Genomic DNA, 57671 nt, shown 5'->3' with positions numbered 1-57671 from the left:
CTATTAATAATCCTTCCACCCCAGCACGTTTTAAGCGTAGTCCACTATCAATGAGTGTATCGGATAGTGCTTCCCAGTCGCCTTTAGCTTGCAGGGCAGCAATAGGGGCAAAGTCCAAACTGTGTATGATTATATCAGCGGAATGCAGACCCCCAAGCTCATCTTTAACACCTTTATTAATCAGTTGATAATACGTTTGCATACTCTCCCAACTCATTCCACCAATGATGCCCAACGTTTTTTGAGTTCTCATATTTTCATCCTGTTTTAATTATTTTGTTTAAGAGATGTTATGATGTATTAAAAAGCTTAATGCTATCTTGTAATAAGACCATAGTAGCTCTCAGGTTTATGTCAAGTCAGGTCGCAATAAATGTCCTATATTCTAGCTATCATAAAAAAATCTCTAATTACAACATGGTTTCTATTAAAGATTACTGTCCCGATGATGTTTATATCTCGGGTTTTGAATTTGGTTGGAGTTGCAGATTGGCTAAGCAAGATACTTGCCGTACCTTTGTCAGTTATGGGGTTACCTGGAGAGGCAGGGCTCATCTGGGCCGTGACCATATTAACTAATATTTATGGCGGAATCGGTGTTTTAGCAACATTACTACCTGCTGATGGGTTAACCATTGGACAACTGAGTATTCTTAGCTCAGCTATGCTATTTGTACATGCTTTGCCAGTAGAGCAGGCAGTCGTTCGAGTGGCTGGTGCAAGTGCCATCTTTACAGGGCTGTTAAGGCTGTTTGCTGCGATTACTTATGGTATCGTTGCTCATTATTTATTCGAGTTCTTTGGTATTATGCAAGAACCGGTAAATATCGCATGGCTACCTGAAGTGTCAAGCGATGAAAGTTGGCTGTACTGGATTCAAAGTACCGTCAAAATTATGGTTACGATGTTTATTATTATTACCGCCATTAACTTCGTAATGGATTTTCTAGAGCGCATAGGCTTTATTATATGGCTGTCAAGACGCTTGGAACCTTTTCTAAGGTTAACAGGTCAGAATCCTGAGCTAGCCCCGATGACAACAATAGGCTTGCTTCTTGGCCTTTCATACGGAGGTGGCTTAATTATTCAAAAAGTGAATGAAGTTAATTTTAGGCGAAGAGACTTATTCATGTCTTTAAGTTGTTTGTCACTTATACATGCATTGATTGAAGATACCTTGCTCATGCTTTTACTTGGTGCTGACATTTGGGTCATTCTTTTTGGTAGAGTCTTGTTTTCAATAATGCTTTTAATCATGGTTGCTAGACTAGCAGATCGTTTTTTCTTTAAAGAAGCCCCCAGAATGCCAGAATAAAAGCTCAAAGTTATTGATTAACCTAACACGACATCTACTTCCCTAAATCCACAAAGCCACCGCACAATATAAAGTCATTACCACTATGACGATATGAATCAGTTTCATTAACTTAGGATTGTGAACTAAACGCCGCAACCATTGCCCGCCAGCCGCCCATACCGCAATAGAAAGTAGACTTACGATCATACACAATATTATTAAGGTCCAATTTGTTAACCATGCGTAATTGGGGCCAGTATCCGCAGTATGTATTAGTGCAATACTGGGTAGCATGACCGTCATTGTCCAAGTCTTTGGATTTAACCATTGAAAGAATGCTGCTTGCCAAAAGGTAAGAGGCAGTTCTCCAAATTTCTTTTTAATCTTTGCATCCGCATTCTCAGAAGACTCAAGTTTCAAAGCCTCAGTGACCATCGCACTAAAGTCACTCATCGCCATTTGATAAGTTAGCCATAATAGATATACCGTACCCAATATTTTTATACCCAACATAAGGGTAGGGTGGTCAACGACGATAGCGGCCATACCCCAATAGCTTAACCACGTCATCACGCCAGCACCAAACGTTATGCCTAATAAATGACCCTGACAGCCCCATAGCCCTTTTTTGATACCGCCATGCAATAGCATCAAATTATTAGGCCCAGGCGTTATGGAGTTGATAAGTATAAATACGGCTAAAGCAAAAACACTGCCTTCTAATCCTGTCATCATATTGGTTAACCTATATTCAAAGTCTATATCTATAATTCAGGTACTTATGATAAAAATTAAACCTCAATAACCCCAGATAAATAACGTACTGCATTCCCTGATATTAGCACTCTATCACCACGCACTTCACAAGTTAGTTCACCGCCACGACTTGATGCTTGATAAGCGAGTAGGGTGTCTCTACCCAAACGCTCAGCCCATAATGGCGCTAGCCCTGTATGAGCTGAACCTGTCACAGGGTCTTCATCGCCACCGCTTGCAGGCCAAAAATAACGGGATATGAAGTCATACTGTTTGTATTCTTTAGAGTTTGGTAGACTCGTTACCACCACATCAAATGGGGCAAGGGTTGCTAAGATTTCATTATTCCGCTCTACAGTAAGCACCTCTTCCTCAGCTTGGTACACCACAAAATACGCTTGCTGGTTTTGATAAACCTCATCAGGTTTAATAGACAGCCCATCGACTAGGGCTTGAGGCAGGCTAGTTAACCGTTGAGGTTTTTGATTGGGAAAGTCCATTTCTATCTTACCGTCTGTTCGTTTGGTAACGGTTAATAAGCCAACTGCTTCGGCATAGAACTTTACCGAAGACAATTCTGGTCGTTCACTAAATAGCAAAAAAGCAGAGGCTAAGGTCGCATGTCCGCAAAAATCTATTTCTTTAATGGGAGAAAACCAACGAATATGGTAAGTAGGCGATTCTTCTATATTTAAATTTAAATCCGCCTCACACTTCACTAAAAAGGCCGTTTCTGATAAATTATTTTGGATAGCAATGTTTAGCATAACTGTAGCGTCTAACCATTTATCAAGGACAACGACCGCCGCTGAATTGCCTTTAAAAACGGTATCCGTAAAGGCATCAATAATATGGATTTCTAGCTTCATAGGGTTCTCAATTAATATATTTTAAAACTCATGTTACCCGTTAAATCTTTATGAATATTCTCATTCCGCCATCACTCTATTAGACCTCCTCGACTTCCTTGAAAACTTAACCGTCAGCATCGTCAATCCAACCATAATAAATACCGATCCAATAATCTCAATTTGAGATAACGTCTCGTCATAAACTAGCCAGCCAAAAAACAAACCAAATATGGGTATGAGTAAGGTATAGGGCGTGACAATGGCAAGTCCATGTTTGGTAATTAATCTAGCCATAATAGAGTACCCTATAATCGTGATAATAAAAGCTTCAAAAAATACAACCATCCAACTTTTAAAGCTTGGAAATTGTATAAATAATGAAAACTCAACATCGGTTAAGTTTGCAGTCATGACGGCTAATACCAAAACGGGTAGGGGAATAAATAAACTTGACCACACCGTAAAGCTTACCACATCTTGCGGTTTCGCAATTTTAATAATCACGTTGCTTAAGGTCATAAATACTGAGGCTAACAGCACTAATAACAAACTTACTAAACTAAAGTTGTCCGACTTAAACAGACATATCATTACCAAACCAATAAACGCAATAAAGATACCTACTGCTTGTTGCTTGGTTAGTGACTCTTTAAACACCATAATAGCGATTAAAATCGTTAAAAATGGACTGGTTTGTAATATCAATGATGACATACCAGATGGCATACCATTGAACACAGCCAAAAATACCAGACCCCAAACACCAATACCCAACGCCAATCCATAAAGAGCAACAAAACCTAGAGAAACATCCGGTTTTTTTTAAGAAAAATACTAATGGTATACCTGTAAATAGGAATCTTAAGAAGATGAAAGTAAAAGGGTGCATATCCTCAAGTCCCCAACGGATTACCATAAAGTTAGCACCCCAAACGAGGACGACCATTAATAGTAATAGCTTATCTTTAAGAGTCATATCGGTTCCAAACACAAGACCATCTATTATTTCAAATATAGTTATCTACTATAGAACCTATCGCTAATACAGTACCTATACAAAATTAATAACAGCCAACAAAGTGTACTGATTAATAAATCATGACAATTTTTTAAAGAAAAATAATTTAAGAAATCTTTATGAATTAATAATCTATACAGTATCAATACAGTTATTAAAAGTGCTTATAAAGTGTTAAGATTAACGTTCAACACAGTTCAATTTAACTATCTATTTAGCTATGTATAAAACCAGTTAAAGAGCGTTAAAAATGAGGTTGAATTTAACCTATTCTTAAAACCACAATCATGAAACCTTAGTTTATAAACCGTAGCCATAAATATGGACAAAGTCATGTCAGAAACTTATAGCCTTAATCCACGCTTGACCAAAACAGAAGCCATCATCGAATGGATTAATAAACGCATTGAATGGCAAGTTTACAAGCCAAATCAGCGTGTGCCTTCGGTCAGAAAATTAGCAAAGTTACTAGAGGTTTCAAGCTTTACAGTGTCACAAGCTTATGAGCAATTGGTGGCTACTAATGTATTGACCGCCAAGCAAGGCTCTGGCTATTATGTTAATGACTTGATTTTTGAGGAAGCGGTCACAGAATTTACGTTCAAAGAAGTGGATAAGAATCCTGAAATTGATACCAAGTGGTTAGTACGACAAATGTTCAGCAAAACGCCACTAGATAGAGCCCCTGGTTCAGGCGTTTTGCCATTGGAGTGGGTACGAAATGATAAAATGGAATGGGCAATACGGCAGATAGCCAAGCAAGCGGATGAATTCATATATGACTACGGAGATATACAAGGTTTCCTGCCCTTAAGACAGCAACTGGTTCAATACTTGGGTCAATTAGGCATGCAAACGACATCAGACAATATCATTACCACCGCAGGTATTTCTCAAGCCGTGTTGATAGTTTCTCAAGTGTTGTTAAGCGAAGGGGATACCGTACTTGTTGATGAACCGGGTTGGTTTTGGCTATCGAGTAGCTTACAGCGACAAGGTTTAAAGGTAGTGAGCGTAAGGCGTGATCATCAAGGGCCTGATATTGAACAAATGTCGCAAATATTTGAACGTCATCGTCCGAAGATGTATTTAACCAACAGCGTGCTTCACAATCCAACGTCCTATAATCTGCATCCTGCACGATTGCATCAAGTGCTCAACCTTATTCACAAATACGATGCTTATATCTTTGAAGATGATTTGTACGCCGCCTTATTACCAGAGGACAATGCGCTGAGGTATTCTAGTCTAGATCAGTTTGAACGGGTGTTTTATGCCACGGGTTTTTCTAAATACATGGCATCAGGTTGGCGGGTGGGTATGCTAGTTTGCCCCGATAAATTCATAGATGATGTCATCGGCGTAAAAACGTTAAGTAATATGACCACGCCTGAATTTGGCGAGAGAGTGATACATAAGCTCTGGACGCATGGCGAGAGCCGTCGCCAACTCAAAAAACTGCAACAGCATCTATATACGGCCCATCAACAGTTACGTCAAAAACTGACCGCTATGGGACTGGAATATCCTGAACACACGCAGGCGGGGATGTTTGTTTGGATTAATGTCGGGTGTGATACTGCCAAGCTTGCCCTTAAAGCGCATAATGACTGCTGGCTCATAGCCCCAGGGCTGTTGTTTAACCCAAATGGTAAATATTCGACACACTTACGCTTAAACGTTGCGACAACCAGTGATGAGTTTTTGCAGTGGTTAGAGGAGTATATCTCTGATACACAAAAATAGAAAACACTTAATTTGAAGCTAATCCTGCCATCCGCTTCTATCTTACTTGCCCGCTGGAGCGGTGTCTAATAGCTAGAAATGTTCCTGTTATCTCGATACCACTTCTAGCTAAGTCACCGCAACCAGCGGTCAAGCAAGTATATCCACTACTGTCAGGGCTAAGACGCTCCTTCGAGATAACGTTTAACGTTCGTTTCAATCTATGAATAATTTAATCTGAAAAAAGAGATACAAACTTAAACCCAATTCTCTAGCTTCAAATCAGGCACTCGCTTAAACTCTTGCGTGTTATTGGGTGTGAAATGTTTAAAGGGTCGATATCGAGATGAATGGCTCATAAATAATAAACCAATTGTAATTTATCGCTTATCGATATACAATAACACCCATTAAGTTGATTCATATTGGTTAGCACTACAAACAGAATATAGGTTGTCAAGATTTTATGATTGTTGATTTTAAATGTAGTGCAACACAAGCTCTTTTCGAAACAGGTAAGACTAAACATTGGTCAAGTATTATTAAGGTAGCCGAGCGTAAACTATTACAGTTAGATAATGCTGTAATCTTAGATGACTTAAAAGCTCCTCCAGGTAATCGATTAGAGCCACTAAAGGGTAGTAGAGAAGGTCAACATAGCATTCGCATAAACAACCAATGGCGACTATGCTTCGTATGGACAGAACAAGGCGCAACACAAGTAGAAATCGTTGACTACCACTGATTTCTATATTCCCTTAGCCATTAAAAAATAGCAATAAGAAATTAGAGAGACAATATTATGATTAAAAATGGAATGCGACCTATTCACCCTGGCGAAGTTTTGAGAGAAGACTTTCTTGAGCCTCTTGATATGAGCGCCAATGCTTTGGCTAATCATCTCGGTGTCACGCCAGCTCGTATCAATGAAATTGTTCGTGAAAAGCGAGGTATAACAGCGGATACAGCATTGCGATTGGCTAAATATTTGGGGGGTAGTGCCCAGTTTTGGTTAAACCTACAATCCACCTATGAACTAAGACTGATTGAAAGCCAAAACCCCTCCTTTTTAGATAGTATTGAGCCTATTGAATATGCTTAATGCTTTTTATCTATCGGTAAACTGTATTTATTTACTTCTTAATTCCTAAATCAAACGCTCGGCGTAATTATTGAGAGATGAATTGCAATCTGAATGAGTTATATGATCTGTATCAATTGCTAATTCATAAGACAAATCAACCCAATAAGTATCGGGGTAATTTTTAGCTAAGTAAGACTGTAAGTAGTCATTAGTGCTATCCACAATCTCAACATCAGGTTCATAATTTGACGCTAAACGTTTGTCAGGTTGCCAATGATTGTAAATGACAGCATGTAAGGGTAGTGAACGAGACTTGATAGCCTCAATGCTCAGTAGCGTATGATTAATACTGCCTAATCTGCCAGATGTGACTAAAATAACAGGATAGTGTTGTGACGCAATATAATCCAAAGTTAATGACGAGTCAGTAAGTGGCACCATAAGTCCACCAGCGCCTTCTAAAAGCACAACATCATAATCTTGTTTCAGTGTATTGGTTGCATCGGAAATACGGCTTGGCTCAATAATAGTGTTTTCAAGTTTTGATGCTAAATGGGGCGAGGCCGGCTTTTGGAATACATAGGGACAAGTCGTCATGTCTTTATCACGCGAGTGTAAGTCTATGCCCATCATGTTTCTATGAGTCATAATATCTTCAGCGATGCCGTCACACCCTGTTTGCACCAACTTTTGAGTGATAACTTGACAGCCTTTTTGATGCAAAACTCTGGCTAAGCTTCCCGTGGCAATAGTTTTGCCAATATCTGTATCAATCCCTGTTATAAAATACACGCTCATAATTTTATTAACTCAATAGTATAATGAATAGCATAACCTAAATTCGTGATAATCAACTCATCAAATTTAAGGTTATAGGCATCCCTCTATTGCAAAGCAATGCATCTTATCTTTAAAAAAAACGCTCATTTATCTCATTTTAAATCTGTAAAGGTTAGCTCCCTTCCTTTTCCAAAGGAAGGGTTGGGGATGGATTTTTTAAACCCAATAAAAACAATGGCTTAAAAAATTCTTATCCATAATTCAGTTTAGTTATTAAATTAACCATTATTAAAACTATGACTGGAAATAACTCGTTAATACCTGCTTTAACCTATCACATAACAATAAAACTTCATCATCCGTCATAATAATTGGCGGCATAATATAGACCAATTTTCCAAAGGGCCTAATCCAAACCTTATTTTCAATTAACAAACGCTGAAACCTTGGCATATCAACGGCATCATATAACTCAATAACGCCAATAGCACCAAGGACGCGCACATCCGCTACCTGATCAAAAGAAATTAATGGCTGCAAATATTGATTAAGTTGCTGTTCAATATGTAACGCCCGTTTAGGATAATCATGCTTAATAATGAGCTCGATTGACGCTAAGGCCACAGAGCAGGCGAGGGGATTGCCCATAAACGTAGGGCCGTGCATTAAAGCAGAATATTCGCTATTGGCAATGCGTTCAGCTACATGACGCTGACATAATGTCGCGGCAAATGTCATATAGCCTCCGGTTAACGCTTTACCCACTGTCATAATATCAGGCGATAGGTCTGCATATTCGCAAGCAAACATCTTACCAGTACGACCAAAACCCGTCGCAATCTCATCGGCAATTAATAATACGTCGTAGTCATCGCATAATTTACGTAGCAACTTTAGATATTCAGGACTATAAAACCGCATACCACCGGCACCTTGAACCACAGGTTCTATAATAAAAGCTGCCATATGATGCTGATTTTGCTCAAAAAATTGGGTTAATTGCTGTTTTTCATTGTCAGGTACCACAGTTTCGAACCCTGACATCGGTTTTTCAGTAAACAACTGTATCGGCAACTGTTTGCCATAAATACTGTGCATACCATTAACAGGATCGCATATACTCATGGCATGCCAAGTATCTCCATAATAGCCAGATCGGGTCGTCGCTATTTTATTGCGCTCAGGCTTATTTTGTGCCAATTGATACTGTAGAGCCATTTTAAGAGCTACTTCCACCGCAATACTACCGCTATCTGCATAGAAGATGGCATCTAAACCTTTAGGCACGATAGAGAGTAGTTTTTGACCCAGATCAATGGCAGGCTGATGTGTAAGACCACCAAACATCACATGAGCCATCTTATTTAATTGGTTGCGAATAGCGTCATTCAATATGGGATGATTATAGCCATGAGTGGCTGCCCACCAAGATGACATGCCATCAATGAGCTGTTCACCGGACTTTGTATAAAGATAAACACCATCAGCGTGATCAATGACTATGTTCGGATATTGCGGTGGCAATGTTGTATATGGATGCCAGAGATGATTTTGATCAAAAGTGTCGATATTAAGAAGTTTATCGAAGTTAGATTTCGTCATTATTGTAGTCAGATTAATTTATAGCAGATTATTATATAGATAGATATTAAACGGATTTGATTTATTTAAATGCTGGTAGCTTATACTAACTTGTTCGAGCCAAAACTACTACAACGAGTTTCGAGTTATAACGCATAAAGTAACTATAATTAGTTGCAGTATTTAATTGCATTATTTAATTGCATTAAAGAGTTCAAATTCAATTGGTTTGTTTTCGCATAATGTATATTATGTTAAATAATATATCTAATTGCATTTAATTTATCGTGTAATTAAATATAGCGAACTCAGCTAAGTGACCTTTACTAATTTATATTTTAAATATACTTTTTATATTATATGTAAGAAAACTATAAAACCACTCCTATGCTATCTGAGCTATCTGAGCTATCTGGGTGGATCGAATTGTTCCTCCTCATTTAAAAAATTTCTTTGATAAAACAACACCCTATAAAATTTATAAGGTTATAAGTTGTCTAGTTGCATATCTTTGATTATATTAAGGGTAATTTATCACATAGGATTATATGAATTTGTTTACTACTGTTGCCGTAGTTTGCAGACTTCTATTTATAAAACTATTTAAAAGGTAAATACCTCATGAGTAAAACCGCTATTGATAAGAGTAATAATTTTAACTGGCGAATTTTTGGGCCTGGTATTTTGATGGCAACTGCGGCTATTGGTGGATCACACTTAATATCGTCAACCCAAGCAGGTGCATTGTATGGTTGGCAGCTTGCCATCATGATTATTCTAGCAAACTTTTTTAAGTATCCATTTTTTAGGTTTGCTACCGATTATGTTTATGATACTGGAGAATCATTAATTGCAGGTTATACCAAAAAATCCCGTGTTTATTTATGGGTTTATTTCATTCTCTCAATCCTTTCAGCAGTTATAAGCACAGGAGCAGTAGCCTTGCTAGCTGCAGTGATACTTGGTTTTATGTTGCCTGAAACCTTAGGACTGTCCACCACTACCCTATCCATTTTGGTTATGGGCATTTCTTGGCTATTGTTGATACTGGGTCACTATAAATTTTTAGACCAAATAACTAAGTGGATTATGGTTTTATTAACCTTTTCTACTATAGTAGCAGTGGTAATTGCTGCAGGAAAACCATCAGTAATGACCGCTGACTTTATTGCAACATCACCATGGAACTTAGCAACACTGGGTTTTATAGTAGCATTAATGGGATGGATGCCAGCCCCGCTTGAGTTCGCGGCAATTACTTCCATGTGGACGTCTGCTAAAGTAAAAAATGACCATACGACACATAGCCAAGGCCTAATAGATTTTAACGTAGGTTATATATCCACTGCTATTTTAGCGTTATTCTTTTTAGCTCTTGGTGTATTTGTTCAATATGGCTCTGGTGTCGAGATACAAACAGCAGGTGGTGCTTATGTTGCTCAACTTATAAGCATGTACACACAAACTATTGGCTCTTGGTCAAAGTTATTGGTTTCATTTGTAGCCTTTATGGTTATGTTTGGTACTACCATCACTTGTGCAGATGGTTATGGAAGAGCTAACGCAGAAAGTTGGAGACTTATTAAAGGTGATAGCGCAATAAATGGACGTCAAGTTTTATTCTGGACGACCTATGCTATTGTGGGAGGGTTTATTATTATCTCTTTATTTACTGGTCAGCTTGGTGCAATGCTTAAATTTGCGATGATATCAGCATTTGTTTCAGCGCCAATTTTCGGTTGGTTAAATTATTCATTAGTGAAACATGCCGAAAAATTATCGCCTGCCATGAATGTATATAGCATAACGGGCCTTATATTTTTAAGTAGTATCGCGCTATTATTCTTAGTACAACTATTAGGGTTTATTTAGTCATATTGAACTGCAGGGAGTTAATAAAAAAAGGGTGGCATACTTTTTTGTATGCCACCCTTTTTAAAACATATCATCTAGACTGGCTAGAATCTATGCTTGCTAAGAGAGGTTTATTTAGAAGCGTATTCTAATTTCAAACCGACTACATAAGCATCATTATCTTCAAACTTACCCATAGGTGCTTTAGTTGAAGATAATTGAGTATCCGCATCCCCTAACATTAGATACTTACCACCTAAAGCAACAGACCATTCTGGAGTAACATTGTATTTGGCACCTAAACCAATACTATAGTAACCTTCAGCTGGACCTAATACAGTTACAGGATTACCCGCTCCTTTATCCCAACCAATAGTCCCAGAAACAGCAAGGGCTGACGATAGGCGTTTTCCTAACCCCAACTCTACCATGTATGAGTCATCTGAGTAAGCTACTAGAGGGGCTTTAGCAGTTTGAGCAAGTGTCTTAACATTTTTTTCTAATAAAGGCGGGGTGATTTCAAAACTTCCCCAAGGTACCCAGCGCGCCTTTGCCGTCAATAACGTTGTTGGGTTAAGACCAGTTTGAAAATCAATATTTATTGACTCTGGTAATTCCAGCGTCGCCTGTTCATTGGTACGTGATACTAACCCAAGTTGCTGAAGTTGAGGGTTTAAGTTCACATAATCAATAGCTGGCATATGTTCACCAAACTTGACATCATGCTCAATTTTGGAACGATAAGTTATTGCCGCTTTTAAGCCTATTTCAGGCTTAACGAAAGCTGCGCCAACCATATACCCATAAGCTTGATCTTTTGGAAGATATAAATTATAACCATTAACAAGAGATAAGTTTTTCAAATCGCCAGATGTTTCACCACTCGCTAAATTTAACCTACCCTCAAGTTTACTTAGGACAGGACCGCCATAAACTCTAAAGTTTTCAGCCTCACCAAGCTTAAAGTTAACTAAACCAGTAAAAGTATCTGAATTTACACTTGCTTTAGTATGGACATCGCCATTAACCAGTGGGTTATTATCGCCTTCAACCTCAATTTCGGCACCAAAGGGTTGATCGTAAAACACCCCGACACTAACTTTATCGTTTAGATCGGTTTTAACACCAAAACCATAGCCATTATAATCTTGAGCAACACCGTCATATTTTCTAGTAACGCCATTATTTGTATATTCTCCACTGGTTTCTGGGCTAATACGATAAGCACTGGCGTATGCGTAAGTACCCTCCTTAGTAAAATCTGCACTTGGTTGACCAGATCGATCAAGGCCAGCAGCTCCAGCCATTGAAGCGAAAGAAACCAATGCTAAAGCACCAGCTAATTGATTTAGATAGAAAGTTTTTGACATTGTGCATTCTCCATTGCTGTATTATTAGTCACATCCATTGCGACTAAAAGAAGGTTATAAATGAAGGTAAATAACGACGTTATTGACCTAACATGAATCATTGTTTAATTAATCTATTCTTTATTGCTTAAGGAACGTAATTTATGTCTTAAAATTTTACCAACTGTTGATTTTGGTAATTCATCAATAAATTCTATATGACGAGGACGTTTATAGCCAGCCAAGTTTTTCTTACAAAACTCAATAATCTCCTTCTTAGTTAAACTTGAATCATCTTTTACGATGAATACTTTAACAGATTGCCCTTGAAGCTCATCATCAACACCAACCACTGAACATTCTCTAACTTTGGGGTGCATTTCGATAACCCCTTCAATTTCATTAGGATAAACATTGAAGCCGCTGACAATCAGCATGTCTTTCTTTCTATCAAGCAATTTGACATAGCCATTTTTGTCCATTGTACCAATGTCACCTGTTTTAAGATAACCATCCTTTGAAAAAAATTGGCTATTGTCAAGATTGTGATAACCAGAAATAACACTCCCACCTTTAATTCCAATTTCGCCAACCTCTCCTACCTCTAATGCATTTTCTTCCTCATCTAAAATCTGTATATCAACCCCTGGTAATGGCATGCCAATAGTACCGGTAAATTCAGTACTGGTAAGCGGATTAGCTGTGCCGACACCAAGTGTTTCTGACATCCCCCATCCTTCAATGATAGGTACACCCGTCACTTCAAACCACTTTCGAGCCATCTCAGGTGTGGCAGCCATGCCCCCTGCTAAAGACAGTCTTAAAGATGAAAAATCGATACTTTTAAACTCTGGATGCTGCAATAAGGCATGGAACAAGGTGTTTACTGCGGGTAGCATATGGAAAGGTTGCTTCTGTAGTAGCTTAATAAATGCATCAATATCTCGAGGGTTAGTCACGACCAATAAATGCTGACCCATTCGCATACCTAATAAAGATATAATAAAGGCAAATATATGATAAAAAGGTAGCGCAACAACACAGGTCAGTTGATCATTTGGGTTTTGGCTACTATAGATGGGTTTAAACCATTCTTCATATTGCATTGTGCCATAAACGACATTTTGATGGCTAATCAATATCCCTTTAGCCACACCAGTAGTACCACCCGTATATTGAATCATCGCTAAATCATCTGCTTTAACATCAGGACGAGAATAGCTTAGGGTTTTAGCATCATTCAATATGGATCTAAATTGATACACTTCATAATTTGAATTTGAGCTTAAACGGTACGCTGGAACTGCTTTTTTAATATGCTTAGCCGCTAGGTTAACAAGGGCGCCTTTTACCGATCCCAACATATCTCCAATAGGACTGATAATAACCTTTTCAATGGCGGTATGCGCGACAATAGTTTCTAAAGTATGGCAAAAAGGTTCTAAAATAAATATTATTTTAGCATCTGAATCAACAAGCTGGTGTTTGAGCTCACGTGACGTATAGAGTGGATTAATAAGAGTAAGCACCATCCCAGCTCGTAGGGCACCTATTATAATAGGCAGATACTGATTCACATTAGGCATCATCAAAGCAATTGATGAGCCCTTTGTTAAACCTAAGCTTTGAATCCAAGATGCAATTTTAAGAGATATGTCATCAACCTGGGCATAGGTGTATGAGACTCCCATATTTGTCATGAGATCTTTAGTTGCAAACTTTTTTAAAGTAGCATCGAAAAAATCAATTAATGTTTCATCGACTTGAGGAATATCTGAGGCAATGCCCTCTGGATAATTTTTAGTCCAAAACTTTGTCATATTTTACCTTCCTTGGTAATAGGATCAACTTAATAAAAGAGGCTAAGAAATAATTAACAGTGAAATGAAGTCATATCTTTGCAAAAAAGCTCTTATATACTTTACTGTAAAAACAAATGATTTTTATAAACTAATCAATAACTTGCCAACCAGCGGTAGCCCCGTACTTATCTTGATGCGCAAACAATGGATGCTTTTGAGCCTCCTCAAGCGTTAGTACAGGGGTAACACAAACATCAGCAGTTTCAAAAACACTTGACCAATGCGACAAAGGTTGACTTGAAAAAGTTTCAGCAATACTTTCCATCGCTGAACGACTTTCAGGCATATTTGGTAACACGCCGCGTTGCCAATGTACGTTTTTGAGATCAGGAAGATTTAGCACGTCGCATAACCCCTGCCAAAACTTCAGCTCTAATGAACCTACTGCCATAAACCGATCATCAGATGTTTTATATAACCGATAACAAGGTAATAATCCGCCTAAAAAATCGTATTGGGGGGCAGGTTTACTTCCCGTCATTTGCTCAATCAATTTACCTGTTGCTTTAGGCATTACGAGATGATGGTATAAGCTGTGTGTCATACTAACTGTAATATGACGACCTTTACCTGTTGTTTTAGCAGCTAGCAAAGCGGCTAATAAGGCGATAACCGCTGTGTCGCTTCCACCTGCTAAATCTGCAAATTGCACATTGGGCATAGCTTGAGCACCTTCAGCAGACTTAAGCTGGTCGAGTACACCACTCATGGACATAAAGTTGATATCATGTCCCGCTTTATTACTCCAGTCATGGCTGATACTTTTATCATCTGCGCTACCATATCCAGTAATAGAAACCACTACTAATTTTGGGTTGATTTCTAGCAGGGTTTTACTATCAAGCCCCATTCCCTCTAAAGTGCCAGGACGAAAACTATCAAGCATAACATCAGCCTCATTAAGATGCTGTTTAATAACGCCAATGCCATCAGGATCACGAAAATCGATTTTATGTGTGCTCTTTCCGTGATTTAAAGCAGTAAACAACTCTCCAAAAGCTCTCGCAGGATCGCCATTTTTAGGTTCAATCTTAATAATATCTGCACCTAGATCTGCAAGTAATCTAGTAGCAAAAGGTCCCGGTAAATTACGAGTTAAATCGACTACCTTGATGCCCTGTAAGCAGTCCGTCATTTGATGCAATAGTTTATCAGTCATCAGTAAACTCCTGACCAGATTTAGCCATTTCAACGAGAATAGAAGCTGGCTCAAAACGCTCACCATATAAGGCTGCTAATTCACGGCTACGTTCAACAAATTTGTTAACGCCTACTGAGTTGATAAACTGAAGTGTCCCACCTTGATTTGGCGCAAAGCCCCAGCCAAATATTGAACCAATATTAGCGTCTGCTACTGAGCGAACAACATTTTCTTCATAGCATTTTGCTGTTTCATTAGCTTGGACATAAAGCAGGCGATCAATCAAATCTTGTTGCGAAGGTTGCACAGATTTAGTAGGATATAATTCAGTTAATTCTGACCATAAATGTTTCTCGCCGTTCTCTGGATACTCATAAAAACCTTTACTGGCTTTTTTGCCTTCACGACCAAGCTCATTTACCATTTTTTCAATAATTGGCTGTGCTGGATGAGGCACAAATTCTTTGCCTTCTTTTTCTAAAGCAAGTTTGGTTTGCTGCATAACATGTAATGATAAACCCAACGAGACTTCATCTTGCAGAGCAAGCGGAGGCATAGGCATGCCTGACTTCATACCTGCAACTTCGATGCTGCGCGGATGAATACCTTCACCTAGCATAGCAATCCCTTCTGATACATAAGTACCAAATACACGTGAGGTATAGAAACCGCGGCTGTCATTAACAACAATAGGTGTTTTGCTTATTTGTTGCACAAAATCAAATGATCTGGCTAAAGTTTCATCATCGGTTTTCTCGCCCATGATAATTTCAACCAATGGCATTTTATCTACAGGTGAGAAGAAATGCAGACCGATAAACTGATTTGGTCGTTTGCTAGCTTCAGCCAAACCAGTAATAGGTAGTGTAGAAGTGTTAGAAGCATACACTGCCGTTTCCGGTATTACTGATTCCGATTTACGCGTACATTCCGCTTTAATCTCTTGATCTTCAAACACAGCTTCAATAACTAAATCACACCCTTCTAAATCATCATAAGAAACGGTAGGTTTAATAAAATTTAATAAAGCTTGCTTCTTCTCTTCAGTTGAGCGACCACGGCTAATGGCTTTATCTAATATCTTAGTAGAGTAACTCTTACCTTTTTCCGCACCTTCGATTGAAGTATCAATTAAAACGACTTCCATACCTGCTTTAGCAGTCACATAGGCTATGCCCGCACCCATCATACCTGCACCAATAATACCTACTTTATTTATTTTAGAGGTAGGAATGCCTTCTGGACGTGATTGACCTTTTTTAAGGCTATTCAACTGAGTCCACAAGGTATTAATCATATTTTTAGATTCAGCAGAAAGCGCACAAGCGACAAAATAGCGGGATTCAATTTTGAGGCCAGTATCGATATCAACTAAGCAACCCTCAAACACACTCGACATAATATGAGTGATAGCAGGATAATTGCCATGTGATTTTTGGTTCGCCATAGCTGGGGCTATAGAAAATACTTGCGCCACTTTAGGGTGTTTACTGTCTCCACCTAGGATTCTAAATCCTTTAGTATCCCATGGTTGTGTAGCTTTTGGATTATTTTTAATCCATTGTTGAGCTTGTTCAAACATCTCTTCTTTATTGCTAACAATCGCATCGATAAGACCGATATCTAATGCTTGTTTCGGTCGCAATTCCTTGCCTTGAGTCATTAATTCAAGAGCTTTTTGGATACCAACTAAACGTGGTAGCCTCTGTGTACCACCCCCACCAGGTAATACACCTAGTTTGACCTCTGGTAAACCGAGCTTAGTTTTTGGAGAGTCAATAGCAATACGGTAATGGCAAGCTAAAGCAAGCTCTAGACCACCTCCTAGTGCTGTACCAGGTATTGCAGCAACAACCGGTTTACCAGAAGTTTCAAGCTTACGAAGGCTGGTTTTGAAATCTTCAACCAATTCAAAAGCTTGCTCAGCTGTTTCTATTCCAGCTAATTGATCGATGTCAGCGCCTACCACAAAGGTAGATTTTCCAGACGTAAGAATTAAGCCCTTTGCTTCTTCATCGGTAATAAATGCATCGGCTAAGGCAGCAAAAGCTTCATTGAAACCATCGCCAATGACATTCATTTTACGATCAGATTGGTCAATAGTAACGATGACAATACCGTTATCAGACTCTGCAGAAAAGTTTTCTAGTTCATTAATGGCATTAACGCTATCTGTGCTCATTTTATATCCTTATTCTCTATGCGTAGGTTATATCCGTATCTTGGATTAAAAATTAGTTGTCGGAGTTAAACACGCTCAATAATAGTAGCAATACCCATGCCACCGCCTACACATAGGGTAATCATAGCGGAGTTTAGGTCTCTGCGTTCTAGTTCATCAAGTACCGTTGTGACAAGCATTGCACCTGTTGCCCCGAGTGGATGACCCATGGCAATAGCGCCCCCATTGACATTAACTTTATCTAAAGATATACCTAAATCTAATGCTGTATTCATCGGCACAGCTGCAAAGGCTTCATTAATCTCCCAAAGATCGATATCTGCAGCTGTCATACCTGCTTTATCTAACGCTTTTCTGCAAGCTGGCGTCGGTCCAGTTAACATAATAGTTGGCTCTGAGCCAATCACTGAAGCCATGGTTATTTTTGCACGAGGCTTGAGATTAGCCTTTTCTCCAGCAGCTTTACTACCTACGAGGCATAATGCTGAACCATCTACAATACCAGATGAGTTGCCGGCATGATGTACATGGTTAATCTCTTCAATAGTGGTATATTTATCAAGAATGACACTATCAAAACCCATTTTCCCAGGCATTGTAAAAGAGGGATTAAGCCCTGCTAAAGTCTCAATACTCGTGTTTGGACGAATAGTTTCGTCTTTATCTAGCAGCAGCATGCCATTTATATCAGTCACAGGAACTACAGAGTTATCATAATAGCCATTAGCCCATGCAGCGGCGGCTTTCTTATGCGACTCAGCGGCAAATTCATCAACATCCTGACGACTAAAGCCACGTAAAGTTGCCAGAGTATCTGCACTGACGCCTTGTGGGACAAACTGAGTTGCATCATTGACACGAGGATCCATATACCAAGCACCGCCATCTGAACCCATCGGCACACGGCTCATAGATTCAACACCGCCCGCAACGACTAAATCTTCCATCCCAGACATAACTTTTGTTGCGGCTAGATTCACAGATTCTAATCCTGAGGCACAAAAGCGAGATAACGTTAAACCAGCGACACTTTCATGCCAATTGGCATCTATGACTGCAATACGAGCAATATCAGAACCTTGCTCGCCTACGGGTGTTACACAGCCAAGTACCACATCGTCAACCAAACTTGTATCAAGGTTATGGCGCTGCTGCAATTCTTGTAATAAAGTACGTACTAACCAGATAGGAGATGCTTGATACAGCGATCCGCCTTTTTTACCCTTCCCACGCGGTGTACGAATAGCATCATATATATAGGCAACTTCAGTCATAAATATCCCTTTTTATTTTATACCTTGCAAAATAACAAACCTAACCTTGTTAAACTCTTGATACCGACGACGACTTGTCGCATTTGCTTTCTATGCTTAATAAGCTAGCGAGCTACTCTCTGCTACATAAAGCGAGACGCAAGCTCCTTCATAATTTCATTGGTGCCACCATAAATTTTTTGTACACGAGCATCAGCATACATACGCGCTATTGGATATTCGGTCATATAACCATAGCCACCAAACAGTTGTAAACACTCATCTACCACTTTGCACTGCTTCTCTGTTACCCAATATTTAATTAATGAGGCTTGAGGTGCCGTTAACGTATTATTCATCATAGCTTCTATAGCTGAGTCACACAAAGCTCGTACTGCTAAATAATCGGCCTGGCATTCAGCTAGTTTAAATCGAGTATTTTGGAACTTCCAAATTGGTCTACCAAAAGCTTCACGTTGTTTCACATAATCTAAGGTAAGTTCAAGTGCAAGTTTAATAGCACCACAGCCGCTTAATGCGATAATTAAACGCTCTTGTGGTAATTCTTGCATCATCTGGATAAATCCAAGACCTTCAACACTACCTAATAGGTTTTTTTGAGGTACTCGCACATTACTAAAGAATAACTCTGAAGTATCTTGAGCTGACATACCGGTTTTTTTAAGGTTACGTCCACGAGAAAACCCTTCTAATCCATCAGTTTCAACCACTATCAGAGAAACACCCTGTGCCCCTTGCTCCCGATCGGTTTTACAAGCTAAAACAATTAGGTTCGCGTGTTGACCATTCGTTATGAAAGTTTTTGAACCGTTGATGATGTAGTCATCACCATCTTTTACAGCATATGTTTTTATATTTTGAAGATCGGAACCCGTTGTTGGTTCTGTCATGGCAATAGCACCAACATACTCACCTGTGGCCATCTTTGGTAACCATTGCTTCTTTTGCTCTTCAGTACCATGTTTTAGAATATAAGGTGCAACAATGCCTGAGTGAACCATACCGCCAAACCCAGACTGGTTTGCTTGTGCTTGGGCTAGAAGAATAACCGCTTCATGGCCAAAGTCACCACCGCCACCACCAAACTCTTCTGGCATCGAAGCACATAAAAAACCCATTTCGCCAGCTTCATTCCATGCTTCACGATCTATCTTGCCATTTTCACGCCATTGTTCATCTTTTGTTTCCCAGCTTTTAAACATTTTAAGCGCGCTGTCATACACCATTTCATGTTCTTCGGTCATCCAGTTGCTTTTAAAAGTGTCAATGCTCATAGCGTCAATCCTTAACGAGGATAAAATTAAGTTTTATGTTATGGTAATAATTATTACCATAAATGTTATAATAAATAAAAATAAAACCTTTATTTATCTTAAGTGAGCTTTGATATTACATAACTAGAAATCGCTTCGCAACATATCACTAAAAAATAGTAATTTAAATTACCGATTGGGAGAACTTAAACTTGCACCATTTAATTGCTAGTAATTCGAATGAGACCGTTTTACTTAATGATAGAGCACTCGCTCCTTTGTCCAAAATACGACCTGCTACATTAGACAAGATTGAAAAAGCGGTACATCAATTATTTTCTGGAGATGATGCTCAGGAAGTAACGATGGTTCAAATTGCCAAAGCCGCAAATGTTTCTTTACAAACGTTGTATAAGTACTTCGGCGACAAACAAACTGTATTCCATACCATTATGGATAGGGTGCTTGGCAGACTAGCTGAAAGAATGATCGATCATTTACAAGGGATTGATAGCGTTCAAGATCGTCTGCGTAAGACGCTATGGGTGTGTTTTGATTTTGTTGATTCGCATCCTGATGCGGTTATGGTGTTATCTTCTGTGTCCACAGCCGGTATACGTAAGATTGCTATTTATGAGAATAAAGATCTGATAAATGCTTTTGCAAGTGTGTTAGCTGATGGGCAAAATCGTGGCGTGCTTAATGATAGCGTGCCATTGTATGTTTTATTTGATGTGTTTATGGGATTTGTGATGCGCATTGGCACTATGCAGGTTATTCGGAAGTCAAAATGCCCACTTAACGATAATTTTGATGAACTTTTTCTGATTTTATGGCGTGCGATATCAAAGCCAGAAGCTGATTTGTATAGTAAGGCCTAAATTATTTATACTTCGAATGGTAAAACTAAGCGGTTATAAAAATTTAATACTAGGCGTTTATAATGATCAAAACTTGAAAGATTGAGACGTAAGTTGGAAGATATGGCTGTCAACTTACCTACTTAATAGCATTGTACTAACTGTTTGCTACTTTCAAATAGGCAATAAAATACATTTAATGGAGAGACGTTAAGGATCTCTACTACTTAAGGCTTCATTTGAGGACTCATCAACATGAACGTCTTCAATATCTTCAAGCGTATCTTTCAAAGTCTTTAATGGTTCTTTTTCAATCAATAAAGGGGTTTCAGACGCTCTTAAAAACTCATAATAGTCATGTGTCGACTTATCTTCATTTGATTGAGTAATAAAATCACTTGCTATAGCATCGTTAATGGCCTCCTGAACCTCAGGGTCTGCTTCAGGATCTGTATTCAACACAGGACCATCAGTCATAGCAGGTTGGCCAGATCTTAAATCATTTTTACTATTCTTATCACCAGCCTCTGAAGTACCCTCAGATATAGTAGTGCTGTCAATTATAGCAGTATCTTGAACTCTATGACTACTAATAATATCCCCTTGTTGATTATGATTATCCAAGCTCTGCCCACTAATAGAAAGTTTTTTTATTGGTACACCTACCCAGTTCGTGAGCATCTGTTTAATATCGTTAGACAACATTAATCCACTTATGAGGCTAATAATAAGGAAGAGTGGCAATGACCACGCTAAAGCTTTTTGCCAACCTGTATTTGGCTTTGGTAATAGCCCAAAATTATTAACACTCTTGTTCCCTTTTTTAATAATTAACCAGTATAAAAGCATAAAAGAGATTGGTGGTAAAAAAAAAGTAACTAACCACCAGCCACTTTTATTAATATCATGTAAACGTCTACGCGGATAAATTATAAAGGCAAATATTGTTATTATGAAAATTGGGAGTGTAATAAGTGCAAGAATTAGGTTTTGATTGGATAGATCAGCCGAATTGATAAATGTTGATTCTAATAAGGTAAAAGTTGTGGAGATTATTAGCACTAATCCAATACTCAGAATCATAGTATAAGCAAGAAGCTGTACTCGACTAATTCGTCCATTTAAAGAATACCATTTATTATCATTATAGTTTGACTTGATAACTGATAAATCAGAATCAATAGCATTGTGACTATCTACTTTATCAAAGTCATTATCCACAAATTCAAAACCATGACTCGAGAAGGTGGTGGAAGATATTCCTGATTTCTGATCGTTTTTAGAATCAATTTTGTATTTACTGGCAGAATTAAATCTTTTTAAAGATTGAGGATTACTTTTCCCCATTCTTACAGAACCATTAAGGCTTTTAACGTTTAATGTTGTTTTTGATGGCTTTTTCATATTTAAACTTGCTTATATATTGCTATTACAGCTCTATTATAACCAACACGACGCAGAATGTAACCCACCACTCATATACTAATTACCTTATTAAAATTAAGGATTTAGGTAGATATTCTCATATCCTCCATACTCTATTAATGATATAAAAAGCCAATAATCAACGCCATTATATCTTTAAACATACCACAGACTAAACTAATCTGACCCATAATCCATTACTACATTCTCGGCAAAATTTTCAAAAAAGTCTTATAAATTATGTATTTCCGAAGACCCCATTAACACTAGCTCATTACTACTAAAAATCCTATAGCCTCTAAAAGAGTATTAATTCTTATTTGCGACACTAGACTATAAAAGTAATTAAGCCTATTTATAGACACAAGTTTCATAGAGCCAAAATCTATTCAAATAAAAAAGTACTTGTAACAATAGCTAAACAGTTGCGTTTGCCGAAACGAAGCCATAAACTTGTTTCTAAACTCACTTTTAACGATAAGTAATGACGGTATAAATAAATGCAACTTAAACAGTTGAAAGCCTTTAATGCAGTAGCACGTCTGCAAAGTTTTAGCGAAGCCGTATCAGTTACTGGCTTATCTCAGCCAACGCTAAGTAGATTGATTAAACAATTGGAAGTTGATTTGGAAGTAGAACTCATTGATCGTTATAATCGACCTTTGCAATTAACGCCTGCGGGGGATTTTTTTTATAAAAAAACAAATACTTTGTTAAAAGACCTTGACAGCACCGTTGCTATGACGCAAAAAATTGCTAACCCCCCTGATACACTAAATATTGGTTTTGTGCCCTCAGTGTTATATGGTTTGCTACCAGTCATTCTATCTACTTTAAAACAGCGCCTTCCCACTCTTGAAGTTAATTTAAAAGATATCAACTCATTTAAACAGCTTGAAGCATTAAAATCTGGCGTAATCGATGTCGGTTTTGGAAGATTTGAACATGATGACGCTAACATTAAACAGCTATTACTGCGTCACGAGCGTTATGTAGCTGCTATACCCAAGTCACATATATTGGCGAACTCAAGTGAAATGAAATTAAGTGAGCTCGTTAACGATAGAATCATTCTTTATCATCAAACCCATTTACCAGTACCGCGCAATGATGCCGGTAACATGATTAGTGAGCCTATCCTGCATTTATTTAACAAACAGTCTACTCTGCCGCATATGACGACCGCAGTTAGTGACATACAAGTAGCATTAGGTCTTGTTGCCGCAGGTGAGGGAATTACACTTGTCCCTGAATGCTTAAAAACCGTTCGTCCTGAACAAATTAGTTATTGCTCTATTCTGCATGAAGATACCACCTCACCAATTTTTTTGAGTAGCTTACAGCAGCACACTCATCCTGCATTTGAAACTTTGCTTGAAGCCATTTATTCTGTTTATGAAAAGCGGGGTATTACCTACCGTCGTCATATATAAGTTTTTTGATATGCCACTTAATTTTATTAACCATTTAAAATTCTAAATTCTATTGCGATATCAAATTTATTTAGCTTATATATTTTAATCCATTTTTTCCTTTAAGATTAATTGTAACAAAATATTACTATCAGCCTACCCTAACATTGCATATTTTACATATATCGAATATTACCTTGCTCAAAAAACCCAATAAATGAATATAAATATTTATAATTAAAATATATAAAGTTCATCTAATTATTGATATTAATTAAACTTAAATATTGCGTTTTTAAAATGACTTTAATTTTATCGTTTTAGAGAGTATGCTCATTTTAATAAGATTTATAGCGAGCTAATTTATAGCTGCTTGGCAAGTTAGCATGTGCTTAACACTATTAATAATGGTAAAAATAAAACATCAAAACAATACTAAGAAGTAAAAGTTCTTACTGTTAAGCGCTTATCCATAATCTTTTATTTTTCTTACCTCATATCTAGATATCAAGGATTGAAATATGACCATAAACTCTGCTGGTAAACGTTTTCGTGACGCTCTAACTGAACAAAAGTCAAGTAATAAACCTCTGCAAATTGCTGGTACTATCAATGCTTATACAGCAATGATGGCAACTCAAGTAGGTCATAAAGCCATTTATCTTTCTGGTGCTGGTGTTGCTAACGCCTCATACGGTCTACCTGATCTCGGTATGACCAGTTTGGATAACGTTCTAGAAGATGCAAGTCGTATAACGAATGCAGTCGACACCCCACTACTTGTCGATATCGATACAGGTTGGGGTGGCGCATTCAATATTTCACAAACTATTAAGAAAATGGAAAAAGCAGGCGTCGCTGCGGTTCATATTGAAGACCAAGTAGCTCAAAAGCGTTGTGGCCATCGTCCAAACAAAGAAATCGTTTCAACGAGTGAGATGGTCGATCGTTTAAAAGCAGCTCTTGATGCGAAAATAGATCCTGACTTCGTGATTATGGCACGCACTGATGCTTTATCTGTTGAAGGACTCGAGGCTGCAGTGGAACGTGCTGTTGCTTTCCAAGAAGCTGGGGCGGATATGATTTTTGCAGAAGCATTAACTGACATCGAGATGTATCGCAAGTTTACTGACGTTTTAGACATTCCAGTATTAGCAAATATGACTGAGTTCGGTCAAACAGACCTTTACACTACTGAGCAGTTATATAAAGTAGGCGTTGATATGGTTTTATATCCGTTATCAGCATTCCGCGCGATGAACAAAGCGGCATTAAATGTTTATCAGCACTTACTTAACGACGGCACTCAAGAACAGGTTGTTGATACTATGCAAACGCGCATGGAATTGTATGACTTCTTAAACTACCATGAATTCGAGCAAACGTTAGACAAATTATTTGCTGATAAAAAGTAGTTTAGCAACTTAAGAAGATTTTCAATCGTTTAATTTTTATGCCCTCCAACCCACTAAAAGGATTTTATTATGGCAGCAGGTAAACAATTAACAGGCGCAGGACTTCGTGGTCAAGTCGCTGGCAAAACATCATTATCAACTGTTGGTAAATCAGGATCTGGTCTGACTTATCGTGGTTATGATGTCAAAGATCTTGCTGAAAAATGTATATTTGAAGAAGTCGCCTACTTATTGTTGTACGGTGAGCTTCCTACTCAAGCACAGTTAGATGAGTATCAAGCAGAGCTTAAAAAGTTACGTGACCTTCCGCAAGCCCTGAAAGATGTGCTTGAACGCATACCGCAAAGTGCGCATCCTATGGATGTTCTGCGTACGGGATGTTCTATGCTTGGTAATTTAGAACCAGAAGATAGCTTTGATCAGCAATTAGATAAAACAAATCGTATGCTTTCAGCGTTCCCAGCCATTATCAACTATTGGTATCGCTTCAGCCATGAAGGTGTCAAAATTGATTGTGTCACTGATGAGGAGACGATCGGTGGTCACTTCTTACACTTGCTTTCAGGCAAGAAACCCAGTGACCTACATACACGTGTTATGAACGTTTCTTTGATTTTATATGCCGAGCATGAATTCAATGCCTCAACCTTTACCGCACGTGTCTGTGCCTCGACCCTATCTGATATCTTCTCTTGTGTCACTGGTGCAATTGGTTCACTACGTGGCCCATTACATGGCGGGGCTAATGAAGCGGCTATGGATCTTATTGAAAGCTTCGACTCTCCAGATGCGGCTGAAAAAGGCCTTATGGGTATGCTTGAGCGTAAAGATAAAATTATGGGATTCGGCCATGCTATTTATAGTGAGTCTGACCCTCGTAACGTCATCATTAAAGAGTGGGCCGAAAAACTGTCTAAAGATGTAGGGGATACGGTTTTATATCCTGTCTCTGTACGTTGTGAAGAAGTTATGTGGCGTGAGAAAAAACTGTTCTGTAATGCGGATTTTTTCCATGCCTCAACCTATAACTTTATGGGCATTCCAACTAAACTATTTACGCCAATATTTGTGTGTTCACGCCTAACGGGTTGGGCAGCGCATGTATTTGAGCAGCGTGCTAACAACCGTATTATTAGACCAAGTGCAGAATATATTGGTGAGGAACCAAGAGATGTACCCGCTATTAGTGAGCGTGGCTAATTTTTTGATTACACTAAAAACTCAAGATATGTAGATAAAGGTAATGATAGACGACAATCTTGAGTAAAACGTAAACAATATAAACGATAAGATAGAAAAGGTTTTTTCATCTTCTTTAGAACGCGTGCTAGATTTTATAGGTAAACTTGTCGTTTATATTGTATTTAGTGAGATTATGCTGCTTATTCCATTGGGGATAGCAGCATGGCTGATTATTAGCTATGGTGTTTTTTGGTTAATACTACCCCTAGCAATTATTGCCCTCCTCTTGTTTGGACGGGTGTTTGGACGGGTGCTTGCGTGGTTGCCTAATAAACGCTTGCTTGATAAATAGCTATTGACTGCGAATGAACACTTTATCTTTAAATGCACAACACCTTCTTAAACTAAACAGACTACCCCCCCTATAACCCCTATGTTTTGATGAACTATTCTAATGAATCAACTATCAAGGACAGCTTCTCATGCCAAATCCTAATCCTCTCAAAAAGCCCCTAACTCAGACCAACCCCCAGAAGATGAATCAGAGCTATAAAAAGCCACTCCCTGCGCTTGATGGAGGCGAGACTGACTTATACTACTTTGACGTTGAACAAGCGGTTAACGACATTGAACCAGGTGCTTATGCCAAACTGCCTTTTAGTTCAAAAGTTTTGTGCGAAAACTTAGTACGTCGATGCCCACCCCAAGACTTGACAGAAGCGTTATCTCAGCATATCTATCATAAGCAGGATATAGACTTTCCTTGGTATCCTGCCCGTGTGGTGTGTCACGATATCTTAGGGCAAACTGCTTTTGTCGATTTAGCAGGTCTTCGCGACGCAATCGCTGCCGAAGGTGGTGACCCATCAAAAGTTAACCCCATTGTACCGACACAGCTTATTGTTGACCATTCATTGGCTGTTGAACATGCAGGCTATGAAGAAAATGCGTTTGAGAAAAACCGTGCCATTGAAGAGCGCCGTAATGAAGACCGCTTTCACTTTATCAACTGGTGTGAATATGCCTTTGATAATGTGAATGTCGTACCTCCTGGCAACGGTATTATGCATCAAATCAACTTAGAGAAAATGTCGCCTGTGGTGCAGGTCGTGGCAGATCAAAACGGTGATGCCATTACTTTCCCAGATACGTTGGTTGGCACAGATAGCCATACCCCAATGGTCGATGCCTTAGGGGTTATTTCTATAGGTGTTGGCGGGCTGGAAGCTGAAAGTGTGATGCTGGGCAATCCTTCCTACATGCGCCTACCTAATATTGTTGGCGTAGAGTTAACGGGTAAGTTACAAGAAGGCATTACGGGTACAGATTTAGTACTCGCTATGACTGAATTTTTGCGCGAGGAAGGCGTTGTTTCAGCCTATCTTGAATTCTTTGGTGAGGGCGCACGTCAGTTAACGGTCGGTGATAGAGCCTCAATATCAAATATGACCCCAGAATATGGTGCAACGGCTGCCATGTTCTCTATTGATGAGCAAACCATTGATTACCTGCGCCTAACGGGGCGAACCGAACAGCAGATTAAAATTGTTGAAACGTATGCCAAACAAACCGGTCTATGGGCAGATGGTATGAAAGATGCCGAATATGACCGTGTATTACGTTTTGACTTATCAAAAGTAGTGCGCAATATTGCAGGCCCTTCTCGTCCTCACGCTCGTGTTTCAACTAGTGATTTGGCACAAGTCGGCATCGCTCATGCTGCCGACCAGCCTTTGGTTGAGCCAGAAGCTGGTTTAATGCCTGATGGTGCAGTTATTATTGCGGCAATTACCAGTTGTACCAACACCTCAAACCCCCGCAATATGGTAGCGGCAGGTATCGTTGCCCGTAATGCAGTAGAAAAAGGCTTGGTACGTAAACCTTGGGTTAAATCCTCTTTAGCACCTGGTTCAAAAGCGGTTAAGTTGTATTTGGAAGAAGCTGATTTATTACCAGAGTTGCAAAAATTAGGGTTCGATGTGGTTGCTTTCGCATGTACGACTTGTAACGGTATGAGTGGTGCGCTTGACCCAGATATTCAGCAAGAAATTATCGATCGTGATTTGTTCTCTACCGCAGTACTATCAGGTAACCGTAACTTCGATGGTCGTATTCACCCCTATGCCAAACAAGCATTTTTAGCCTCTCCTCCTTTGGTTGTGGCTTATGCTATTGCTGGTACGATACGCTTCGATATTGAGAAAGACTCTTTAGGTAAAGACCAAGATGGCAATGATGTCTATCTAAAAGACATCTGGTTTGATGATGCTGAGGTAGACGCTATTGTTAAAACTGCGGTTAAACCTGAGCAATACAATCAAGTATACATTCCAATGTTTGATGAGGCTAAAGCCGATGCCGGACGACATGATGCCGTTGTGATAGACCCTCAATACGATTGGCGTGAATTAAGCACCTACATTCGCCGTCCTCCTTATTGGGAAGGTTCAATGGCTGAAGCTAATAAGCTTAAAGGTATGCGTCCCCTTGCTGTACTGGGTGATAACATAACAACTGACCATATGTCACCTTCTAATGCTATTATGCCAGACAGTGCAGCTGGAGAATATTTAGATAAAATGGGACTGCCTCAAGAGGATTATAATTCTTATGCAACTCATCGAGGCGACCACCTAACTGCGCAACGTGCTACCTTTGCCAATCCAAAACTGTTGAATGAAATGGTACGTGATGAAAACGGTAACGTCATTCAAGGTTCTTTAGCGCGTGTTGAGCCTGAAGGTCAAACCATGCGTATGTGGGAAGCTATCGAGACTTATATGACTCGTCATCAACCCTTAATTATCATCGCAGGCGATGGTTATGGACAAGGTTCAAGCCGTGACTGGGCCGCTAAAGGCGTTCGCTTAGCGGGTGTTGAATGTGTGGTTGCGGAAGATTTTGAACGTATCCACCGTCAAAACTTGGTGGGTATGGGTGCCCTACCCGTTCAATTTAAAGAAGGTACCACCCGTAAGACTCTAAATATCGATGGAACGGAGGTATTTGATATTGAAGGCGATGTGTCTGCTGGTGGTGAGATGACATTGGTTATTCATCGTACAAATGGCGACGTAGATAAAGAACCTGTTATTTGCCGATTAGATACCGCAGATGAAGTCAAAATGTACAAGTCTGGTGGTATGCTTCAGCGCTTTGCTAAAGAGTTTTTAGCAGGTGAAGTCGGTTAACTACTTAAATAAGTTGATTTTTGATGAGTAATTACTGATTGCTATATATGACGCACGAATACCTTAATTAAGTGTGTTTGTGCGTTTTTTATAACCAATGCTATATATCCTGTATTTACTATGACATAATATGTACTATATATTGTACAAGTTACTTATTAGACAAATTATTTATCAGGAAAATTAATATGAGAGTAGTTACTTTTTCAGAAGCTAGGCAACACCTAAAAGATGTCTTAGATGCCGTAGTAGAAGACGCTGATGCAACCATTGTTACTCGCCGCGATGCTGAAGATGCGGTTGTTATTTCCTTAGATTACTATAATAGTTTGATAGAAACCGTGCATTTATTAAAATCTCCAGCTAACGCTGCACATCTTGCCGAATCTATTGCACAATATAAATCTCAAAATATAAAAGAGCTAGACTTAATTGATGATGGGTTGAATAATGAAAACCTAGTTGGTGGGACGTTTAGTGAGGGATAGAAAGCTGGCATGGACAGACGCCGCATGGAAAGATTATCTATACTGGCAAACTCAAGATAAGAAAACATTAAAAAGAATTAATAAACTTATTATCGAGTGCAAGCGCACCCCATTTGAGGGTATTGGCAAACCTGAAGCTTTAAAAGAGAGTCTCTCTGGATTTTGGTCGCGACGAATTGACGAAACAAACCGCTTAGTGTATGCCGTTGATGATGACTACTTAACCATAATTGCCTGTCGTTATCATTATTAGGGTCGGTTATTGTTTTAGATTAGGGTCGGTTATTGTTTTAGGGTAGATTATCATTTGAGGTTGTCCCCCATATACGTTTGCAAAAAAAACACAAACAATGCCACTTCTGCTGTTTTCTATGCCTATTTTGGAACCATTTTAGCTATCAGCCGTCTTCATTTTTGAATGTTCAAAGACCCTAGTATCAAAAGCAAATAAAAAGGATTTATTGATGACTAAATCACGTTTTACCCCGCAAATCCCAGTTACCGCTACTTATATGCGTGGTGGTACTTCTAAAGGCGTGTTTTTTAACCTCTGTGACTTACCAGAACGCTGTCAGGTGGCTGGCGACGCTCGTAATAACTTTCTACTGCGTGTTATTGGTAGTCCAGATCCTTATGGCAAGCAAATTGATGGCCTAGGCAATGGCTCATCAAGTACATCTAAAACAGTGATTTTATCAAAATCTGATGTAGCAGACCATGATGTCAATTATTTATTTGGACAAGTGAATATCGGCAAGCCAATGATAGATTGGGCTGGCAACTGCGGTAACTTGACAGCTGCCGTTGGTGCGTGCGCCATTAATATGGGCTTAGTTAACGCTGAAAGAGTTAACCAAAGTATCAGTGATAATAATGAGAATGGGGTTTGCGAGGTACGCATTTGGCAACAGAATATCAGCAAAACTATTATCGCTCATGTACCTGTTTATAAAGATGAAAATGGTAAAGTGCAGGTTCAAGAAACGGGCGATTTTGAATTAGATGGCGTTACCTTCCCTGCTGCTGAAGTCAAAATTGAGTTTATAGACCCAGTAGACTCATCGAGTGATATGTTCCCTACAGGTAATTTAGTCGATGATTTTGATGTTTCGGGATGCGGATTAAAGTCTGACAAAGTAGAAGCCACGTTTATTAGTGCTGGTATCCCTACTATATTCATGAAAGCGGAAGACTTAGGCTTTACCGGCACCGAATTACAAGGCGATATCAATAGTGATAGTGCTACGCTGGCAAAGCTTGAGAAAATTCGAGCAAGAGGTGGCGTAGCGATGGGTGTGTTCGACAATGAGTCTGATGCACAAAGTAGCCAACATATTCCCAAAATCGCTTGGGTGGCACCTGCGCAAAGCTATACCTCCTCAAGTGGCAAAGACGTCAATGCTGCTGATATTGATCTAGTAGTGCGTGCCATGAGTATGGGTCAACTACATCACGCAATGATGGGTACAGCAGCAGTAGCCATTGCAGCAGCAGCAACCACGCAAGGTACTTTAGTCAATGAAGCTGCCGGTGGTGGTTCTTTAGAGGAAGTTAGGTTTGGGCATCCTTCAGGTACCCTATTGGTCGGCGGTAAAACAGAATTAGTAGAGGGCCGATGGCAAGCCAAAAAAGTGTCTATGAGCCGTTCAGCACGCCGTATTATGGTTGGTGAGGTTTACGTACCAGCCGATAGTTTTTAATCGAATTATCAGGTTTATATACAAGACTACTGTAATAACACGTATTAAAAGACCTCACTAACACAGCGTAGTGAGGTCTTTTGCGATTAACTATCATGAAATAGGTCATATTTATTAAGATTTATGGTTTGGGTAAAACTAATTACTCAAAAATAATTTTATAGGCATAGCTTTGCAAACAGTTAACAAAATCTTCATAAACCAAACAGTATTGAGAGTTATTATATCCGAACAAATGAAGTAGAAAGAATATACTACCTATTATTGCGTGTACTGATATAACGGATGTCAATCAATGAGGTTCACTACTTAAAATCGTAGTTGAGTTAGTTTAAGTTTATTGTTAACAAACAACTATCTTTATCTTAATCTATTTAAATTGAGGCAAATATGCTTATTAATTCAGCACGTACATTAAAACTACAACGAAAAACTATTGCTATGTGTTTTGCTGTTCCACAGGTTATAGCCTCTCGTATTTGGATGCTTTCTACCTCTCCAATCAACTCTACTGCATCACAACAAGAAATATATACCATGATTGCAGAGAAGCAAAAAGCTTTTTTGAAGTCTTTTAGTGATGTGAACTCGCAGATTATATCCTCACAAATGACGTTGGCACGTCAATGGATGTATGACTATCAAAGGTTTATTTTAGGCAACCCTGAGGGTTTCAATGACTTTGATAAACATATTGATAAAGAGACAATTAAAATCATGAATAAAGGTATCAGCCCTTATGCAAAAACAGTACAAGCTAATCAAAAGCGTTTATTAAAATAAGAACCTGTATTCACAAAATAAAGTTAGGGAGTTTTTATAATAAAGTGAATCATCAATACAATACAAAATTGAGTTGAATGGTCATTTTATTTAATTCTAATAACCAATATAAATCACTTGTCAGAGTCTTGTTGGTTGGCACTAAGTTGTTAATATATATTGATATTGAGCTTACATCATATGATTTAATACTTTTAATTAGGGTTAAGAAATAAGTCTTTCTTAACCCTAATTTTTTTAGTCACTAGAGGATGTTCTCATTTAGATTATGAAGGTACAATGAAATAAATTAGGGTCAAACACAAATGATCTTGAAGAAAATTGTAGTATATTAACTAGAAATAAGACACATTTTGAAGGAGGTTTAGCCCTTCTTACCAATACAATGTAAATCGCTGCCCATGAAAACAAATCATAGCGCCAAAATTGGTAATTAAATTATAGATAAAATATGACTACTCCCCCACGTAGTGTTCCACTTGATAACAAGCCGCCTACTAAAAAAACTGAAAGGGGCGCTTTGCTATGGTCGATATTAAAAAAACTGGCCGGATTTGCAAAACCATATCGACCGCTTATTATTCTTACTCTGATATTAACCGTTCTTGGGTCATTTACCGCTCAGGTTAATGCGTTCGTCCTAAAATACACCGTAGATACGTTAACCGATATTGCCGGCCTCCCCTACCCTTTGGCAAGAGGTATACAGTTATTGACTGTAATAAGTGTGGTGCTTTTAATAAAGGAGGTGTTGAACGCTGGAATATCCTTTGGTCAACGTTATTTTGGCGAAAGAATTCGTATTAACTTATCACGAGATTTATCGCAAAGAGTTGTTGACCGTATATTGACCTATCGTATGTCATTTTATACCAGTGAACAGAATGACAGCGGTAAGCTGCAAACCCGAATAGACTTAGGTGTCAGCAGCTTAACCAGCTTAGTACAAAACTTTTTTATTGATATGTTGCCATTATTTGCTACGGCAATCGTCTCTTTGGTCATCATGTTTAATGCCAACTTTTGGGTTGGCATGGTCGGTTTGATTATTGTGCCTATATATTTTTATGTCAGCCAAAAGCAGGCCAATCGGTTACAAGGTTTTCGCCGCCAAATGCGTCAGTTCCGCGAAGCCAAAAGCGGCATGATAATTTCATTGATTAACTCCATTACCGTTATTAAATCCTTTGTACGTGAGCCTATCGAGTCAAAAAAGCATTTTGACGTTCAAAAGGACATGACTGAAAACCAGCTGCGAATCCGCAGTATTGCATTTATTTACGATGCGATTAAAAGCTTTATTGAGCAGATTGGGGTGGTCGTCATTATTGTTTTGACCGCCTACTTTGTGTTAAACGATCAAATGACCATTGGCATGATTATGTTTCATGTGATGCTATTTCAAAACGTCGCGGCACCCATTCGCCAGATGCACCGAATTTATGACCAAATAAATAACGCATTAACCTATGCAGAAGGTTTTTTTGAAATCGTTGAAGATGACGAGCAAATTGAAACAGCTGGCGAGCTAACCTGTAAAGATTTACAGGGACACATTGAGCTCAAGCATGTCGATTTTAGTTATCCAAACGGTAAGCAAGCGCTACATGATGTTAGCTTTGAGATACACCCTAACCGCATTACCGCTTTAGTTGGTCTTAGTGGTGCTGGTAAAAGTACCATTATTAATTTACTGGTTAAATTTTACGAACCCAGTAGCGGTACTATTTGTCTAGATGGACGCAATTTAGAAGATTACAGTACTCAGGATTTAAGAGAACAAATTGGTTTGGTACTTCAAAAAAACCATATATTCTCAGGAACTATTAAAGAAAATATCAGCTATGGTGATATGGATGCCACCGATGATCAGATTATAGCCGCTGCAAAAAAAGCCTCAATTCATGAACAAATTATGGGCTTACCTGAAGGGTACGATAGTGAAGCCAAGTCTCTATCGGGTGGTCAACAGCAGCGCATCGCATTAGCACGCATGTTTTTAAAAGACCCGCCTATTGTGTTTTTAGACGAGCCGACCGCAAGTTTAGACGCCATAGCAAGCCAACAAATCAAGAGAAGTTTAGATTTAATTAAAAAAGATCGAACGGTGATTATTGTGTCACATAATATCTCTCAAATTATTGATGCTGACGATTTAGTCGTTATTGAGGAAGGACGTGTCATGGAGACGGGTACCCATGAAGCCTTATACGCCCAACGTGGTAAATATTATGAAATATTTAATGCCATGTCTGACAGTTTAAATCTCGATAAAATTAGTCAAACCTTAAAGACTTAAATTCTATTGCCCTGTAAATATTTTAAATCGCAATAACTTTTAAGATGTATTTTATGAGTATTATTTTTTCAATTAAAAATTTCAGTGCCTTATCCACCGTTGATTTATATTATATTCTACAGGCTCGCTCACAAGTATTTGTTGTTGAGCAGCAATGCGTTTATCAAGATATTGATGAGGTTGACTTCGACTCTCTACACTTGGTCGCGCATCAAGATAAGTCACTAATTGGCTACTGCCGAATTATTCCCCCCCAGTACACCCATAAACAAGATTTGAATGAGAAGCCAATGGCGGTTATTGGTCGCGTTTTAGTCTTGCTGGAACATCGCAGTAAAGGCTTAGCACGTCAAATTATGGCTGAGGCAATTCAACATTGTCGCCGTCACTACCGTAAACACAGCATTTTTATTTCGGCGCAGACTTACTTAATTGCATTTTATCAATCTTTGGGTTTTGTCACTCAAGGTGCCCCTTACCTTGAAGATGGGCTGGAACATATTAATATGGTGCTGGATGCACAACGTAAAACCAAACTCAAAAAGGCCCAATTAAATAAATTCAAGCCGCTAACCGTCTTACTGTATGTCATAGCAGCCGCCATAATTTTTGGTTTGGCCTATTTGCTTATATAACCAAGATAAAACCTTAACAGCATACTCACCCTTGATGCTGTAATGGCTTAATTAGTTTACTGAATAGTTTAGAGTCTGGTTTACGCTTTGCCTCGCTTTTTGGCTTATATTTTGCTTAGTTACTATCTTAGTTACTATCTTAGCTACTATCTTAGTTGCCATCTTAGTGACTCAGTTAATCCTTATGTTCTTATTGACTGAATGGTTACCACCCCTATTCATTCAGCATATATACCGTCCTGTCCTTGGAATATATTGAAACAACAAAATCAATTAATTTTAAGTACAATATCATCTAAAAACTATCCTCATTTAGAGGATAAGGGTAAAAATGAGATAAATTATTGCCGTATGCGAATCATTTTGAATGGAAAAAGTATATACGCTGGAAATCAAACCCAGTTTAGCGATAATGTGGTCGATTTGACCCATAAAATGTAAGTTACTGGCAATGAAGATAAAGTCTAGTATAAATTAACCATAACTAATGCATAACCAATGTATGCTATAGGACACAACGCTACCTATGTTATCAAAACAAGACCAATTGACCGAACTGGTGCGAGAGCTTGAAGTAAACAACCATGTTTTTGCCACTGACCCACTGCTGATTACCGAAAAAATGCAGGATGAAGCGGGCTCGCCAATCGAAAAGTTGCATAGGCGTGCCCAGCGTATTGATAGTAATGGCAATTTAAATAGCACTCTTAACAAGATAGATGGGCGTATTAAAGGCATTATTTTGATACTGAGCATTGTGTGGTGTATTTCAGGGTTTCTAGGTCTGTTTACCCTGCTACAAGCCAATGTGGTTAACTTCTTTTATGTTTTGGTATGTCTGCTCGGCTTTCATACACTTATGTTGCTTGGCTGGTTGGTTTTAACCATTATAAATCGTGGCAATCAGTCTCCCAGTATTTTTTCGAGCTTTATTAGCCCAAAAGCATTGATACGCGGTAAGGATGATGTTACGCAAGCGTCAGTAAATTTGTACGAGCGCCAATTACAGCATACCGGTATGCGCTGGTATTTAAGCAAATTCAGCCATCAGCTTTGGCTTGCCACCCTCACTGGTATGCTATTTGCGATTATATTTTTACTGGTTGTGCGTCAATATAGCTTTAGCTGGGAATCAACCATACTCTCAAACGAGGCATTGATGAGTTTAACGCATTGGCTTGGCTGGTTACCCAGTTTGGTTGGTTTTAATGTACCTGATGCCGATGCAGTTGTGCAAAGTAGACTGGTTACAGGAGTTATGCCCCTCAGTATTGCCCGCCAATGGGCGAGCTTATTGGTGGGTAGTTTACTGATGTACGGCATTGTGCCTAGAGCCATTGCTTGGGTATTTTGTACGCTGATGTTTACTCGTAAGAAGATGAGATTGGATATTAATTTGCCTTATTATCAAAAAATAATTAGCTTTTGGCAACGTAAAGTAATTGATGCAGATGATTTTGAGGAAAAAGTGGTTCCAGTAGCACCCATTGCAAAAATCACTAAAGGCAAAAAGTTAGTGGCCTTACTTGAATATCCGTATGCCAACCAAAATTGGTATCACTTTGATGACAGTATCGAGGTTCATAACTTTGGTATTGTAGACACCCGTGATGATATGGATAGATTGATTGATTACTTGAATAACAATGATGTTCAAGTGTTACTTGGTCTACATGTCCAAGCATTGCCTGACCGCGGTACGATGCGTAAGCTAGATAACATAGCCACTCATGCCAAACAAGGTCTGATTGTGCTGTTGTTAGATGAAGATAGCAATAATAATGAAAGTAGCACCATGAAACAAAGTAGCGAAAGCACTCAAAACAGCGACCTTTATGAAAGCAAATTAAAAAACAAAAAACTACGCCGTGACCAATGGCAAACTGCACTGGCAGAGCGTAATATTGGCTTAATGTCTTAAAAATTGAAAAATATTTAGGCTGGTAAAAGATTCAAGCTATTTATTAATATTAATAACTGAAACCTTGAGACACGTATGACGAATCAAACTAATAATAAACCATCTGGTGGTTTATTCAGCGATAAAGCCTTTGCAAAAGATACAGCGCCAAAGCAAGTAGAGAATAGTGCTAATAGTAGTGCGAATGCTCCTAGTAATAATGATGCTACTCACAGCACCGCAATGACCGAAGCTTTAGCATTGGATGGCACTGCCAATATAGCCGAAACTCATACCGCCAGTAATCAAAAAAGTATGTCAGAAATGATTAAGGAGACAGCAAAAACAACGCTTGCCAAGGATGAGCCATTAAGGCTGGCTGTGGTAGGTCACACCAATACAGGTAAAACCTCTATTCTTCGTACCCTACTCCGTGATATGTATTTTGGTAAAGTTCAAAACGAAGCAGCCACTACCCGTCATGTTGAACGCGCCCTAATTAGTGATAGCCAGACTGGCGAAACGCTCGTTGCTTTATTTGATACCCCAGGCTTAGAAGATGCCTCAGGGGTAATGGATTGGCTGGAGGACAATACCGCCAGTCGCCGCGATGGCATTGACAGATTACAACTATTTTTAGCCAGTGACATTGCTAAAAGTACATCAGATGGCGCGACGTTAACGACGGCTAATAATGATTATTCGCAAGAAGCCAAAGTCATCAAGCAATTACTGACAAGCGATCTGGCTATTTATGTGATCGATGCACGCGAACCTGTACTCGGTAAATATAAAGATGAGTTAACCATTTTATCTTGGGCGGCAATACCAGTGATGCCGGTGTTTAATTTTACCAGTGATCAAGATGCTAATATTACCGAGTGGCAAAACATGCTAGCACGTCGTAACCTGCATATATCCACTCGTTTTGATTCAGTGGCTTTTGAGTTTGAGGATGAAATGACCCTTTGGCAGAATCTTGCCACCATGCTGACTCATCCTGAAACACTTCATAGATTGATTGAGCGTCGACGCGCCGATTGGGAACAGCTTTATGAACAAGCTACCATTATTATTGCCGACTTTTTAATTAACGTTGCTGCCTATGTGCGTGAAATTGATGAAGATGACGACCCATTACCCGTGTTGAATGAAATGCAAGAAGCAGTGCGACAATCAGAGCGTGCTATGCAAAGCAAACTTATGAATCTCTATAAGTTTTATGACAATACTGCTGTAGTTACGCCCCTACAGCTACACGAATATCAGCAAGACCCTTTTGACCCTGAATTATTAAAAAGCTACGGCATTCGGACTACTTCTGGTGCAGCGGCAGGGGCTTTATTAGGGCTTGGTATAGATGCCGCTGCCTTGGGAACAACCATGGGATTGGGGGCAGCGATTGGAGGTATTGCGGGTGGTTTACTGTCAAACACCAGTAGCATCGCTGATAAAATCACAGGGGTAAAACGATTATACATCGACCCTGCTACCTTAACGCTATTAGCGACCCGTTCTGTTGACTTACTAGCATCACTACGCCATCGTGGTCATGCTGCCACACCTGATAGCCCAGTAGCAGAATTACAAGAACACACTAACCCACCTTGGGAGGCTAATAAGCTGCCCTCCGAGCTGAAAAAAGCACGTGGGAAGCCGCAATGGAGTAGCTTAGGTAAAAGTAACAGCGAACAAGCTGCTCAATTGCGCGCTGATGCCTCATGGTCGTTATCGAGTAAGCTTAAACGAAAATAAACGTTACCCTCTCATTAAGTCGGCTTAATTTTATTATCTGAGTATTATCAACATCTCGCTATTCTAAAACCCCACTAATAGCAAATCTAAAAATTGGTATAGCAATACAAAAAGTGAAATTAAAAAAAGTATAAACCTTGTTAATTCAGATCCTGCAACTCGTTAATCCCTCTAATATCAGTTTGTTGCAGTTCAATACCATACAATGGGTAGTCGTTAAAATGATGCTCAATGTCGCCAAGTAACTTCTGCTGGCGTGTGGCTCGTTGTTGCCAAAAAGTATCACTTTGTTTGGGGCTAATCAACTGATTAATGACAATAGCAGCTGGCGCTAATTTAGCTTCTTGTAGCTGACTTACTGCCCTTCTTGTCTCCTCAATAGGTAGGTTATCAGCCGTCATCACTAAGACGACAGCTGTTTTATTGCTGGCGTGCAACAGTTTGCCTGTTTTCGCAAATAAAGATTTACGTTTATTCAAGACGTCAACAGCTTTTTCACAGCGGTCCATAGGTTTTGCGGGCGCAAATGGATTGGCTAATTTGGATTTACCAAGAGTTGGCTTATGCGGGGCTAAGTTGTCTGCGGCACTTTTTAGCTTTGCTTGACGACGCTGCTGAGTTAATAATCCGTCTGTCCAAGCTTCCATCATCTCAGGTAGCACGAGCAAGCGCAGCGTATGCCCTGTTGGTGCGGTATCGAATATAATATGGTTATAATATCCAGACTCTACTGCATCGACTAAATGCGTACAAATTGCTTCCAGCATTGCTGCTTCTTGTGCGCCAGGTGCGCTTTTAGATAACTTAAGATGTTCTTTTATTTTAGGCATCATATCTGGATTTGCGTAGCTGCTTATGGTTCGTTCAACCTGTTTAAAGTGTTTATCTATAATCTCATTTGGATTAAGTTCAATAGCATCTAGATTCTGGTTTAAGGACGTTGTAGTGTTACTCAGCTTGTGATTAAAGACATCACCCAAGCTATGGGCAGGGTCGGTTGAAATGATTAATGTCTTGTCGCCTTGCGCGGCAAATTGAGTTGCTAAAGCTGCTGCTGTGGTCGTTTTACCCACCCCACCCTTACCACCAACGAATATGACTGGCATATGCACCAGCTGCTTCACTAATAAAGATAATGACTGCATATATGAATACCTGAAATGAAAGAAGGTAGAAAACTAAATAAAGTATTTAATTCCCAAAAGATACATTAGCAATAAATTTCAGCAGCAGCCCCCATGTTGTAATGGGCAGCGCGGCATTCCCATTCTAATATGCCAGTCATGAAATTTTTCTAAAAATATAGGTTGTAACTCAAGCGTGTAAAAGCTAGCAGGATTATCTATGCCCAAGCTCTCTGAAAACAGGAGCAGCATAAATAAATCTTCTTCTTCACGTGCCGCTCTTGCTAATGTTTGACGGTATGGTGCGTGATAAAATTCATTTAAACCGTCCAAAAAACGTTGCCAAGTTGATGTATCGGATGTGTCAGATGTATCATTAGCCATAGGATTTCCTCATTTATATAGCCCATATGTTTACTTGAAATCTTTAGTTCAGCCTAACTCTAATATGCTCAAAAAAACGCCAGCAATTGCCAGCGTTTTTACTTTAAAACCAAATTAAAAATTGATTATTTGGCAATCCCTTTATGTTGATTCCATTCGCGGCGTAACACCGAAAAGCTTTCGAAAGTTACCATAATTGTGGCTATTAAAATAATAATATCCATGATGATAAGCAACCAGTTGCCATCTTGATAAAAAGTCTTTAGCTGTAGTATCAAAGCAAATATTGCCATCACTAATAAGAAGGATAAAGGAGCTAAAGTATACCAGACAGCCTTTCCCTTTCTTAATAAGATAACAGTAACAACCATCAATGTTAAAGCGGCCATCAACTGATTAGTGGTACCAAACAGAGGCCAAATCATCATACCGCCAGAACCATCAATACCGCCAGCACCGAATGCAAGTAATAAACAGGTGCCCACTGCCAATAGAGTCGCGATACTGCCTTTTCTCAATGGGGGTAAGTTATATACCTCTCCAAACTCTTGGAAAATATAACGTTGAAGACGTACACCCGTATCCATTGTCGTACCTGCGAATAAGGCCGCCATAACGGTTAGAATAGTTTGCGATAATACAATCTCAATACCTACGCCAGCATTAAGAATAGTGGCACCACCATCAATGAATGCACCCACTGAACCGTCGCCGAATTTTTGATATACGGCTTCCCAGTCTCCTAAGGTCGCAAAACCTGCCGTAGCCGCTAAAATCGCGCCAAGTGCTAGCAAACCCTCACCTACAGCACCAAAGTAACCAACAAATCTTATATCTTCTTCTTTGTCGATTTGTTTTGACGTGGTACCCGTAGAGACCAGTCCGTGGAAGCCTGAAATGGCGCCACATGCGACTGTCACAAACAGTAGGGGTAACATAGAAGGAGAGCCTGCTGGCATATTGTGGTTAATAGCAGGCGCAACAATATCAGGTGTGGCTAGAAGTACAGCGCCATACAATAAGATCAAACCAATAAAAAGCTGTAATCCATTAATATAGTCACGCGGTTGTAGTAACATCCATACTGGAAGCAGAGACGCTACCGCAGCATAGACGAATAAAATAATAATCCATATGGCGTTATCTGGAAGCCCCAATACCGTCTCTGGTAATACGATTGGATACAATGTGCCCAGATAAATTAGCGAGTAAAGAGCAATTACCCCTAAAATAGAGACGATTGGTAAGCTCATTTTAAATCGATAAATACACTGGCCGATAATAGCCGCAACGACTAATGCCCCCCATACTGGGATAACTGCCGAGGGTGTTTTAATCATCATATTAGCTATAACGACAGCAAATACCGCATTAACCATAAGTAACAGCAGGAATATGACTACCATCATAAGTGTCCGTACTCGGCCACCCATGACTGAACCTGCAATAGAGCCAATAGACTGGCCTTTATTACGCACACTTGCCCAAACGGCAGACATGTCATGGACACCAGCCATAAAAATAGTACCTAATACGACCCAAAGAATGGCAGGTACCCATCCCCATATTACGGCTATCGCAGGACCAATTATAGGCGCTGCACCAGCTACTGATGTAAAATGATGCCCCCATAACACATATTTGTTAGTAGGCACATAGTCCACACCGTCTTTCATTGTATGAGCGGGTGTTACTATTGAATCATCTAACCCTAAAATATGTTTTGCAATATATTTAGAATAAAATAAATAGCCACACAACATAGCCAGTACACCAAATAATAGTACTACGGCACTATTCATGATAATCTCCTTTCATGATAATCTCCTCAAAGATAGATTTTTTTTGTAAAAGAGCTGTTTTTTAATAGCTTTTTTTAAAGAACTGTTGTTAAAGTTATTACTTTTAAAATTAATACATTTTATTAAGCTAAAAGTAACCCGTATTTGTTTTTATATCAATAATAGAGTTAAGATAATATTGATAAAGTTATAAGTGCAGTTATAAACTGCTTTTCAGTAAAATTAAACTTATATACAAATTATGGCAAGTGTTTTATAACATATTTACCTGAAGGGTATTAATAACTTTTAACCACCTTTTATCGATTTATTAAAAATATTACTCTAAAGGAGTCATGATGTCGTATTACTTCGGCTTTAAACCCTCTGAAAAACTATCAAAGATGCTTGATGACGTTTTAGAGCTACTTGATACTGAAAGTGATCAACCCTACTACATTTTAAGAAACAAAACTGCGAAACAAATAGGCCGGGAGCTTATCGAAAGCTTACTGGTCGAAATTATCAATATTATACCTAATGAAGAGCGTAAGGAAGCTATGAAAAAGGTGGTTAATACGATAGAAGGCTCTACTGAAACCATGCTAAATTTGCTCTTAAGTAAAGATAAAAACGCTGAGGTACTGCCAAATATTTATTACTTGCGCGACGAAACAGTATTTATCGATAATATGGGGGTTAGGCGTGTTGGCTGTCAACTTACCCCTGACGTCGCCCACTCAATCACCGATGCCTTTGCAAAAGCAAGTAATGATAAAGTGGATAGAGTACAGCTCAGTCAAGCCCTAATAACCTTGAATAATGTAGTACTTGAACACTTCATCTCAAGATTCTCACAAACCCTACCTCTAGGCATCATCAAAAGAAAATCAATACCTTTAGCTTATGCAGGCATCAGTAAAGGCATCGAGATGGCGGTAAATAAATTATTTCCTCAGCTTGACGATGACGCATTAACTAGACTTATTCGATTTTATCGACCTTTTATCATTGAGAAACCCGAATAAATGGAGCTTAACTAAGCTTTATTTGGTTTTTTAAGTAAAATAGTTCTATCATGCTTGGCTGAATAAAAAGACTTCTGTTAGAATAAAAATTTATCTAAGTGTATTTATTATGAGTCAAATCAGCAATCAAGAAATCGAACAAACATTACGCAATTCAGAGTGTCTGATTAGTAGTCTTGAGGTATCCGCTGCATATGAGCGTCTGGCGGCAACACTTAATTTGCATTACGCAGGTTTAAACCCTATTGTAATGGTTGTGATGAATGGTGGCTTGATACCTGCTGGTCAACTGTTGACTCATTTGACATTCTATCATCGTATGCACTATTTACATGCCACTCGTTATCGTGCAAATGAAGGTACGAATGAGTTGATATGGAAGTATAAGCCTGATGTGAGTGTTGAAGGTGAACATGTTTTGCTTATTGACGATATATTTGATGAAGGCATTACCTTAAAACAAATTGTAGACGCATTAGCTAAAGAGAACCCTGCGTCAATTGATTGCTGTGTGCTATTAAATAAGGTACATGATCGTAAAGTTAAAGACTTTGAAGTTGATTTTATTGGTTTAGATGTTGCTGATCGCTATGTCTATGGCTGTGGTATGGATTTTCATGGCTATTTACGTCATCTGCCAGGTATCTACGCCATTAAAGAAGATAAACCATAATTGTTTATTGTGGCTCATTTAACGTTTTGATTATTTATAGTTTATAGTTTATATTTTATAGTTTTAAGGCATCAAAGGATGCCTTTTTTAATGAATATTGATTAATGGTTGTTTATTTAATCAAATTGCAATGCCAATCCAGTGTGCCTTTGAGTAGGAGTCGCAACCGCCTTTTCCAAGCTCTGCTTTGAGCTAAAAATAGTGACCTGTTTTTTGGCTCGAGTAACGGCAGTATAAATAAGCTCTTTACTCAACAATCTAGTATGGCTATTATCAAGAGTAATCGCCACATGATCAAACTCAGAACCTTGCGACTTATGAATGGTCATGGCATACGCAGTAGCGATCAGCTCTTCATTGAGCAAATTTATGGCAATGCCTTGCGTTTTATTTTCAAAAAACACCTCTAACCTACCCTGCGGCCCTGCCGTTTGTAAGCAAATTCCAATATCACCATTAAAGAGCCCAAGCTCATAGTTGTTTTGTAATACCATAACAGGGCGTCCGTGATACCAAGCGTCTTGCCTAATCGGTAATTTTAACTCAGTCGTATGCCCTTGAGTAAGATAATTATTGAGGTAATGGTCTCCCCATTCTCCATGATGACCTGCACTTAATACTCTAAATTCGTTAAAAATAGCCATTAAGTCTGAGATGGTCTCATTCACATCATCTGCTAGGTAAGTTGCTATTGGATTTTGTAGTAATGTTTTAGTTTTATTTACGTAGTTTTGGTAGAAATTGGCGATTTTTTGACGTTGTTTTTTATTGCTTAGGCTATTTATTATCTTATCTTTTGTTACTATGTCATCATTCTCTATATCACCTAAAGTGTCTTTGTTATACGCTTGAATATTGTCAAAACTGATATTATTAAAATTAAGTGCATCATCCTCTCTTAATAGCTGCCATATCGCGGTGTGATTAACACTACCTTGGTTGATTTCATACGCAAGCTTACCGATGCCAGAGTCTTTACTAAATCGGCGACTCTCAGTGAGTTCAGCATGAATTTGCGATAATAATGGTATACGACATAAGTCGGCCAATACCGCCCCTGCATCAACTGCTGCCAGCTGATTAGCATCTCCTAATAAGATAAGACGCGCACCTGGCTTAACAGCACTGACCAAATAATTAGCCAACTCTACCCCAAGCATAGACGCCTCATCGATGATAATGATATCCTCACCTAATGGATTATCGGCGTTATAACGAGGCTTACCCGCACGGCCAATACCCAGTAAGCGATGAATGGTCTTCGCTTCTTGAAGCTGTATATCGAAGCAAGCTGAATCTAATGCCACTTGCAGTGATTCTTGCATGCGTTGGGCAGCCTTTCCAGTAGGGGCTGCTAATGCTAAGCGTGCACTGTCGCTACTAAATCTAATATGCTGATTATTATCTTCACTACCCTCTTGCTCATCATTTTCTTGTGCTTGTTGTAAGGCCATAACCAGCTGGGCAACGGTATAGGTTTTACCTGTGCCTGGGCCACCCGTAATAATACTAAAAGCATTGTTATTAGCGACTTTAATGGCATTTACCTGTTGTTCATTGAGGTTGTCCGTTAGTTTTATATTGAGCGAATTGATGGGGTTATGCAAAATCTGCTTTATTTTTTCCGCTAAATTGTATTCAGCTTGCCATGCACGATGTAACCATAAGGTAATTATCATGTGATTATCTGAGTTGCTTTCTTTCTTACTTTTTTGTTTGGCTGTATCTTGTTTAATACTAAGATGGAAAGTAATTGGAGATTTTTTTTCTTTTGATTTGCTTAGGCTATTTTTGTATTGATTGCTATTACAATACCCTACTTGGTTAAATAAAGGATGCTTCTGGAGTTGCTCAGTCAGTGTTGTTAAGCTTGATAAATGAAGACTGTCGTAAACATTAATAACCAGCTGTAACCGCTCGTTTAGCAACTCCTTTTGCGCTGCATTTAACGATGCTTGCCACCACAACTGCTCTCTTTTATGAAAGACAATAGAGAGCACATCGAATATAGACAACCCGTTGCTTTCAACGTCTTCATCAACGTCAATAAAATCTATTAACGGTGTAACAAGCAACTCTAATACCTTGATTTGCCAATCATATAACTCGGCCGGTTGGTTATTTATTTGACCTGATAGAGGTTTCTCGTCGCTGGCTTGGCTTAAAGTTAAAACGGTATGTCCCTCTTCAAGCTGATTGGCTAATAGAATAAAAAAGGCTGAAAATAACGCATCTTGTTTGTATAAGTTATCAGATTGGGTCGACGGTTTTTGGCTAGCTTGTACCGTGCTGGATTTTTCAGCACTGACATATGCCAAATGCGTCTGCATACGACGTTGTAGTATATAATCACTGATATGAGTCGCCCAGCTTTCTTGCAGGCTAATGGATCCAGCACTGGTGTTATTATTATTCATAATCATTGTTTCTCGTGATGATTTTATGGCTATTATTTATAGGACTTTAGTCTTTAGATTTTTTATGTGATTGTTAACATTGACCCATTCAATAATTAGAGATTTAACATTTTATTTAAAGGGCTGGTCGACCAAATAGTGCATCTAGCGCCTTAATAAACGCTATGGGTATATCCCATGTCACCAAACCATAGCGATTATATGCACTCTGGGATAAATGGTTCACATCACTTGTTTCATCAGCACATTGACTATCTAGATCATAAACACCGCGTAAAAACACATATTCAACTGGCGCTAAATATTGCGCTTCATTGCCTGCATAATTTTCAATCCTCATGGATAAGAAGCGATGTAAAGCAACTTGATAGATGGCGGCTTGTAACCAGTACCCTGCTTTAGTCATGGCTTGTTTTAAAGAATTTTCATCATATTTGCTTAGGCTATTTCCTAAAAAGTTACTCTTATAATCCACGACATGAAACTTACCGGCATGCTCATAGACTAAGTCAATTTCACCACGTAAGTAGCGATAAATATGGTCATGATTCTGTGGCAATAGGTTGATGTACTTGTCTGTATCTGGTACGTATTTTTCAAACAATTGATTAATATCTTGAGCCTTAAAGGTATCAGATAGCCCCATATTAAATTCAAGCTCCGCAAAGCGTTGGTTAGGCGCAATATTGATTAAGGCTTGGTTAGAGGCCAGTAAAGGCGTATGTAAAACCTCCTCTATCCAATTTATCAATGCGTCATGATAAGTTCCATCCGCAGTAAGCTTAAGCTGATCTAACTTATTGCCTGTATTAAGGTTATCTTTAGGGTTTAAAAGGCGCTCTTGCTGTTCTACACTGGCATAAATCATCGGTAACTGATAACTACTGACTGCTCGATCAATGACTTGCGTCCATTGTGTTTTATTTTTAAAGTCAATTTTTTCATATATTTCGTGCAAAAACGTTCCTGCATTTGCCCCTTTTACAAAAGTAAAGCGTATATCATCGTCTGGTTTTAGATGTTCAACGTTTTCGTTGTCTGTAACCGTTATTGACGCGCTTTCTTCATTAAAAAAAACACTCTCTAAGGAACCTGATTGCGATAAGTTTAAGTCAATCGCATCATCGATACGCTCATCAACTATAGCCATTGCTTGGGTAGACTCATCTAATTGACGTGCCAGCGCAGTAAAGCTGGTCTTAGCCCAGCCATAAAAATAGGTGTTTTTCATTACCTTATCAAACGCATCATATTTGATAGGTTCTTTTCTAACTCTATCAGATTCTAGCTCAGCAAAATGAGCCGTGCTTTTCGCATAATAAGTATCATAAAACTCAGTTATTTGAACGCCTGATAAGTAGCCAACAATACCTTTTAATCTGTCAGGCAGATGGTATTCTTTCAAACCAGTATCGAACCAAAAGTTAACAGGCTTAAATTTCTCATCCCTTTTATCTTTAGGATCACTAAGTACAATGTACAGTTGCTCACTGGCTCGGGTAAAAGCCACATAGCCGAGACGCTTGCGCTCGTCAAAGTTTTCTTTCGTTTCAAGATCGGTATAGTGCTCTTTATCCACGGCTGTGCCCTTCACAGGAGAGAAACGGCGTTGAGCACCTGTTATGTTAGGAGGATTGTTACTAGGGTTGCTATTAGAGTTACTAGGATTACTATTAGAGTTACTAGGGTTGCTATTAGAGTCGTTACTAAAGCTGTTTAAATTGCTATTAGTCTCTAACCGTTCATTGTTTACCTGCGTCTTATCCTGTTCAACGTTGTACAAATATAAGCCGTACTCTTCACGATTACCTGACTTACGACTGGCCGAATCCATACCTAGCACATAAACAATCGGGAACTCCAAGCCTTTTGACTTATGAATGGTCATCAACTGCACCCCAGACTCAGTGGGTAGCGGATATTGTTTCGCCCATTCACTGTCTGGCGCATCTTCAATATTTTGCTTAAACCATGCGAGCAACTCGTGTTCACCCATTCCAATACTGTACTCGGCTAACACGTCCATCACATGACGTAAATCCATGATATGACGTTCACCGTCTTTGTGCATCGCCAGTGTCTGCCAAACACCTTGAGGCTGGAAAGGACCGGCCTCAAACAAGTAGTGTAAAGCAGATAATATGCCATATCGTTGCCAACGCTCAACGCCTTCTTTCAGATAGGTAATAAAATCTTGGTAGCTTTTATTGTCGCTTTTTTTAATGCGACTGTCTTTATGGTTAGAGTTCGCTTCGCCCAATCTAGTGGCAGATGCAGTAGATATAAAGTCGTCTGCTTCTTTCACACCTGTCTCATGGTCTATCATCATTGCTTTGGCTTGCTGAATATTTAGCCCATATAAATGACTGGTCAAAACCCTATTAATCATATCGTGCTTGTAAGGCTGTAGCATCGCACTCAGTACGGCCGCCACATCTTCTGCGATAACCGTTTCAAAGATACTCACATCGCTAGTGGTTAATGTGGGTATCTTAAGCTTAACCAGCTCATCTTCGACTTGCTTTAAGTCATTTTTTACTCGTGCCAGAACACCGATGTCACTGGGCTGGATTGGCCTGCCATCCAAGCTCTGACCGCTCTTTAGAATTGCCGCAATATGTCGTGCTGTTGTTTCATGCTCATTGTACTCAGCATCGGTATTATAAGGCAGGTTGATAACACTAACGGCACGATTAGGCAGCACTTGTTGATACAGAGTGTCTGTAGTGGGTGCCAATTGCTGTTCTTTTTGGGATAGCGCCTGTGGTTGCAACCATGACAGCTTGGCATCAGGATTAGCTACTTCAATATATTGATAAAAAATATTGTCGCCCAGTCCTGCTAGTCTATTTTGCTTATTTGAGGTACGGGTGGGCATACTAAACCAATGGTTTAGCGCATTGATTACGCCAGCATTGGAACGGCGGTTAATATCCAGTGTCCAAATATGCTTGTCATCAAACTGACGTTTCATAAAATTATAGTTAGCAACGTCACCACCACGGAATCCATAAATAGCCTGCTTTGGGTCACCCACTAACAGTAAGAATTCATGATTGGAGCGCTCTTTGTTCTTACTGTTATTTGGCAAATAGATGTTTTGAATCATCATTGCCTGTTCACCGTTGACATCTTGTGATTCATCGATAAGTGCCACAGGATAATGATGACGGATATAACGTGCCAGCTTATCGCCTTGCTTACCACTTAATGCTTGGTTTAATCGCACCATTTGTAAGCTAAATGTTGTCTGTGAGCGCTCTTCTAAGATAATGGGCAGTTTTTCACGTACGGCAAGTACGATGTGGCGATTCAAGTTGGCGAGAACACTGACGATATGTGACTCTAAACCATTAGACATATCTATAACATCCATTAGCTTACTAATGGTTGTCAGCTCAAAAAAGACATCATGCTCTTTTTGTCTATTTTTATTAAAATTCTTAAAGTTACCGTCGTCCCTGGGGTAACGCGCATCCTCTATCGAGCCGATTAATTTTTTAGCATCTTCACTAAGATAGTTCTTAAAGTTTATGCCTCTATCTCCGATAACTTTGTGAATCTCAGTAATATGCTCAAATTTAGTATAAAGACTGGAGTTCCCATTAAACCCTTGTAATTTTCTATAGTCTGGATTGAGATAAGGCTGAATATCAGTTAAATCTAAATTTGAAAAGTCTTTTAGTGATTGTTCATACCCTTCAAGCGAAAAATTACTCGCTTGTACTTCATCAATCGGCGCTGAAATAAAGTTTAATGAGACTCTGACATGCCCTCGATGATCTTCAACATCGGTTAATTTACCTTGTTGCTCCAGTAAGTCGTATAGCTTAGGCTGCTCATAGTACAAACGACTTTGAAACTGGCGCAGTTCATCATGGATAATACTGTCCGTCACTTGCTCAATGCTGTGATCTTCAATAATTGCCATGCCCAACTGATGGCCGGTTTCACTACTATATTCTGTTAGCCATTTTTGTGCCAAGCTATCCAGAGTGCCAACAAACAGCTTATCTAGCGTTGTTAATACCAAAGCGGTACGTCGAATAGCCTCAGATAGCTGATAGGTATATACATGGTCTAATAGATATTGCACTAAATGAAGGTTAACTGGGTCGCCTATAAGCTTGTCATAGTGGGCGTGACTGGCTTGATCTGTTAGCCACTTCACACGTTTTTTAACCAAAGCTTGGCGCTGATCATTGTTAAGCTTATAAGCACTCTCATCATCTTGATTTAGAGTATCAGCAGCAAATAAATCTAAGTTGCTCTTATTTTCATTGTGTTTATCCTTCTTTTCTTTATCCTTCTTTTCTTTATCCTTCTTCTCTTTATCCGTCTTGTTCTTGGTCTTTGAATCGGGCTCAATAACCAAACCTTTTGGATAAAGAAACTCTTTATTCTCAGGGTTACCGCTAAGCACGTTTACCCACTGTAAAAGCTGATAAAACTCTACCAAACGATCATGAATACGCTGACGCATCTCAGCTGCCGCCGCACGAGTAAACGTCGTGGCAATAATTTGTTCAGGAGAACGGCGGGCTTCAATAAGTAAGCGTAATACAATCCCAGTGAGCGTCCACGTTTTACCTGTGCCCGCAGAGGCTTCAATCAAGTGCTTGCCTGTTAGATCAACGTCAACAGCAGGTATGATTTCATTAGTCGCCTGCTCGTGAGTTTGATCTTCATCCATTACGGTATTATTCATATTGTCTGGTGTCATATTATCTGGTGTCATATCGCTATACGCTTATTATTGTATTTATAAGGATGTCGTTATCTAGATATTATTTAGAGGTGGATTAAAACTACCCTATGAAATAAATGATGCCAGCAAGATACTCAAACTATTTAATCTTAATGAGTGACGCATACATAGGCTCATACAATGGCTGTGCTAGGTTTATCAAGCCTGTAGTGAGCGCCTTGTACTTATCCTCATCACGTAGTACGTACTGCCAAATGGCATGTTGTACGCAATTGTCATAAATCATGTCACTATGAAAACCTGGCGCAAACCACGCTGAAAAGTCAGAACGTTTCGGCCAGTAGTTGAGGCCTTTATCCTGCTCGGTGTGCACTTTAGAGACATATTGCAACGCATAATCTGGTAATAACGTGATAGGCACTTGACCGACAAGATTGCCAAATACTGCCCATTTAATCAGCTCAATCGCCGCTTGCTTATAGTCAATCGGCTCAAGCTTAAACGCGACGATATCTTTATACTCTGACACTTGAGAACGAGATTTATTGTAACGCCACAGGCTAACGCCATCATGCAGCGCCACTTGCTCAGCGGTGGTGCGTCTGGCAACCTGCCAATACAGATGCGACAACCAAAATTTCAATAAATGCTGAGGACTAGCAGAGCTCGATAAAATATTAAGCCAGTATCTTGGCGACTGCTCGGCATAGGGCTTGGCTGTCTTGTCACTATTATTCATGTCATTAGTGCTGGATGAGTCTGGGTCTGGGGTGCTAGAACCAACCTCATCAGTGCCATTAGCAAACTCATTAGCAGAACTCATTGAAACAGGCACTTTACCTTTAATCTTTATGATATTAGGTAATACAGATAGCCAGTTTTCTGTATCTTTTGTGATACTTAATTCAGAGTCTTCTTTAGGATGCCCTTTAAAGTCAAAAAGCTGTCTTATATCAAGTCGTACCGGCTCTTCTTTGGTAGGGGTTAATAAAAACGGATGATCTATTGATTTGATATGCTCAATCAGTGGCTGCGCTTCTGATTCATTTTTAATCAGTTGCTCTTTAAATTCTTCACATTTATGCAGTAGCTTTTGCTGTTGATTAGACAGCGTGGTTTGACGTGCCACACCCGCTGGCATAATCTTTTGATAAATTAAATGTTCCTCCTCATGCGCCTCTTCGTGTACCTCTTCACTTATATTGGCATCCGCTTTATTGTCAGCTGCCAGTTTATTAATCAGGTGGTCGTTAATCTGATACGTTGATAAACTGTCTAAAAATAGAGGCTCTTGACTGGCAATTGATGCCTCACCTTGAACAATATGCACTTGCTGAGTGCGTAAAAATGCCTTGGCAGGGTGGCGCACTTGGTAAGTTAATGCACCTTCAATATCAATCTCTTCGATATTAAATATTGCTTGCTTCAGTGCCGTTTTTGCTTCGGCATCCTCTTTATAATCAAGATTCAGCATATTGATTAGCGATTGAATACTTTTATCATCAATACTGCCCAGCCTGCCAAGTCCATTGTTAGTGGGTGCATCTGACGGTTTGTCTGGCGATATCGAAGGTTTTTCTGATGCCGGCTCAGCTATTGGTTGAGCCCCTAAAATCTTCGCCATCGTTTGATATTGTGCTTTAGTTGGTAACGACACACGGGGTAGCGCATCCTCAGTCTGATTATGGCTATTTAGAGTATCAAATACCGCTTGCCATAACGGCGCTGGTGGGAATTGTTGTTGCTGAGCAAGTTTGGTCTTACGCATGGCTTTGTTCAACTGCACTTCTAGCAAGTCCTGCTCATTATTAGCTTGTTTAGCTAGATTGGCATGAGTTGAAGTGTCATTCTCTTGACTGTCTACCTTACCAGTTGACAGGCTGGCTGGCGTTTTGGTTTCAATGTTAGTCTCAGTCTCGAATAAACACTTATCAAACGGTAACGCAGGGTGCTCAGTGACCAGCCACTGCTTAATCAGATTTGGCAGTTGACGTTTCACACTTTCTGCATCGGGGTTAATATCTTTCGGCATGTTTTCAAGTGACCTAACCTGCCACTGCACCTCTCCTTGTAAGAATTGCAGCAACTCACTTACTGGGTTGGCGGGAAGATGCTCATGCGTATCGGTCAGACTTTGGCCGTTATAAAAAATCCAGCAGGCACTACGCGCGCATAATAAAGCATCCAAAAATGCACCATTATCATCATCTTCACTGACCCTATCACCACGGCGTGATATGGTGGCTTTCATCAAGTCATAACGGTTGTCTCTATCTTGATTAGGAAATTCAGATAGATTCATGTTGAGCATCACAACCAGCTCAAACGGCACGTTTCGTAACGCACCAAAGCGGCCAAAGGTAATTACCCCAGTTGGCTCAGCACTAACTTGCTGACTTTCAAGCTCGGCCTCGATACTGTCTAACATAAAGCTTAATTTAAGGGGTAACTCTTCCACATTATGCAGGGCTTTATTCATTTCACGTCGTGCCTGATGGTCATTGGTATATTGACTATAATGGCGATTGGCACGCAAACTGGATTTAAAGCCATTCATGGCATTATAAATCGCTCGCATACTACGAGATTGATCCACATCCGCAAAGTAGCGATGAATCACTTGAGTCTCAATCTGATCTAGCCAGTCTTCTGCTTTCATACTCTTTTGATGATCATAGCGCCTTTCTACCAAACCTGAATATATTCGGCAAAGTGCTTCAATAATTGGCGCATCATTTAAGCTTACTTGTGACAGGGGTAAGCTCTTTTCGGGTAGTGCACCATCAGGCCACTCATCTTGATCTAGCGGATACAAACAATCGGTCAAGCCTGCCTCTGGCATGATCAATCCCAATGCCAAACGATCTAATGCTTGAGCAAAGGTAAATCTATAATCGTAGTCATTGCTATCTAAGGTTTGTTTAAGATGCACCTCATCAAAACCACGTATAAATCCAGCTTCAATAAGTAAATCACAGCCTCGGCTCATTTGCTCATGCGTTAAGCTAAAGTTTTCATATAAGGGTGGTAGCATCAACCAATCAAGTACTTCAGCAGCCTCAAATCGGGCGCTTTCGCTACCGAGTAATTTATAAAACCCAAGCACTGCTTCCCACAGTTGTTTTATTTCATCATCAACCACACCCGTTACCTTAGCTGGCAAAGTTAATCCATCTTGCCCTTTTCCATTCACGAAGATAGATCTAATTAGGGTATGATGACTCTCAACATCAGGCAATAACACCACGATATCCGATACATGCCGTTTCTTTTCGCCCTTCTTAATCGGCTCGTTTAACCAACGGCCAATCATAATACGTAGCACTTCAAGTTGACGTTGTAAACTATAGCAAGAATGAATGCTTAGGCTATTATCACGTAATGATATTTCCCAACTGCGCTGCTTTTGATAATGCTTGTTTTCTAATACATCATCCGCATAAGGGTCACCTCCAGTTTCTAGGCCAAGCTCAATTTGCTCGCCAAGATCTTTGGATACTTTGGCCGCCGTTGCTTCTTGCGTCGACTGCTCATCGAGCATCAACACATCATTTTGCAACTTACGCAATAAGCTCGGCGCTTGATGGATACTATTACTTTGATCTGGTTTATCTGGTTTATCTGGTTTATCTGGTTTAAAGGTTGCTTGGTCTTTTTCTGTTGAATAAGCTTCTCGGTCATCTTCCTTTTCTATCGAAGCTTCAAACCCATTAACCTTAGAGTTATTGCTATCAAGAAAATCGTCCTCGAAGTTGTCAACCCACTCTACCCGATCGTCTAGATAATCATCGTTACCCGACAGGTTAGCAAGCATGGCAAAGGTATCACGCGACTGCTTGCCAAGCCGTGATAGCAAACTGTGCCCATAATCTCTTAAGAAAACACTTTCAGGGTTGATAATTTGCTGTCTCTGTAACCAAGACTTATCGACAATATCTGCCCAAAACAGCTTAGAGGGGTTATAGTGCAGTAGTGTGATGTCCATGTATTTAGACAGACGCTGTAAAAAGTCCAGCTCCGTTTGTGGCAACTGCTGAATAGTAAAAATACGCAATACTTTTGGCAGCTGATCACGCTCATTGGCCTTATTACTCTCAAGCGCCTCCCAAAACACTTTTTCAAGCGCAACACGATACAGATGCACATCGGCAAATAAATTTTTCCACAGAGTACGCTGTGCCGCTTCTAACTCAACATAATGCTCAACCAGCCACTCAGGCGTACCCCGGGCGTATTTATCAAAACGAAGTGATAAATTGTCTTTTTCATTAATTAACTGTTTAACATCAAGCACTTTATCGTGCGACCACAACGCCAGCCAATCGTCACGGTGGGTTAAATAGCGGTTAAAAACTCGTGCCAAATCACTTGCCAGTTGCCAAAGTCGAGCCTCTTTTTGCGCAGAATCAAGATGACCATTTTTTTGATCTTCAATCGATTCAATTAACGAGATTAATACAGGGTGTAGTGGATTATTGTCATTAGCAATAATCTGTTGATGATAATTGGTCAAATAACCAAACAGTCGCCACTGCATAACCGTCGGCGATAAAACGGCTACCTCGGGTACATCAAACGTTTTAGCGTTAGGATTTTGAGCTAACAAATAGCGATTGCGGCGTTCTAAAACCTCCTGCATAAGCGTCCACTGATATTGACCCCAAAATTTAGTACGCACTAACGTACTAATACCAGCACGACTGGCAATCGTTTTATCTAACCAATCGCCCAATACCATGGAAGGGACAATGACAATGAAAGGTTCAAACACTGGTTGATCTTTAGACTGGTAATCAACAAGTAGATGATTAACGAGGTTTTCAGTTCGATGAGATTGAATAATTTTAAACATAGGGACTTAGTCTTTTGCTCACAGCAACTATTGGTTTTGGTTGTTATTATTGGACTTATCAGATGGTTCAACATACCCTAAGCATAACTGATTCTGGATACTTTAAAAGCAAATAACATTCTCAAGCGTCAATTAATGTCGCCTAAAAGCTCTAAGCATGGGCTTTAACAGTCAAACATCGAGCAAAGACGGACTTAAAGCGACGCTTCGATTTAAACCAAAATACGGTACAATAGCTAACGAGCAGCTATATTGCCCATATTCTTATATCTTTCACAACCAGTTACCTCTTACCACTAGAGCATTGTTATGCCATATTGTTATGCCATCTCGCCATAAACCCTTATCGTTTTATGTCAAAATAACGGTCAGTTCAATGTGTGTGTTTCTCGGCTTAGTCTTTAGTTTTATGCAATTGAAAATAACTCTATAGCACACCCTTTACCAACCATGACCGATGATGAACCCCCTATAGTAGAACCATTAAAAGCTAAAGCACAGTAAGTTTCTAAAGGGATCTTTCTAATAGGGCGTGTCCTCAATTCGTACAATTGCATTTAAATGGGCTAAAATAGCTAAATCTTGTCATACCGTGTCAAATAACGGGGAAATATCTTGATATTTACCTAATTATTTTCCTTGTCTGACTGCGATTTATCTTATTTTTATTTGCATTTTCAAAATGAGGACACGCCCTAATTTTTTACGTTCAATCCTGTTATAATAACCCACTCTATAGCATATGCGCTTATAGCTCAACAGGACAGAGCAGTCGCCTCCTAAGCGATCGATCGGGGTTCGAGTCCCTGTAAGCGCACCAGTTAATGCCAATTACTAAGTCGTTTGATGATAGTTTTACAGACTTATTAAAACTTGCACATTATGCAATAGCTAGCAGACACCTTATTAAAAATCATTTTAAAAGGTCGCAGCGATAGTAGCATTTTTAGAATAGCTAATAAGGAATGATAGTAATGGGTATGATTAATGATAAATATAAAAATAAAATTGAACAGAGTGTTTTGTTAAATGGACACCCAATAGATAATCACGAAGTTATCGATGGTCGCATAATCATCAAACCTGAGAGTTACTCCAGACCTGAAATTAGCAACACAGATAGACAAGCGATTCTGATTGAGCTACGAGAAGAATTAAGTCACTATGGACTGAACGTTATTGAGTTAGATGAGGCGTTTATAAGAATTCAATCGGACGGTTTCAAGATTGATGTTCCTAAAAGTTTGGTCATCCCTTACGATGACGACATTTATGCAAAAATCTTAAAGCAACAACAGCTTTATTACAGTAATAAACTTAGGTAAAGAGAGTCTTAGGTGTGGTTTACTGCCGGATCTAGGATTTTTTGTAAAAGGTTTTTTTTGTAAAAGGTTTTTTTGTATAAAAATATCTTGTGAAACGGTACTTTATATTTAATGATAAATGTAAAGTAATGAAACAAACTATTCAGATTATTTCTCTGAAAAGATAGCATATAAGACTACATCCGCTTGCTTAGATCTACTGTAACTATCCCCTAAAATAACACAGCTCAAACGTAGAATTTCTTATAAAATACCCATAAGGAGTTTTGATATGAGCAAACGAATGACTGAGACCCAAATCGTATCGATATTAAAAGAAGCAGAAGC

At 39.2% G+C, this 57671-nt stretch carries 40 protein-coding genes, 1 tRNA gene and 3 pseudogenes (1 of these 44 running past the window's edge); 23 read left to right on the top strand and 21 right to left on the bottom strand.

All coding sequences use genetic code 11. The annotated features are described in order from the left end of the window. Positions 1 to 253, bottom strand: a pseudogene (locus tag AC2SLL_RS06275) (aspartate/glutamate racemase family protein); it reaches 470 nt to the left of the window's first position. Between the two features lie 120 nt (positions 254 to 373). On the opposite strand from AC2SLL_RS06275, the gene AC2SLL_RS06270 reads away from it, so the two are divergent. Next, positions 374 to 1315, top strand: a complete 942-nt coding sequence (locus AC2SLL_RS06270; RefSeq protein WP_486530829.1) for a hypothetical protein — start codon at positions 374 to 376, stop codon at positions 1313 to 1315. Between the two features lie 42 nt (positions 1316 to 1357). Here AC2SLL_RS06270 and AC2SLL_RS06265 read toward each other — a convergent pair whose 3' ends face one another. From AC2SLL_RS06265 to AC2SLL_RS06245, 5 genes and pseudogenes are all read right to left on the bottom strand, one after another. Then, a complete protein-coding gene (locus tag AC2SLL_RS06265) occupies positions 1358 to 2032 on the bottom strand; it encodes a LysE family translocator (RefSeq protein WP_486530828.1) in 675 nt (224 codons plus the stop codon). A gap of 56 nt (positions 2033 to 2088) precedes the next feature. Beyond that, entirely contained in the window at positions 2089 to 2922 is an 834-nt protein-coding gene (locus tag AC2SLL_RS06260) for a PhzF family phenazine biosynthesis protein (protein ID WP_486530827.1), read from the bottom strand. Positions 2923 to 2982: 60 nt separating this feature from the next. After that, positions 2983 to 3495, bottom strand: coding sequence for an EamA family transporter (locus AC2SLL_RS06255; protein ID WP_486530943.1), 513 nt, complete (start codon positions 3493 to 3495; stop codon positions 2983 to 2985). Between the two features lie 6 nt (positions 3496 to 3501). Continuing rightward, positions 3502 to 3696, bottom strand: a pseudogene (locus tag AC2SLL_RS06250) (EamA family transporter); the annotation flags it as partial. Next, positions 3668 to 3820, bottom strand: a pseudogene (locus tag AC2SLL_RS06245) (hypothetical protein); the annotation flags it as partial. The pseudogenes AC2SLL_RS06250 and AC2SLL_RS06245, both read right to left, overlap by 29 nt. Positions 3821 to 4255: 435 nt before the next feature. Between AC2SLL_RS06245 and AC2SLL_RS06240 the strand changes: the two are divergent. From AC2SLL_RS06240 to AC2SLL_RS06230, 3 genes are all read left to right on the top strand, one after another. Continuing rightward, positions 4256 to 5668, top strand: coding sequence for an aminotransferase-like domain-containing protein (locus AC2SLL_RS06240; RefSeq protein ID WP_486530826.1), 1413 nt, complete (start codon positions 4256 to 4258; stop codon positions 5666 to 5668). A 445-nt stretch (positions 5669 to 6113) separates the two neighbouring features. Continuing rightward, positions 6114 to 6392 (top strand): type II toxin-antitoxin system RelE/ParE family toxin, encoded by a 279-nt coding sequence (locus AC2SLL_RS06235; protein WP_486530825.1) that lies wholly within the window; start codon positions 6114 to 6116, stop codon positions 6390 to 6392. Positions 6393 to 6449: 57 nt separating this feature from the next. After that, on the top strand, positions 6450 to 6749 hold the full coding sequence (locus AC2SLL_RS06230) for a HigA family addiction module antitoxin (RefSeq protein ID WP_486530824.1): 300 nt from the start codon (positions 6450 to 6452) through the stop codon (positions 6747 to 6749). A 45-nt stretch (positions 6750 to 6794) separates the two neighbouring features. Here the strand turns inward: AC2SLL_RS06230 and bioD are convergent, their stop codons facing one another. Together bioD and bioA are read right to left on the bottom strand one after the other, a co-directional pair. Beyond that, positions 6795 to 7529, bottom strand: coding sequence for a dethiobiotin synthase (gene bioD, locus AC2SLL_RS06225; protein WP_486530823.1), 735 nt, complete (start codon positions 7527 to 7529; stop codon positions 6795 to 6797). Positions 7530 to 7805: 276 nt separating this feature from the next. Continuing rightward, positions 7806 to 9113, bottom strand: a complete 1308-nt coding sequence (gene bioA / locus AC2SLL_RS06220; RefSeq protein WP_486530822.1) for an adenosylmethionine--8-amino-7-oxononanoate transaminase — start codon at positions 9111 to 9113, stop codon at positions 7806 to 7808. 600 nt (positions 9114 to 9713) lie between these two features. Between bioA and AC2SLL_RS06215 the strand changes: the two genes are divergently transcribed. Then, complete coding sequence (locus AC2SLL_RS06215) at positions 9714 to 10964, top strand: NRAMP family divalent metal transporter (RefSeq protein ID WP_486530821.1); 1251 nt, start codon at positions 9714 to 9716, stop codon at positions 10962 to 10964. A gap of 113 nt (positions 10965 to 11077) precedes the next feature. On the opposite strand, the gene AC2SLL_RS06210 is transcribed toward AC2SLL_RS06215, so the two are convergent. The 6 genes from AC2SLL_RS06210 to AC2SLL_RS06185 form a co-directional block, all read right to left on the bottom strand. After that, positions 11078 to 12316, bottom strand: coding sequence for an OmpP1/FadL family transporter (locus AC2SLL_RS06210; RefSeq protein WP_486530820.1), 1239 nt, complete (start codon positions 12314 to 12316; stop codon positions 11078 to 11080). 113 nt (positions 12317 to 12429) lie between these two features. Continuing rightward, positions 12430 to 14115, bottom strand: a complete 1686-nt coding sequence (locus AC2SLL_RS06205; protein WP_486530819.1) for an AMP-binding protein — start codon at positions 14113 to 14115, stop codon at positions 12430 to 12432. Between the two features lie 130 nt (positions 14116 to 14245). Continuing rightward, on the bottom strand, positions 14246 to 15316 hold the full coding sequence (locus AC2SLL_RS06200) for a CaiB/BaiF CoA transferase family protein (protein WP_486530818.1): 1071 nt from the start codon (positions 15314 to 15316) through the stop codon (positions 14246 to 14248). Then, complete coding sequence (locus AC2SLL_RS06195) at positions 15309 to 17480, bottom strand: 3-hydroxyacyl-CoA dehydrogenase NAD-binding domain-containing protein (protein ID WP_486530817.1); 2172 nt, start codon at positions 17478 to 17480, stop codon at positions 15309 to 15311. The genes AC2SLL_RS06200 and AC2SLL_RS06195 overlap by 8 nt, the downstream gene beginning before the upstream one ends. Before the next feature lie 65 nt (positions 17481 to 17545). Next, the gene (locus AC2SLL_RS06190; protein ID WP_486530816.1) at positions 17546 to 18754 is read right to left on the bottom strand and encodes an acetyl-CoA C-acetyltransferase; all 1209 of its coding nucleotides are present in this window, start codon (positions 18752 to 18754) and stop codon (positions 17546 to 17548) included. A 122-nt stretch (positions 18755 to 18876) separates the two neighbouring features. Further along, positions 18877 to 20028 carry an acyl-CoA dehydrogenase family protein gene (locus tag AC2SLL_RS06185; protein WP_486530815.1) on the bottom strand — a complete coding sequence of 384 codons (1152 nt, stop codon included), beginning with the start codon at positions 20026 to 20028 and terminating at the stop codon, positions 18877 to 18879. A 191-nt stretch (positions 20029 to 20219) separates the two neighbouring features. On the opposite strand from AC2SLL_RS06185, the gene AC2SLL_RS06180 reads away from it, so the two are divergent. Further along, on the top strand, positions 20220 to 20888 hold the full coding sequence (locus tag AC2SLL_RS06180; protein ID WP_486530814.1) for a TetR/AcrR family transcriptional regulator: 669 nt from the start codon (positions 20220 to 20222) through the stop codon (positions 20886 to 20888). A gap of 189 nt (positions 20889 to 21077) precedes the next feature. On the opposite strand, the gene AC2SLL_RS06175 is transcribed toward AC2SLL_RS06180, so the two are convergent. Further along, the gene (locus AC2SLL_RS06175; protein ID WP_486530813.1) at positions 21078 to 22271 is read right to left on the bottom strand and encodes a DUF805 domain-containing protein; all 1194 of its coding nucleotides are present in this window, start codon (positions 22269 to 22271) and stop codon (positions 21078 to 21080) included. A gap of 521 nt (positions 22272 to 22792) precedes the next feature. On the opposite strand from AC2SLL_RS06175, the gene AC2SLL_RS06170 reads away from it, so the two are divergent. The 13 genes from AC2SLL_RS06170 to AC2SLL_RS06110 all read left to right on the top strand — a co-directional run bounded on the left by AC2SLL_RS06170 (position 22793) and on the right by AC2SLL_RS06110 (position 39052). After that, positions 22793 to 23725 carry a LysR substrate-binding domain-containing protein gene (locus tag AC2SLL_RS06170; protein WP_486530812.1) on the top strand — a complete coding sequence of 311 codons (933 nt, stop codon included), beginning with the start codon at positions 22793 to 22795 and terminating at the stop codon, positions 23723 to 23725. A gap of 500 nt (positions 23726 to 24225) precedes the next feature. Then, positions 24226 to 25119: a methylisocitrate lyase gene (gene prpB / locus AC2SLL_RS06165; RefSeq protein ID WP_486530811.1), complete on the top strand. Its 894-nt coding sequence runs from the start codon at positions 24226 to 24228 to the stop codon at positions 25117 to 25119. 69 nt (positions 25120 to 25188) lie between these two features. Beyond that, positions 25189 to 26319, top strand: coding sequence for a bifunctional 2-methylcitrate synthase/citrate synthase (prpC, locus tag AC2SLL_RS06160; protein ID WP_486530810.1), 1131 nt, complete (start codon positions 25189 to 25191; stop codon positions 26317 to 26319). Positions 26320 to 26443: 124 nt separating this feature from the next. Continuing rightward, positions 26444 to 26653, top strand: coding sequence for a hypothetical protein (locus AC2SLL_RS06155; RefSeq protein WP_486530809.1), 210 nt, complete (start codon positions 26444 to 26446; stop codon positions 26651 to 26653). 184 nt (positions 26654 to 26837) lie between these two features. Further along, positions 26838 to 29492, top strand: coding sequence for a Fe/S-dependent 2-methylisocitrate dehydratase AcnD (acnD, locus tag AC2SLL_RS06150; RefSeq protein ID WP_486530942.1), 2655 nt, complete (start codon positions 26838 to 26840; stop codon positions 29490 to 29492). A gap of 188 nt (positions 29493 to 29680) precedes the next feature. Beyond that, complete coding sequence (locus AC2SLL_RS06145) at positions 29681 to 29980, top strand: type II toxin-antitoxin system Phd/YefM family antitoxin (protein WP_486530808.1); 300 nt, start codon at positions 29681 to 29683, stop codon at positions 29978 to 29980. Further along, on the top strand, positions 29970 to 30233 hold the full coding sequence (locus AC2SLL_RS06140) for a Txe/YoeB family addiction module toxin (protein ID WP_486530807.1): 264 nt from the start codon (positions 29970 to 29972) through the stop codon (positions 30231 to 30233). The genes AC2SLL_RS06145 and AC2SLL_RS06140 overlap by 11 nt, the downstream gene beginning before the upstream one ends. 211 nt (positions 30234 to 30444) lie before the next feature. After that, complete coding sequence (gene prpF, locus AC2SLL_RS06135; RefSeq protein ID WP_486530806.1) at positions 30445 to 31680, top strand: 2-methylaconitate cis-trans isomerase PrpF; 1236 nt, start codon at positions 30445 to 30447, stop codon at positions 31678 to 31680. A 390-nt stretch (positions 31681 to 32070) separates the two neighbouring features. After that, a complete protein-coding gene (locus AC2SLL_RS06130) occupies positions 32071 to 32463 on the top strand; it encodes a hypothetical protein (protein WP_486530805.1) in 393 nt (130 codons plus the stop codon). A gap of 451 nt (positions 32464 to 32914) precedes the next feature. Then, a complete protein-coding gene (locus AC2SLL_RS06125) occupies positions 32915 to 34762 on the top strand; it encodes an ABC transporter ATP-binding protein (RefSeq protein ID WP_486530804.1) in 1848 nt (615 codons plus the stop codon). A 53-nt stretch (positions 34763 to 34815) separates the two neighbouring features. After that, complete coding sequence (locus tag AC2SLL_RS06120) at positions 34816 to 35397, top strand: GNAT family N-acetyltransferase (protein ID WP_486530803.1); 582 nt, start codon at positions 34816 to 34818, stop codon at positions 35395 to 35397. A gap of 526 nt (positions 35398 to 35923) precedes the next feature. After that, positions 35924 to 37318, top strand: coding sequence for a DUF2868 domain-containing protein (locus AC2SLL_RS06115; RefSeq protein WP_486530802.1), 1395 nt, complete (start codon positions 35924 to 35926; stop codon positions 37316 to 37318). Positions 37319 to 37393: 75 nt separating this feature from the next. Further along, entirely contained in the window at positions 37394 to 39052 is a 1659-nt protein-coding gene (locus AC2SLL_RS06110; protein WP_486530801.1) for a DUF3482 domain-containing protein, read from the top strand. A 140-nt stretch (positions 39053 to 39192) separates the two neighbouring features. Here the strand turns inward: AC2SLL_RS06110 and AC2SLL_RS06105 are convergent, their stop codons facing one another. From AC2SLL_RS06105 to AC2SLL_RS06095, 3 genes are all read right to left on the bottom strand, one after another. Further along, complete coding sequence (locus tag AC2SLL_RS06105) at positions 39193 to 40197, bottom strand: ArsA family ATPase (protein ID WP_486530800.1); 1005 nt, start codon at positions 40195 to 40197, stop codon at positions 39193 to 39195. Positions 40198 to 40275: 78 nt separating this feature from the next. After that, positions 40276 to 40560: a cory-CC-star protein gene (locus AC2SLL_RS06100; protein WP_486530799.1), complete on the bottom strand. Its 285-nt coding sequence runs from the start codon at positions 40558 to 40560 to the stop codon at positions 40276 to 40278. A 125-nt stretch (positions 40561 to 40685) separates the two neighbouring features. Then, entirely contained in the window at positions 40686 to 42362 is a 1677-nt protein-coding gene (locus AC2SLL_RS06095) for a carbon starvation CstA family protein (RefSeq protein ID WP_486530798.1), read from the bottom strand. Positions 42363 to 42700: 338 nt separating this feature from the next. Here AC2SLL_RS06095 and AC2SLL_RS06090 point away from each other — a divergent pair, with 338 nt between their 5' ends. Both AC2SLL_RS06090 and AC2SLL_RS06085 read left to right on the top strand, forming a co-directional pair. After that, entirely contained in the window at positions 42701 to 43369 is a 669-nt protein-coding gene (locus AC2SLL_RS06090; RefSeq protein ID WP_486530797.1) for a hypothetical protein, read from the top strand. Positions 43370 to 43478: 109 nt separating this feature from the next. Next, positions 43479 to 44042, top strand: coding sequence for a hypoxanthine-guanine phosphoribosyltransferase (locus AC2SLL_RS06085; protein WP_486530796.1), 564 nt, complete (start codon positions 43479 to 43481; stop codon positions 44040 to 44042). A gap of 116 nt (positions 44043 to 44158) precedes the next feature. Here the strand turns inward: AC2SLL_RS06085 and recD are convergent, their stop codons facing one another. From recD to AC2SLL_RS06070, 3 genes are all read right to left on the bottom strand, one after another. Then, positions 44159 to 46459 carry an exodeoxyribonuclease V subunit alpha gene (gene recD / locus AC2SLL_RS06080; RefSeq protein ID WP_486530795.1) on the bottom strand — a complete coding sequence of 767 codons (2301 nt, stop codon included), beginning with the start codon at positions 46457 to 46459 and terminating at the stop codon, positions 44159 to 44161. A gap of 115 nt (positions 46460 to 46574) precedes the next feature. Beyond that, positions 46575 to 51152 carry a UvrD-helicase domain-containing protein gene (locus AC2SLL_RS06075; RefSeq protein WP_486530941.1) on the bottom strand — a complete coding sequence of 1526 codons (4578 nt, stop codon included), beginning with the start codon at positions 51150 to 51152 and terminating at the stop codon, positions 46575 to 46577. Between the two features lie 154 nt (positions 51153 to 51306). Next, a complete protein-coding gene (locus AC2SLL_RS06070; protein ID WP_486530794.1) occupies positions 51307 to 56019 on the bottom strand; it encodes an exodeoxyribonuclease V subunit gamma in 4713 nt (1570 codons plus the stop codon). Positions 56020 to 56763: 744 nt separating this feature from the next. On the opposite strand from AC2SLL_RS06070, the gene AC2SLL_RS06065 reads away from it, so the two are divergent. Together AC2SLL_RS06065 and AC2SLL_RS06060 are read left to right on the top strand one after the other, a co-directional pair. Further along, positions 56764 to 56839 (top strand) — tRNA-Arg (locus AC2SLL_RS06065). A 154-nt stretch (positions 56840 to 56993) separates the two neighbouring features. Then, positions 56994 to 57344, top strand: coding sequence for a hypothetical protein (locus tag AC2SLL_RS06060; protein WP_486530793.1), 351 nt, complete (start codon positions 56994 to 56996; stop codon positions 57342 to 57344). Positions 57345 to 57671 lie beyond the last annotated feature (327 nt).

This window comes from Psychrobacter sp. CX97 (genome assembly GCF_057396285.1).
Note: the sequence above shows the minus strand (reverse complement) of the source record. Positions and strands in the feature narration are given on the sequence as shown.

Coding starts and splice junctions, on each gene's coding strand:
- prpF (WP_486530806.1), top strand. CDS start 30,445: ATGACTAAATCACGTTTTACCCCGCAAATCCCAGTTACCGCTACTTAT.
- AC2SLL_RS06200 (WP_486530818.1), bottom strand. CDS start 15,316: ATGACTGATAAACTATTGCATCAAATGACGGACTGCTTACAGGGCATC.
- AC2SLL_RS06175 (WP_486530813.1), bottom strand. CDS start 22,271: ATGAAAAAGCCATCAAAAACAACATTAAACGTTAAAAGCCTTAATGGT.
- AC2SLL_RS06110 (WP_486530801.1), top strand. CDS start 37,394: ATGACGAATCAAACTAATAATAAACCATCTGGTGGTTTATTCAGCGAT.
- AC2SLL_RS06170 (WP_486530812.1), top strand. CDS start 22,793: ATGCAACTTAAACAGTTGAAAGCCTTTAATGCAGTAGCACGTCTGCAA.
- AC2SLL_RS06070 (WP_486530794.1), bottom strand. CDS start 56,019: ATGTTTAAAATTATTCAATCTCATCGAACTGAAAACCTCGTTAATCAT.
- AC2SLL_RS06255 (WP_486530943.1), bottom strand. CDS start 3,495: ATGATATGTCTGTTTAAGTCGGACAACTTTAGTTTAGTAAGTTTGTTA.
- bioA (WP_486530822.1), bottom strand. CDS start 9,113: ATGACGAAATCTAACTTCGATAAACTTCTTAATATCGACACTTTTGAT.
- AC2SLL_RS06210 (WP_486530820.1), bottom strand. CDS start 12,316: ATGTCAAAAACTTTCTATCTAAATCAATTAGCTGGTGCTTTAGCATTG.
- AC2SLL_RS06195 (WP_486530817.1), bottom strand. CDS start 17,480: ATGAGCACAGATAGCGTTAATGCCATTAATGAACTAGAAAACTTTTCT.
- AC2SLL_RS06130 (WP_486530805.1), top strand. CDS start 32,071: ATGCTTATTAATTCAGCACGTACATTAAAACTACAACGAAAAACTATT.
- AC2SLL_RS06060 (WP_486530793.1), top strand. CDS start 56,994: ATGGGTATGATTAATGATAAATATAAAAATAAAATTGAACAGAGTGTT.
- AC2SLL_RS06120 (WP_486530803.1), top strand. CDS start 34,816: ATGAGTATTATTTTTTCAATTAAAAATTTCAGTGCCTTATCCACCGTT.
- AC2SLL_RS06105 (WP_486530800.1), bottom strand. CDS start 40,197: ATGCAGTCATTATCTTTATTAGTGAAGCAGCTGGTGCATATGCCAGTC.
- AC2SLL_RS06075 (WP_486530941.1), bottom strand. CDS start 51,152: ATGGATGAAGATCAAACTCACGAGCAGGCGACTAATGAAATCATACCT.
- AC2SLL_RS06125 (WP_486530804.1), top strand. CDS start 32,915: ATGACTACTCCCCCACGTAGTGTTCCACTTGATAACAAGCCGCCTACT.
- prpB (WP_486530811.1), top strand. CDS start 24,226: ATGACCATAAACTCTGCTGGTAAACGTTTTCGTGACGCTCTAACTGAA.
- AC2SLL_RS06215 (WP_486530821.1), top strand. CDS start 9,714: ATGAGTAAAACCGCTATTGATAAGAGTAATAATTTTAACTGGCGAATT.
- AC2SLL_RS06100 (WP_486530799.1), bottom strand. CDS start 40,560: ATGGCTAATGATACATCTGACACATCCGATACATCAACTTGGCAACGT.
- AC2SLL_RS06265 (WP_486530828.1), bottom strand. CDS start 2,032: ATGATGACAGGATTAGAAGGCAGTGTTTTTGCTTTAGCCGTATTTATA.
- AC2SLL_RS06235 (WP_486530825.1), top strand. CDS start 6,114: ATGATTGTTGATTTTAAATGTAGTGCAACACAAGCTCTTTTCGAAACA.
- recD (WP_486530795.1), bottom strand. CDS start 46,459: ATGAATAATAATAACACCAGTGCTGGATCCATTAGCCTGCAAGAAAGC.
- AC2SLL_RS06230 (WP_486530824.1), top strand. CDS start 6,450: ATGATTAAAAATGGAATGCGACCTATTCACCCTGGCGAAGTTTTGAGA.
- AC2SLL_RS06095 (WP_486530798.1), bottom strand. CDS start 42,362: ATGAATAGTGCCGTAGTACTATTATTTGGTGTACTGGCTATGTTGTGT.
- AC2SLL_RS06205 (WP_486530819.1), bottom strand. CDS start 14,115: ATGACAAAGTTTTGGACTAAAAATTATCCAGAGGGCATTGCCTCAGAT.
- AC2SLL_RS06190 (WP_486530816.1), bottom strand. CDS start 18,754: ATGACTGAAGTTGCCTATATATATGATGCTATTCGTACACCGCGTGGG.
- AC2SLL_RS06260 (WP_486530827.1), bottom strand. CDS start 2,922: ATGAAGCTAGAAATCCATATTATTGATGCCTTTACGGATACCGTTTTT.
- acnD (WP_486530942.1), top strand. CDS start 26,838: ATGAATCAGAGCTATAAAAAGCCACTCCCTGCGCTTGATGGAGGCGAG.
- AC2SLL_RS06185 (WP_486530815.1), bottom strand. CDS start 20,028: ATGAGCATTGACACTTTTAAAAGCAACTGGATGACCGAAGAACATGAA.
- AC2SLL_RS06270 (WP_486530829.1), top strand. CDS start 374: ATGTCCTATATTCTAGCTATCATAAAAAAATCTCTAATTACAACATGG.
- AC2SLL_RS06145 (WP_486530808.1), top strand. CDS start 29,681: ATGAGAGTAGTTACTTTTTCAGAAGCTAGGCAACACCTAAAAGATGTC.
- AC2SLL_RS06085 (WP_486530796.1), top strand. CDS start 43,479: ATGAGTCAAATCAGCAATCAAGAAATCGAACAAACATTACGCAATTCA.
- AC2SLL_RS06090 (WP_486530797.1), top strand. CDS start 42,701: ATGTCGTATTACTTCGGCTTTAAACCCTCTGAAAAACTATCAAAGATG.
- bioD (WP_486530823.1), bottom strand. CDS start 7,529: ATGAGCGTGTATTTTATAACAGGGATTGATACAGATATTGGCAAAACT.
- AC2SLL_RS06115 (WP_486530802.1), top strand. CDS start 35,924: ATGTTATCAAAACAAGACCAATTGACCGAACTGGTGCGAGAGCTTGAA.
- prpC (WP_486530810.1), top strand. CDS start 25,189: ATGGCAGCAGGTAAACAATTAACAGGCGCAGGACTTCGTGGTCAAGTC.
- AC2SLL_RS06240 (WP_486530826.1), top strand. CDS start 4,256: ATGTCAGAAACTTATAGCCTTAATCCACGCTTGACCAAAACAGAAGCC.